53 protein-coding genes and 1 tRNA gene (2 of these 54 only partly in view) are annotated in these 56,354 nt (G+C 68.0%); 33 read left to right on the forward strand and 21 right to left on the reverse strand.

The genetic code is table 11. The features are described 5' to 3' along the window. Both rnpA and rpmH read right to left on the reverse strand, forming a co-directional pair. Positions 1-65 carry the start of a ribonuclease P protein component gene (rnpA, locus tag NVS89_RS06405; RefSeq protein WP_258731759.1) on the reverse strand. 346 nt of this gene lie to the left of the window's left edge, so the window shows 65 of its 411 coding nt (coding positions 1-65); its start codon is at positions 63-65; its stop codon lies beyond the left edge, outside the window. Between the two features lie 63 nt (positions 66-128). Then, complete coding sequence (gene rpmH / locus NVS89_RS06410) at positions 129-263, reverse strand: 50S ribosomal protein L34 (protein ID WP_258731760.1); 135 nt, start codon at positions 261-263, stop codon at positions 129-131. A 663-nt stretch (positions 264-926) separates the two neighbouring features. Here rpmH and NVS89_RS06415 point away from each other — a divergent pair. From NVS89_RS06415 to NVS89_RS06425, 3 genes are all read left to right on the forward strand, one after another. After that, complete coding sequence (locus tag NVS89_RS06415) at positions 927-2,306, forward strand: ATP-binding protein (protein ID WP_258732350.1); 1,380 nt, start codon at positions 927-929, stop codon at positions 2,304-2,306. Between the two features lie 17 nt (positions 2,307-2,323). Then, positions 2,324-3,673 carry a glycoside hydrolase family 2 TIM barrel-domain containing protein gene (locus tag NVS89_RS06420; RefSeq protein ID WP_258731761.1) on the forward strand — a complete coding sequence of 450 codons (1,350 nt, stop codon included), beginning with the start codon at positions 2,324-2,326 and terminating at the stop codon, positions 3,671-3,673. A 196-nt stretch (positions 3,674-3,869) separates the two neighbouring features. After that, positions 3,870-3,946, forward strand: a tRNA-Arg gene (locus NVS89_RS06425). 432 nt (positions 3,947-4,378) lie between these two features. Here the strand turns inward: NVS89_RS06425 and NVS89_RS06430 are convergent. After that, complete coding sequence (locus NVS89_RS06430; RefSeq protein ID WP_258731762.1) at positions 4,379-5,194, reverse strand: FadR/GntR family transcriptional regulator; 816 nt, start codon at positions 5,192-5,194, stop codon at positions 4,379-4,381. Then, positions 5,160-6,377 carry a mandelate racemase/muconate lactonizing enzyme family protein gene (locus NVS89_RS06435; protein ID WP_258731763.1) on the reverse strand — a complete coding sequence of 406 codons (1,218 nt, stop codon included), beginning with the start codon at positions 6,375-6,377 and terminating at the stop codon, positions 5,160-5,162. The genes NVS89_RS06430 and NVS89_RS06435 overlap by 35 nt, the downstream gene beginning before the upstream one ends. Before the next feature lie 144 nt (positions 6,378-6,521). Here NVS89_RS06435 and NVS89_RS06440 point away from each other — a divergent pair, with 144 nt between their 5' ends. The 4 genes from NVS89_RS06440 to NVS89_RS06455 all read left to right on the forward strand — a co-directional run bounded on the left by NVS89_RS06440 (position 6,522) and on the right by NVS89_RS06455 (position 10,185). Then, positions 6,522-7,376, forward strand: coding sequence for a substrate-binding periplasmic protein (locus NVS89_RS06440; protein WP_258731764.1), 855 nt, complete (start codon positions 6,522-6,524; stop codon positions 7,374-7,376). Between the two features lie 170 nt (positions 7,377-7,546). Next, on the forward strand, positions 7,547-8,227 hold the full coding sequence (locus tag NVS89_RS06445; protein WP_258731765.1) for an amino acid ABC transporter permease: 681 nt from the start codon (positions 7,547-7,549) through the stop codon (positions 8,225-8,227). Between the two features lie 8 nt (positions 8,228-8,235). Then, the gene (locus NVS89_RS06450) at positions 8,236-9,405 is read left to right on the forward strand and encodes a mandelate racemase/muconate lactonizing enzyme family protein (RefSeq protein WP_258731766.1); all 1,170 of its coding nucleotides are present in this window, start codon (positions 8,236-8,238) and stop codon (positions 9,403-9,405) included. A 27-nt stretch (positions 9,406-9,432) separates the two neighbouring features. Continuing rightward, positions 9,433-10,185 (forward strand): SDR family NAD(P)-dependent oxidoreductase, encoded by a 753-nt coding sequence (locus NVS89_RS06455; protein ID WP_258731768.1) that lies wholly within the window; start codon positions 9,433-9,435, stop codon positions 10,183-10,185. A gap of 30 nt (positions 10,186-10,215) precedes the next feature. On the opposite strand, the gene NVS89_RS06460 is transcribed toward NVS89_RS06455, so the two are convergent. Next, the gene (locus NVS89_RS06460; RefSeq protein WP_258731769.1) at positions 10,216-11,814 is read right to left on the reverse strand and encodes an MFS transporter; all 1,599 of its coding nucleotides are present in this window, start codon (positions 11,812-11,814) and stop codon (positions 10,216-10,218) included. Between the two features lie 301 nt (positions 11,815-12,115). On the opposite strand from NVS89_RS06460, the gene NVS89_RS06465 reads away from it, so the two are divergent. Continuing rightward, positions 12,116-12,700 carry a TetR/AcrR family transcriptional regulator gene (locus tag NVS89_RS06465; RefSeq protein WP_258731770.1) on the forward strand — a complete coding sequence of 195 codons (585 nt, stop codon included), beginning with the start codon at positions 12,116-12,118 and terminating at the stop codon, positions 12,698-12,700. A gap of 237 nt (positions 12,701-12,937) precedes the next feature. On the opposite strand, the gene NVS89_RS06470 is transcribed toward NVS89_RS06465, so the two are convergent. From NVS89_RS06470 to NVS89_RS06490, 5 genes are all read right to left on the reverse strand, one after another. Further along, positions 12,938-14,416: a RidA family protein gene (locus NVS89_RS06470; RefSeq protein ID WP_309486525.1), complete on the reverse strand. Its 1,479-nt coding sequence runs from the start codon at positions 14,414-14,416 to the stop codon at positions 12,938-12,940. Then, positions 14,299-15,387: an ABC transporter substrate-binding protein gene (locus NVS89_RS06475; protein ID WP_258731772.1), complete on the reverse strand. Its 1,089-nt coding sequence runs from the start codon at positions 15,385-15,387 to the stop codon at positions 14,299-14,301. Before NVS89_RS06475 ends, NVS89_RS06470 begins: the two co-directional genes overlap by 118 nt. A gap of 94 nt (positions 15,388-15,481) precedes the next feature. Next, a complete protein-coding gene (locus NVS89_RS06480) occupies positions 15,482-16,318 on the reverse strand; it encodes an ABC transporter permease (RefSeq protein ID WP_258731773.1) in 837 nt (278 codons plus the stop codon). Position 16,319: 1 nt separating this feature from the next. Beyond that, on the reverse strand, positions 16,320-17,096 hold the full coding sequence (locus tag NVS89_RS06485; RefSeq protein ID WP_258731774.1) for an ABC transporter ATP-binding protein: 777 nt from the start codon (positions 17,094-17,096) through the stop codon (positions 16,320-16,322). Between the two features lie 57 nt (positions 17,097-17,153). Then, entirely contained in the window at positions 17,154-18,434 is a 1,281-nt protein-coding gene (locus NVS89_RS06490) for a RidA family protein (RefSeq protein WP_258731775.1), read from the reverse strand. Between the two features lie 173 nt (positions 18,435-18,607). Here NVS89_RS06490 and NVS89_RS06495 point away from each other — a divergent pair, with 173 nt between their 5' ends. From NVS89_RS06495 to NVS89_RS06550, 12 genes are all read left to right on the forward strand, one after another. Continuing rightward, positions 18,608-19,297 carry a FadR/GntR family transcriptional regulator gene (locus NVS89_RS06495; protein ID WP_258731776.1) on the forward strand — a complete coding sequence of 230 codons (690 nt, stop codon included), beginning with the start codon at positions 18,608-18,610 and terminating at the stop codon, positions 19,295-19,297. Positions 19,298-19,751: 454 nt separating this feature from the next. Next, entirely contained in the window at positions 19,752-20,357 is a 606-nt protein-coding gene (locus NVS89_RS06500) for a GntR family transcriptional regulator (RefSeq protein WP_258731777.1), read from the forward strand. Then, positions 20,354-21,169 carry an ABC transporter ATP-binding protein gene (locus tag NVS89_RS06505; protein WP_374114532.1) on the forward strand — a complete coding sequence of 272 codons (816 nt, stop codon included), beginning with the start codon at positions 20,354-20,356 and terminating at the stop codon, positions 21,167-21,169. Before NVS89_RS06500 ends, NVS89_RS06505 begins: the two co-directional genes overlap by 4 nt. Positions 21,170-21,178: 9 nt before the next feature. Further along, a complete protein-coding gene (locus NVS89_RS06510; protein ID WP_258731778.1) occupies positions 21,179-21,946 on the forward strand; it encodes an ABC transporter permease in 768 nt (255 codons plus the stop codon). Positions 21,947-21,971: 25 nt separating this feature from the next. After that, complete coding sequence (locus NVS89_RS06515) at positions 21,972-22,889, forward strand: polysaccharide deacetylase family protein (RefSeq protein ID WP_258731779.1); 918 nt, start codon at positions 21,972-21,974, stop codon at positions 22,887-22,889. Between the two features lie 35 nt (positions 22,890-22,924). Further along, positions 22,925-23,962, forward strand: a complete 1,038-nt coding sequence (locus NVS89_RS06520; RefSeq protein WP_258731780.1) for an ABC transporter substrate-binding protein — start codon at positions 22,925-22,927, stop codon at positions 23,960-23,962. Positions 23,963-23,974: 12 nt separating this feature from the next. Continuing rightward, positions 23,975-24,862, forward strand: a complete 888-nt coding sequence (locus NVS89_RS06525) for a polysaccharide deacetylase family protein (protein ID WP_258731781.1) — start codon at positions 23,975-23,977, stop codon at positions 24,860-24,862. A gap of 310 nt (positions 24,863-25,172) precedes the next feature. Next, on the forward strand, positions 25,173-26,198 hold the full coding sequence (locus NVS89_RS06530; RefSeq protein WP_258731782.1) for an ABC transporter substrate-binding protein: 1,026 nt from the start codon (positions 25,173-25,175) through the stop codon (positions 26,196-26,198). 8 nt (positions 26,199-26,206) lie between these two features. Beyond that, complete coding sequence (locus NVS89_RS06535; RefSeq protein WP_258731783.1) at positions 26,207-27,337, forward strand: C45 family autoproteolytic acyltransferase/hydrolase; 1,131 nt, start codon at positions 26,207-26,209, stop codon at positions 27,335-27,337. Between the two features lie 46 nt (positions 27,338-27,383). After that, positions 27,384-28,571 carry a Gfo/Idh/MocA family protein gene (locus tag NVS89_RS06540; protein WP_258731784.1) on the forward strand — a complete coding sequence of 396 codons (1,188 nt, stop codon included), beginning with the start codon at positions 27,384-27,386 and terminating at the stop codon, positions 28,569-28,571. A 1-nt stretch (position 28,572) separates the two neighbouring features. Further along, positions 28,573-29,778, forward strand: a complete 1,206-nt coding sequence (locus tag NVS89_RS06545) for an LVIVD repeat-containing protein (RefSeq protein WP_258731785.1) — start codon at positions 28,573-28,575, stop codon at positions 29,776-29,778. A 6-nt stretch (positions 29,779-29,784) separates the two neighbouring features. Continuing rightward, positions 29,785-30,825 carry a CobW family GTP-binding protein gene (locus NVS89_RS06550; RefSeq protein ID WP_258731786.1) on the forward strand — a complete coding sequence of 347 codons (1,041 nt, stop codon included), beginning with the start codon at positions 29,785-29,787 and terminating at the stop codon, positions 30,823-30,825. Positions 30,826-30,830: 5 nt separating this feature from the next. On the opposite strand, the gene NVS89_RS06555 is transcribed toward NVS89_RS06550, so the two are convergent. Further along, a complete protein-coding gene (locus NVS89_RS06555) occupies positions 30,831-31,460 on the reverse strand; it encodes a hypothetical protein (RefSeq protein WP_258731787.1) in 630 nt (209 codons plus the stop codon). Positions 31,461-31,521: 61 nt separating this feature from the next. Here NVS89_RS06555 and NVS89_RS06560 point away from each other — a divergent pair, with 61 nt between their 5' ends. The 9 genes from NVS89_RS06560 to NVS89_RS06600 all read left to right on the forward strand — a co-directional run bounded on the left by NVS89_RS06560 (position 31,522) and on the right by NVS89_RS06600 (position 40,815). After that, positions 31,522-32,358 carry a polysaccharide deacetylase family protein gene (locus NVS89_RS06560; RefSeq protein ID WP_258731788.1) on the forward strand — a complete coding sequence of 279 codons (837 nt, stop codon included), beginning with the start codon at positions 31,522-31,524 and terminating at the stop codon, positions 32,356-32,358. Positions 32,359-32,452: 94 nt separating this feature from the next. Beyond that, on the forward strand, positions 32,453-33,226 hold the full coding sequence (locus tag NVS89_RS06565) for an ABC transporter ATP-binding protein (protein WP_258731789.1): 774 nt from the start codon (positions 32,453-32,455) through the stop codon (positions 33,224-33,226). Further along, positions 33,207-33,980: an ABC transporter permease gene (locus tag NVS89_RS06570; RefSeq protein WP_258731791.1), complete on the forward strand. Its 774-nt coding sequence runs from the start codon at positions 33,207-33,209 to the stop codon at positions 33,978-33,980. The genes NVS89_RS06565 and NVS89_RS06570 overlap by 20 nt, the downstream gene beginning before the upstream one ends. Further along, positions 33,968-34,744 carry an ABC transporter permease gene (locus NVS89_RS06575; protein ID WP_258731792.1) on the forward strand — a complete coding sequence of 259 codons (777 nt, stop codon included), beginning with the start codon at positions 33,968-33,970 and terminating at the stop codon, positions 34,742-34,744. Before NVS89_RS06570 ends, NVS89_RS06575 begins: the two co-directional genes overlap by 13 nt. Before the next feature lie 11 nt (positions 34,745-34,755). Further along, positions 34,756-35,460 carry a TetR/AcrR family transcriptional regulator gene (locus NVS89_RS06580; RefSeq protein WP_258731793.1) on the forward strand — a complete coding sequence of 235 codons (705 nt, stop codon included), beginning with the start codon at positions 34,756-34,758 and terminating at the stop codon, positions 35,458-35,460. 42 nt (positions 35,461-35,502) lie between these two features. After that, positions 35,503-36,651, forward strand: a complete 1,149-nt coding sequence (locus NVS89_RS06585) for a Gfo/Idh/MocA family protein (RefSeq protein ID WP_258731794.1) — start codon at positions 35,503-35,505, stop codon at positions 36,649-36,651. 433 nt (positions 36,652-37,084) lie between these two features. Next, positions 37,085-38,875, forward strand: a complete 1,791-nt coding sequence (locus tag NVS89_RS06590) for an ArnT family glycosyltransferase (protein ID WP_258731796.1) — start codon at positions 37,085-37,087, stop codon at positions 38,873-38,875. Positions 38,876-38,904: 29 nt separating this feature from the next. Then, entirely contained in the window at positions 38,905-40,398 is a 1,494-nt protein-coding gene (locus NVS89_RS06595; RefSeq protein WP_258731797.1) for a UbiA family prenyltransferase, read from the forward strand. A 39-nt stretch (positions 40,399-40,437) separates the two neighbouring features. After that, positions 40,438-40,815 carry an SMR family transporter gene (locus tag NVS89_RS06600; RefSeq protein WP_258731798.1) on the forward strand — a complete coding sequence of 126 codons (378 nt, stop codon included), beginning with the start codon at positions 40,438-40,440 and terminating at the stop codon, positions 40,813-40,815. A 51-nt stretch (positions 40,816-40,866) separates the two neighbouring features. Here NVS89_RS06600 and NVS89_RS06605 read toward each other — a convergent pair whose 3' ends face one another. The 5 genes from NVS89_RS06605 to NVS89_RS06625 all read right to left on the reverse strand — a co-directional run bounded on the left by NVS89_RS06605 (position 40,867) and on the right by NVS89_RS06625 (position 46,044). Beyond that, positions 40,867-41,613, reverse strand: coding sequence for an enoyl-CoA hydratase/isomerase family protein (locus tag NVS89_RS06605; RefSeq protein ID WP_258731799.1), 747 nt, complete (start codon positions 41,611-41,613; stop codon positions 40,867-40,869). Continuing rightward, on the reverse strand, positions 41,580-42,785 hold the full coding sequence (locus NVS89_RS06610; RefSeq protein WP_258731801.1) for a CaiB/BaiF CoA transferase family protein: 1,206 nt from the start codon (positions 42,783-42,785) through the stop codon (positions 41,580-41,582). The genes NVS89_RS06605 and NVS89_RS06610 overlap by 34 nt, the downstream gene beginning before the upstream one ends. Next, entirely contained in the window at positions 42,782-43,297 is a 516-nt protein-coding gene (locus NVS89_RS06615) for a flavin reductase family protein (RefSeq protein WP_258731802.1), read from the reverse strand. Before NVS89_RS06615 ends, NVS89_RS06610 begins: the two co-directional genes overlap by 4 nt. A 27-nt stretch (positions 43,298-43,324) precedes the next feature. Further along, positions 43,325-44,488 carry an LLM class flavin-dependent oxidoreductase gene (locus tag NVS89_RS06620; protein ID WP_258731803.1) on the reverse strand — a complete coding sequence of 388 codons (1,164 nt, stop codon included), beginning with the start codon at positions 44,486-44,488 and terminating at the stop codon, positions 43,325-43,327. A gap of 218 nt (positions 44,489-44,706) precedes the next feature. Next, on the reverse strand, positions 44,707-46,044 hold the full coding sequence (locus tag NVS89_RS06625) for an MFS transporter (RefSeq protein WP_258731805.1): 1,338 nt from the start codon (positions 46,042-46,044) through the stop codon (positions 44,707-44,709). 336 nt (positions 46,045-46,380) lie between these two features. Here NVS89_RS06625 and NVS89_RS06630 point away from each other — a divergent pair, with 336 nt between their 5' ends. Next, positions 46,381-47,304: a LysR family transcriptional regulator gene (locus NVS89_RS06630; RefSeq protein ID WP_258731806.1), complete on the forward strand. Its 924-nt coding sequence runs from the start codon at positions 46,381-46,383 to the stop codon at positions 47,302-47,304. Between the two features lie 43 nt (positions 47,305-47,347). Here the strand turns inward: NVS89_RS06630 and NVS89_RS06635 are convergent, their stop codons facing one another. Genes NVS89_RS06635 through NVS89_RS06655 form a run of 5 tightly spaced genes read right to left on the reverse strand, consistent with a single transcriptional unit; the run spans position 47,348 to position 53,372 of the window. After that, on the reverse strand, positions 47,348-48,058 hold the full coding sequence (locus tag NVS89_RS06635; RefSeq protein ID WP_258731807.1) for an amino acid ABC transporter permease: 711 nt from the start codon (positions 48,056-48,058) through the stop codon (positions 47,348-47,350). After that, complete coding sequence (locus tag NVS89_RS06640) at positions 48,055-48,879, reverse strand: amino acid ABC transporter ATP-binding protein (protein ID WP_258731808.1); 825 nt, start codon at positions 48,877-48,879, stop codon at positions 48,055-48,057. Before NVS89_RS06640 ends, NVS89_RS06635 begins: the two co-directional genes overlap by 4 nt. Positions 48,880-48,890: 11 nt before the next feature. Beyond that, positions 48,891-49,676 (reverse strand): ABC transporter substrate-binding protein, encoded by a 786-nt coding sequence (locus NVS89_RS06645; RefSeq protein ID WP_258731809.1) that lies wholly within the window; start codon positions 49,674-49,676, stop codon positions 48,891-48,893. After that, on the reverse strand, positions 49,666-51,759 hold the full coding sequence (locus NVS89_RS06650; RefSeq protein ID WP_258731810.1) for a hydantoinase/oxoprolinase family protein: 2,094 nt from the start codon (positions 51,757-51,759) through the stop codon (positions 49,666-49,668). Before NVS89_RS06650 ends, NVS89_RS06645 begins: the two co-directional genes overlap by 11 nt. After that, positions 51,756-53,372 (reverse strand): hydantoinase B/oxoprolinase family protein, encoded by a 1,617-nt coding sequence (locus NVS89_RS06655; RefSeq protein ID WP_258731811.1) that lies wholly within the window; start codon positions 53,370-53,372, stop codon positions 51,756-51,758. Before NVS89_RS06655 ends, NVS89_RS06650 begins: the two co-directional genes overlap by 4 nt. A gap of 132 nt (positions 53,373-53,504) precedes the next feature. Between NVS89_RS06655 and NVS89_RS06660 the strand changes: the two genes are divergently transcribed. The 3 genes from NVS89_RS06660 to NVS89_RS06670 form a co-directional block, all read left to right on the forward strand. Further along, positions 53,505-54,266, forward strand: a complete 762-nt coding sequence (locus tag NVS89_RS06660) for an IclR family transcriptional regulator (protein WP_258731812.1) — start codon at positions 53,505-53,507, stop codon at positions 54,264-54,266. A gap of 416 nt (positions 54,267-54,682) precedes the next feature. Continuing rightward, positions 54,683-55,726: an ABC transporter substrate-binding protein gene (locus NVS89_RS06665; RefSeq protein ID WP_258731813.1), complete on the forward strand. Its 1,044-nt coding sequence runs from the start codon at positions 54,683-54,685 to the stop codon at positions 55,724-55,726. Positions 55,727-55,848: 122 nt separating this feature from the next. Next, on the forward strand, positions 55,849-56,354 hold the 5' portion of the coding sequence (locus NVS89_RS06670; protein ID WP_258731814.1) for an LLM class flavin-dependent oxidoreductase. The gene runs 832 nt beyond the window's last position; only the first 506 of its 1,338 coding nucleotides appear in the window; it begins with the start codon at positions 55,849-55,851; its stop codon lies beyond the right edge, outside the window.

Consider the following 56,354-nt stretch of genomic DNA (forward strand, 5'->3'; position numbering starts at 1 on the left):
CCGGCATTGGCGCGCAGCCCCGCGGCTGCGGCCAGAAAATCCTTGCGCTTGACGAGCCGGTGCATGGGGGCGCCGATCCTCAGGCGGCAGGGCGGCGCGCCCCAGCCATATGGGGCCGAAGACGGACGTCAGGCCGACAGACGCTTGCGGCCATGATTCCGGCGCGCATTGATGATCTTGCGGCCGTTGCGGGTCGCCATGCGCGCACGAAAGCCGTGCCGGCGGGCGCGCACGAGCTTGCTCGGCTGGTAGGTGCGCTTCACGGTGTATTCTCCGCTTGGTGGTCAGGCTTCCGGCTCGGATCTACCCCGTATCCGGCCGGCCGCGGGCTATGCCACGGTGCCGAAGCGCAAATAGGGGAACGACCCGACCGCCGGGCAGCCAAGGTTCGCGGCGGCTTATAGGGGCGCGGCCGCCGCAAGTCAATCGCGTCGGGACGCCTTCGCGCCCGGCTGCGGCACGCCACCGCGCCCGACGCTGCGGCAACCCGGAAAGGCCCTGGTTGTCCGCTTGCCTGCGCCGCTTCGGATCGCGCCGGCAGGTGCATATGAACTCGGCGATATCTGTCGCGCGCGTCCGAGCGTACTATATCAGGCGGGCCCGACCCGCGACGAGAGGGAGCCCCACACGGGGAAACCGTCCTTGCCTTGCCGCAATCCTCGGGTCGGATGGCCGAACCGGCCCGCGCGGCGGCGACTCGCGCCGGGCGACCGGCAAGGCACGATCGCGAGGCGCCACGATCACGAGGTGCGATGAACAGGCGCGTGAAAATCGAGGACGAACCTGCCGTGCCGGCCCCGGAAGGGCCGGCGGGGGTCGGGTTCGCGCAGACCCGGGCGGACGCGCCGCCGCACCCGGGCGGCAAGGGTTTTGCGCGCCATCTCGGCCTGTCGGGCAAGCTACTCGCCTTCACCCTCGCCTTCGTCATGCTGGCCGAAGTGCTTATCATCGTGCCCGCCGTCTCAGCCTTCCGGCTCAACTGGCTGTCCGACCGACTGGCGGCGGCGCGCACCGCCGCGCTGGTGCTGGACGCCGCGCCCGAGGGCATGATCCCGCCCCAGCTCACGCGCGAGCTGCTGGGCAGCGTCGGCGCCATCACCGTGGCGTTGAAGCGCGACGACACGCGGCGCCTGCTCGCTTCCACCGACATGCCGCCGGAAGTCGACCACCATGCAGACCTGCGCGATGTCGGAGCCTGGCAGGCGGTGTCGGACGCAGTCGACACGCTGCTCGCCCATAATGGCCGCACCATCCGCGTAGTCGGCACGCCGCCGCGCGGCGGCGGCTTCGTCGAAATCGTCATCGACGAGACCCCGCTGCGCAAGGCGATGCTGCGCTTCACCCGCAACGTGCTGCTGATCTCGTTCATCGTCACCGCGCTCACCGGCGCGCTTGTCTATCTCGGCCTCGCCTGGATGTTCGTGCGGCCGATGCGCCGCCTGACCCGGCGCATGGTGGCATTCCGTGAGAACCCCTCGCTGCCGGGCCCGGAACTGGAGCCGATGGAGCGCATGGACGAGATCGGCCAGGCCGAGCGCGAATTCGTCACCATGCAGCAGCAGATCGCCGACACGCTGCAGCAGAAGACCCACCTCGCCGCGCTCGGGCTCGCCGTGTCGAAGATCAACCACGACCTGCGCAACCTGCTGTCCTCGGTGCAGCTCATCTCCGACCGCCTCGCCGACATCGACGACCCCGCGGTCCAGCGCTTCACCCCGAAGCTGGAAGCGGCGCTCGACCGCGCGATCGCCTATTGCGAGCACACGCTCGCCTACGGCAAGGCGGTGGAGCCGACGCCGCAGCGGCGCATGGTCGCCCTCGCCGCGCTGATCGGCGAGGTGCGCGACACGCTCGGCCTCGGCGCCAACGAGGAGGACGGCGTCGGCTGGATCGAATCGATCGAGGACGGGCTCAAGGTAGATGCCGACCCGGACCAGCTCTTCCGCATCCTGCTCAATCTCTGCCGCAACGCGATGGAGGCACTGTCCGCCCGCGCGCCCAACGACCCCAAGCGCGACCAGATCCGCATCACTGGGCGACGCGAGGGCGGCACCGTGGTGATCGAGGTGGCCGACACCGGCCCCGGCGTGCCCCAGCGTGCCCGCGCGCACCTGTTCGAGCCGTTCCAGGGCTCGGCCCGGCGCGGCGGCACGGGGCTCGGCCTCGCCATCGCCGCCGAGCTGATGCAGGCGCATGGCGGCGACATCCAGCTCGTGCCCGGCACCATCGGCGCCACCTTCCAGCTCCGCATCCCCGACCGGCCGGTGGACCTCGAGGCCCATCGCGCCCAGCGCTCGCATGGCTGAGCGGAAGGGTTGAGACGATGAGCGCAACCAGGCGCCGCCACGGCACCCGCCGGGCACGGATCGCCCGCGCTACGGCCTTCGCGCTCATGGCCTTGCTCGCCGCTCCTCTCGCCCCGCCCATGACCGCCGCCAGCGCGGCCGAAGCCCAAACTGCCGAGGCCGCAAAATCCGCAACGGCGCATGAGGTGACGGTGGCGGGCGAGCGGATCTTCGTCGACGGCAAGCCCTTCGCCGTGCGCGGGGCGACGGGCGACGGGCCGCTCGGCGAACTCGCGGCGCTCGGCGCCACCACCGTGCGCACCTATGGCGGCGATCCCGGCCCGGTGCTCGACGCCGCCGAGGCGGCCGGGCTCAAGGTCATCGTCGGCTTGTGGGTCGGCCAGCCGCGCAATGGTGCGGACTATGGCGACCCCGCCTTCGTCGCCCGCCAGCTCGACGAGTTCCGCGCCACAGTTGAGCGGTACCAGGACCACCCCGCCCTTCTCATGTGGGGCATCGGCAACGAGGTGGAGGTCGACCTGCCGGCGGGTGGGGATGGCGCCGTCTGGCCGGCGATCGAGCAGATCGCCGCCATGGTGAAGCGCGCCGACCCCGCCCACCCGACCATGGCCGTGCTCGCCGAGACCGGCACCGACAAGGTCGCGCGGCTGCGTGCGCAGGCGCCGAGCATCGACGTGCTCGGCCTCAACTCCTATGGCGACGCGCTCTACACCGCGCCGGCCCGCGCCCGTGACCAGGGCTGGACGGGGCCGATCGTCATCACCGAGCTCGGCGCGCTCGGCCAGTGGCAGGCCGCCACCACGCCCTGGGGCGCGCCCTTCGAACCGAGCTCGACCCAGAAGGCGATCCAGATCCGCCGCTATCTCAAGGCGCTCGGCGAGCAGGAGGCCGGCACCATCCTGTTCCTGTGGGGCCAGAAGCAGGAGGTGACGCCGAGCTGGCACAGCCTGCGGCTCGCCGGCGGGGAATGGCTCGAAGCCTCCGAAGCGATGGCAGGCGCCTGGGGCGGGCAGACGCCGGGCGGCAACCACGCGCCCCGCATCGCCTGGCTGCGCGTCGCCGGCGATCCGAGCGCGCCCTTCGCCTCCTGGCCGGCCGACGCGCCGGGAAGCGTGCGGTTGAACGCCGTAGACCCGGATGGCGACCCGCTCACCGCCACCTGGAGCGTGATGGCCGAGAGCACCGCGCGGGGCATAGGCGGCGACGCGGAAGCCGTTCCGCCCGCCTTTCCCAAGGCGATACAGGCCGGCGGCCTCGACGGCGCGACGATCAGCCCGCTGCCGCCCGGCCACTACCGGATTTTCGTCGAGCTACGCGACGGCCGCGGCGCAGGCGCGACCGCCAACCTGCCCTTCGAACTGCGCTAGCCGCGCTCCCGATCCGGCCTTCGGAGGCGGTGCGGCCGGGGCCGTGCGGGCGCGTGCCGGCCGGCATCGCGACGAGCTGTGCACAGGGAGCTGTATCAGGGATGTTGCATTGCTCGGCGAAACGGGGTAGCTGACGGGCCCTCGCCGCACGGCACTTTCCGGCGGCGGGATTTGCCCATACCTCGCGATGGGCAGGGCGCCCGTAGCTCAGCTGGATAGAGCACCAGACTACGAATCTGGGGGTCAGAGGTTCGAATCCTTTCGGGCGCGCCATTCCTGAACGATCGTCTCGCAGACGTTCGCAGGATCTCGATCCCAACCAATCCCCGCCATCGTGACGACCACCCCGCGCGTGCGGCAGCGGGAACAGGTTTGGCGCCGGATCGAGCTGAAACCTCGCCTAGAGACACCTTGAAGCGACCCTGCTGTGATGGCGCCGGCAGCCCCGGACGTCAGCGTTGCTCGCTGCCCCCCAAGGCGGGCTTGAACAGCTCCCCGCCTGGTGCCGCCGGCAACCGTGCGCACCACCGCGATGATCGAGCAAATTCACCCGCGCGGCGGGTGTCGCCCGGCGCGCCAAGGGACCAGCCTCATCTCCCGGCACCCCCAACCGCGGTGGCGACAATTCGCCGGCCTCGATCACGCCCATATCGGGCACACAGCCTCCTGCCGGCTCGCCTCCCGATGGAAGCGGGCCGACGCGAATCATTCCAGCGCCGCGAGGAGCGAATTCTTGCCGTTCAGGATCACGTCGCGCATGGCGAGCGCCGCCGCCTCGCCATCGCCGCGGTTGATGGCGTCGAACACCAGCCGGTGCTGGCGCACGTCGTCCTCGATGCGGTTGTCGGCCTCGTTCAGCGCCTGCTGCTGGATGGAGAAGCTGAGCTGAAGGAAGTCCGCCACCAGATGGGCGAAGGAGGCGAGCAGCGCGTTGTGCGCGGCGGCGAACACTGCCATGTGGAACTCGACGTCGGCGCGGGCATAGGCGGACAGGTCGCCCACCGCCGCCTCCATCGCCTCCAGGCCCTGGCGCAGGCGCCGCAGGTCCTCCATCGAGGCACGCCCCGCGGCGAAGCGCGCCGCCGAGGGCTCGATCACCTGCCGAAGCTCGATCAGGTCGCGCAGCATGGCGTCGCGCTGGGGGCCGGCGGACGGGCCATCGCCGAAATGCCAGGCCAGCACGTCGCTGTCGAACATGTTCCACAGGTCGCGCGGGCGCACCCGCGTGCCGACCTTCTGGCGCATCTCGATCAGCCCCTTGGCGGCGAGCACCTTCAGCGCCTCGCGCAGCGAGGGGCGGCTGGCGGCGAACTCGGCGATCAGCGCCGGCTCGCGCGGCAGCAGCTCGCCCGGGGCGAAACGGCCGGAGACGATGGCGCGGCCGAGCTCGGTGATGATGCCGCCCTGCACGCCGCTGATGCGATAGCCCGAGCGACGCGGCGCGCGCGGCTCGCCGGCTCCCTCCGAAGGCTCCGCCGTCTCCGGCTCAGGGCGCCGGCGTGGCGTAGAGGGTCTGTCCACCGACCTTGATCTCCGTATCGACGAGGTAACGCCGGACCGCCGCGAGGTCGATCCCGATGCCGAGGCCGGGCGCCTCGCCCAGCATGATCGCACCATTCGCGTCCGGGTGCAGGTGGTTGCTCGTCATCTCGACGCAGAGCGCGCGCGGCGCGGCCGGATATTCGCAGATCCGGTGCGCCTCCAGCCCCGCATAGGGCTGGAGCGACGCGGAAAGCGCGAGATGCGAGGTGAAGGTGTGGTTCACATAGGTGACCCCGCGCGGCGCCGCATAGTCGGCCACGCGCTTGGCCGGGCCGATGCCGCCGATGCGCCCGCAATCGATCTGCACATAGCCGATGCCGCCATAGTCGATGAGGTGCCGCGCCATGTGGAAATTATGCGCCCCCTCGCCGCCGGCGAGCTTCACCTTCGCGCTGCGGGGGCTGAGCGCGCCATAGGCCTCATAGGCGCTGGCGAGGAAGGGTTCCTCCAGCCAGGTCGCCCCGAACCGCTCCAGCGCCGGCAGGCGCAGCGCGGCGCGCTCGACATCCTCCACCCAGATCTGTCCGACATCGACCAGCAGCAGCGCCTCGGGGCCCAGCCCCTCCCGCGCGGCGGCGAGCTGGTCGACGTCGCGCGCCAGCGCACCGGCGCCGAAATCGGCCCAGCCGAACTTGGCGGCGCGGAAGCCGCGCATCACCGCATCCCGCGCCCGGGCGAGCGTATCCTGCGGAGTGGGACCGAACAGCAGCGAGGCATAGGGCGTCTTGGGGAAGGCGCGCTCATAGCCGAGGAGCCGCCACACCGGCTCGCCGCACGCCTTGCCGACGAGGTCCCACAGCGCCATCTCGACGCCCGACCAGGTATGGGCGGCCTGAAGCAGGTCCATGCTGTCATGCTCGATCAGCGCGGCGACGCGGGCGATGTCGGCCGGCCCGTCGACATGCTGTCCGAGCACCGAGGCGCCGACCGGCCGGCAGATGCCGTGCGACATCGGCGCGACGAAGGCGGCGATGGAGGTGAGCGGCGAGGCCTCGCATTCGCCCCAGCCCTCATGCTCCCCGGCGCGCACCCGCACCAGCAGCGCGTCCTGGCTGCCATCGGCGTCCGTCGTGATCTCCGGCATCGCCAGATAGAAGAAATCGACCGCCTCGATGCGCATCACGCTCGTTCCCGCCGGGCCGCCGAGCGCCGCCCGTTCCATTCGTTCGAACTACAATAAATCATATTTTTTTTCATTCCATGGCACCGAGCCTGAAACCATCTGGACAGGATAATTTCAAGAAGTCATATTTTTCGCAAGACAGCGCCGGCGGCAAGCCGGCCGTTCCAGGCAGAGGAGTGAGCAATGCTGAAATCCGTGTTGGCGGCGCTGTTCGTCGCCGTCTTGGGCACCGGCGCCATCGCGCAGGAGTTCCAGTTCGAGGCCCCGCCGCTGTTCGACAATTGCGGCGACCCGTCCCTCGCCAAGGCCAGGGCCGACGGCGTGACGCTGGGCTTCTCGCCCTCGCCGCCCTATTCCTCGCTCGACCCGGCGACCAAGGAGGCCACCGGCCTCGACGTCGAGCTGGTGAAGGCGGCGCTGAAATGGGCCGGCGTCACCAAGTTCAAATATGAGGTGATGCCCTTCGGCCAGCTGATCCCGGCGCTGCTCGCCGACCGCATCGACGTGGTCGCCGCCAACATCCACGTCACGCCGGACCGCCTGAAGGCGGTGTCCTTCACCGGGCCGGCCTGGTGGTACGGCCCGGCGATCGTGGTCGCCAAGGGCAACCCGGCCGGCATCACCTCCTTCGACACGATGAAGGGCAAGAAGGTCGGCGCCATCGCCGGGTCGGCGGCGGACGAGTATCTGCGCAAGATCGGCGTCGCCGTCACCGCCTTCCAGACCGATGCCGAGGAGTTCTCCGCCATCTCCACCGGCCGCGTCGACGCCATCCTCGAGGACGACGTGAAGGTGATCGAGTTCATGAAGGCCAACGCCTCCTCGCCGATCGAGATCGTGCAGAACGTCGCCATCCCCGACGAGCTGATCTTCAAATATGGCTACGGCTATGCTCGCTACGCCCTGCGCAAGGCGGACTGCTCGCTGCGCAGCGCCTTCACCCAGGGCCTCGCCGAGGTCCGCGGCAACGGTCAGGCCTCGGCCATTCTGAAGAAGTACGGCCTGACCAACCGCAACATGTTCTTCTTCCCCCTGTGACGGTCGCCGTCGTCCCGGCCGGCGGCACGCGCGCGCCGGGACCGCGTGCCGAAGAGCGGATGACGATCCCGGATACGGCCCCGCGGCCGTTCCGGGATGACGCCGGGACGCAGAACGGTGCCGCGCGCTAGTCTCGCCGCACACCCCCGCAACACCCGGCGAGCCTACCCATGAACCTGCTCGATCTTTCGGTCGTCCACGACTACGGCACGGTCTTCCTGCAGGGCCTCGCCATGACGACCTTCCTCACCGTCGTCGTCATCCTGCTGGCCGGCGTGATCGCCATTCCCATCGCGCTGGCGCGGCTGTCGCCGAAGCGCTGGATCCGCTGGCCTGCGGACTTCTATGTGGAGTTTATCCGCGCCACGCCGCTGATCCTGCAGCTCATCTACATCTATTACGTGCTTCCCAGCGCCGGAATCCGGCTGGAGCCGGTCACCGCCGCCATCATCGGCCTGACCGTCAACTACTCCGCCTTCATGAGCGAGGTGTACCGCTCCGGCATCCAGTCGGTGCCGAGAAGCCAGTACGAGGCGGCGCAGAGCCTCGGGCTGAAGCCGACCGTCACCTTCATCAAGGTGGTGTTCCCGCAGGCGTTCCGCGTCGTCCTGCCGGCGCTCGGCAACTACCTCATCGCGCTGTTCAAGGACACCGCGCTCGCCTCGGTGGTGACGGTGCAGGAGCTGATGTTCTCTGGCCAGATCATCGCCGCGCGCAACTACCAGTACTTCACCGTCTACACCGTCACCGCCATCCTCTATTTCGCGGTCGGCTACCCGTCCGCCCTGCTGGTCCGGCGCCTCGAGCGCTGGTCGCAGCGCGGCTGGGCGGCGGCCCCGCAGAAGAATTGAGTCGCGCCATGCCAGAGACGTCGCCGCAAAAGGTCACGATCCGCTCCATCGCGGTCGCCCCGCTGTTCGGCGAGAGCCCGAAGGGCGGCTGGTCGGCGGAGATCCGCCCCGAGGATTCGGTGCATGCGCTGATCGCGGTGCATACCGAGGAAGGCATCACCGGCTTCGGCAGCGTGTTCACCGACGGGCGGCTGGTGAAGGCGGCGGTCGACGTGCTGGAGCCGCTGTGGCGCGGCGAGAACGCGCTGGAGCCTGAGCGCGTCACCGAGAAGATGCACCAGAACACGTTCTGGATGGGCCGCGGCGGCGCGCTCACCCATGCCATCAGCGGCATCGACATCGCGCTGTGGGACATTCTCGGCAAGGCGCTCGGCCAGCCGGTCGGGCGGCTGCTGGGGGGCACCTATCGCGACCGGGTGAAGCCCTATTGCTCGCTGCTAATGGAGGAGCCCGAGCGGATGGCGGACGTCATCGGCCCGCACCGCGCGCGCGGCTTCAAGGCGTTCAAGATCGGCTGGGGCCCGTTCGGCCGCCGCGACGACCGCAGGCTCGACGAGGCCATCGTGCGCGCCGCACGGGCGGCGGCGGGCGAGGACGCGCAGCTCTTCGTCGATGCCGGCGCCTCCGACGCGCACTGGCCGCAGGGCCTGAAATGGGCGCTCAACACGGGAGAGATGCTGAAGGACTACGATGTCGGCTGGTTCGAGGAAGCGCTGCGCCCCGATGCGCTCGACGACTTCGTCACCCTGCGCCGCGCGAGCCCGGTGCCGATCGCTGGCGGCGAGGTGCTTACTCGCCGGCAGGCCTTTCTGCCCTGGCTCGCCAAGGGCGCGCTCGACATCGTGCAGCCGGACGTCACCAAGGTCGGCGGCATCTCGGAGCAGCGCCGCATCGCCTGGCTCGCCGACGAGTTCGGCGTGGCATATGTCGGCCATGGCTGGAACACCGCGCTCGGCCTCGCCACCGACCTGCAGCTCGCCGCGGCCATGCCGCATTGCGATCTCGTCGAGTTCATCGGCGGCAGCCCCTATCTCGACGGCATCGTCGCCGAGCCCTTCACCGTGGATGCCGAAGGCTATCTGCGCATTCCGGCCAAACCCGGCCTCGGCATCGCGCTCGATCCCGCCGCCGTCGCCCGCTACACCACCGATGCGGCATCGTTCTTCGCGCTCGGCTGAAGGCGATCGCCCGGAAGAGGAAACGCCATGAACGCCATCGACCTGAAGGGCCGCGTCGCCATCGTCACCGGCGGCGCCCGCGGCATCGGCTACGCCACGGCCGAACGCCTGCTGAAATCCGGCGCCGCGGTCGCGCTGTGGGACATCGACGGCGCGCGGCTCGCCGAGGCGTCCGCCGCGCTTTTCGCGCTGGGCAAGGTCTCGACCTACATCGTCGAGCTGACCGAGGAAGCGTCGGTCAACAAGGCGACGCAGGCGACGCTCGAGGCGCACGGCAAGATCGACATCCTCATCAACAATGCCGGCATCACCGGCGGCAACGGCAAGCTGTGGGAGCTCGACACGGCGAGCTGGCGCCGCGTGGTCGAGGTCAACCTGATCGGGCCGTTCCTCGCCTGCAAGGCGGTGGTGCCGGAACTGCTGAACAACGGCTGGGGCCGCATCGTCAACGTCGCCTCGATCGCCGGCAAGGAGGGCAACCCCAACGCCTCGCACTATTCGGCCTCGAAGGCCGGCGTGATCGGGCTGACCAAGTCGCTCGGCAAGGAGCTGGCGAGCTCCGGCATCCTCGTCAACTGCGTCACCCCGGCGGCGGCGAAGACCGAGCTCTTCGACCAGATGAGCCAGGAACATATCGACTTCATGCTGTCGAAGATCCCGATGGGCCGTTTCCTGCAGCTCGACGAGGTCGCCGCGATGATCGCGTGGCTCTCCTCCGAGGACTGCGGCTTCTCGACCGGAGCGGTGTTCGACATATCGGGCGGGCGCGCGGTGTACTGACGCCCGGAGAGAGCGGGGCAAACCCAGTCCTTACTCCATGACGGCGACCGGCTGCTCCCCGTCGCCGCTGCCCTTCGCGGAGGACGTCGGCGCGGTCTCGCTGGCGCGCACCAGCACATAGGTCAGGACGCCGAAGAACGCCGCGATGAGGGCCGCGATCACACTGACATCGCCGAAGCCGCCGGCGAAGGCATTCCGGGCGGCGGCGTGGATCGGCCCGCCATCCGCGCCGCCGAGCATGGACACGACGCCGTCCAGGTCGCCCGAAGAAACCCGCTTGGCCGCTTGCCGGAGGAGGCCGACATCCAGCCCGTGAACGGCCCCGGAAGAGACGAAGCGGGCGGTCACGCCGTTCGAGAGCACCGCCCCGAGGCCCGCGACACCGAACAGCAGCCCGATGAAGCGGGTCGTCGCCGAAATGCCCGAGGCCATGCCCGCGCGCTGCGGCGGCACGGCGCCCTGCATGACCTTCGCCGTCTCGCTGTTGAGCAGCCCGGCGCCGACGCCGGCGACGATCATGCCGATGGCGAAGACGGTGTAGTTCGAGCCGCCCTCGATCAGGAAATAGAGCATGAGATCGCCGAGGACCGTCACGGCGATGCCCAGCGTCAGCAGCGCGCGGCCCGAGTAGAGCGCGGCGAGCCTCGCCCCGAACCGCGGTGCCAGGAACATCGGCAGGGCGAAGGGAAGCATGGCGAGCCCGGCCCGCGCCGGTTCCAGCCCGAAGGCGTTCTGCAGCAGCAGCGGCAGGAAGAAGATCAGCACCTGCGCACCGACCGCATATCCCAGCATGGCGAAGGCCGAGCCGAGAAAGGTCGGCTGCCGGAACAGGCTGAAATCGACCATGGGCCGCGGCTCGCGAATTTCGATCAGGCAGAAGGCGCCGATCAGGATCAGGCCGCCGACGATCCGCAGCACGATCGGTGTGCTGAGCCAGCCGAGGCTGTTGCCGTCGATCGAGGCCCAGATCAGCAGGAACAGGCCCGCGCTGAAGGTGGCTATCCCCGGCCAGTCGAGCTTCTTCGCCTCGTGGTCGCGCGACTCTTCGACCACCAGAGCGCTGGCGACGAAGAGGATCGCGCAGATCGGCGGATTGATGAGGAAGGCCCAGCGCCAGCCGAGATAGTCCGTTATGACGCCGCCGAGGATCGGGCCGCAGGTAATGGCGATGCCGAGACAAGATCCCCAGAAGGCATAGGCTTTCGCCCGCTCGGCCCCGTAGAAGGTGTGGTTGATCACGGCGAGCGACGCCGTCAGCAGCAGGCTGGCACCGACGCCCTGCACCGCCCGGGACAGGTTGAGCACCAAAGCGGAGGTCGCCAGCCCGCAGGCCGCCGACGCGACGGTGAAGATCACGAGGCCGACAAGCATCGCCAGCTTGCGGCCGTGGCGGTCGGCATAGGAGCCCGCGGCAAGCAGCAGCGCCGCGAAGGAGAGGACGTAGGCGCTGACCACCCATTCGATATCCGAGAAGGTCGCCCCGAAGGTTCTCGCAATGGACGGCAACGACACCGCGACGATATTCGAGTCGAGCATGATCAGCGAAGAGGCGAGACCGACGGAGACGAGGACGAGGCTCTTGCGCTTCTCCTCTGCCTTGCCCGGCGAGGCGGTTGGTTCGGCTGCCATGCTTGCCTCCTGCAATGGCGGATGCCCGCCAGGGGCGGTCCGGCCGGCTCCTCGCGAGGAGCCTGTTTTGGCTGGTAACGAAAGACCTCTACGAGGGGCTGGGGCGCATCGGCCCCGTCCCCCGCCGCGTCGCCTTTGCGAGACGGCCCAATCGACGCGTCGAGCCTGGTTCCGGGATCGGGCGGTTCCCCCTAGGAAAGGGAGAATTGCCATTCTATAGCGACCACTATATTTTATTCAGCGGATCGTCAAACGATTTTCTAGTGATCGCTACAATTGACGATGGCCGGAGGAGGCCGCGATGGCGCGCCACAGGGAATTCGACATCGACGAGGCGGTCGTCCGGGCGACGGCGCTGTTCTGGGAGAACGGTTACGACCGCACGTCGCTGGCCGATCTGACGCGCACCATCGGGTGCAAGCCGCCCAGCTTCTATTTCGCCTTCGGCAGCAAGGACGGTCTTTTCCGGCGGGTGCTGGACTATTACTACGATACCTATCTCGTCGCTGCCGAGGCGGCGCTGGCGGAACCGACGTCGCGCCGCGTCGCCGAGGGCATGCTGACCCGGCTGGCCGACATCTACACCGACGGCGCCGCCCATCCTCTCGGCTGCCTCGCCCTCAAATGCGGGATGTCGGGGGCCCAGGCGGAAGAGGCGGTGCGGACAAGGCAGGCCGAACTGCGCGCGGCGCGACGAGGCCGTCTGCGGACGCGGTTCGAAACCGCGATCGCCGCCGGCGACCTTCCGGCCGATGCGGATGCGGAGGAACTGGCCCGCTACGTGCTGGTGGTCGGGGCCGGGCTCGCCTTCGAGGCGCAATGGGGCGCGACCAATGCCGAGCTTAAAAAGGTTATCGCCCGCGCGATGAAGGCCTGGCCTGCATGATGGCGCCGTCCGCCTGTCGCGCTGGGACAAGCGCACAATCCATTAGACGGCTAATTACATCGATCCACGGCTGATTTTCCAGTTGCGAACCGGGCTGGCGTCGAGACCGAGAGCGAGGCGCTCTCAGTCATTGAGCTGCACAAGAACATCCCTCCTTCCGGAACATGATCCGAAAGGAGGGTGTTGCCGGCAGCGTCCTCGGCGCCACGAGAAATCGCCGACCGGACGCGGGTCGCCTTACGCGCTCATGGCCACCCACAGATCGACCATGATCGTCGCCTCCTCCGCCTGCAACGGCGCCTGCACGCCGACCGTCGTCGTGGCCGGCGGGCCATCGGGAAAGAACGGGGAGGCCGCGGTCGCCGCCCGGAAACTCTCCGACAGATCCGTGTGGACCGTGAGCATCCTCACCGCGTTCTTCAGATCGGTTCCGGCCGCCCGGCAGATGGCCTGCGCCTGCTCCATGATGTCCGACATCTGGGCAGCGGCGGGGTCCCGGTCGTGGGGATAGGCCGGATTGGCACGCGCCGCAGCGACCAGGCCGTCGTCGTCGACCGCCATCAGCCCCGAGAGGAACAGGAAGTCGCCCGCGCGCACGGCCTGCGTCTCCCCGAAGGGCGAGTGGCGGGCCTCCGGCGTCGAGATGACCTGCTTGCGGGTCTTCCCGCCGGTGCGCAACGCGACGAAGTTGATCTCGATCCGCCCGCCCGTCACGCCCAGTGCCCGGATGGGGTAGATGGTCCGCGCCGGCGCGTCCTTGGGGAAGAACTCCCGCCAGACGCGATCGAAGCGGGGAACATCCGTGATGTCCGCGAGATAGACCTGAACCTTGACGACATCCTCCAGGCTCGATCCCGCCGCCTCGAGGGTGATGGCCATATTCTTGAGCGTCAGGCGGGCCTGACGGTCGATCTGGTTGCCTTCCCAGAAATTCGGATCGACCTTCGCTTCCGGCGCCACGCCGGTCTTCCAGTCGGTCGGCACCTGCCCCGCCAGGAACACGAAGTCGCCGGCGACCACGGCCGGCGAATAGCCTCCGAGAGGCTGCGGGATGCGATCCGTGTCGATGCCTTCCTTCTTGAGGTCGTCCTGCGGCACGATCGCCACCAGCTCGACCTGCGTGCTGGCCTGCGGGGCGAGCAGCGCGTCGACGGCGACCGAGGTGCTGGCGGGCCGCGGCGGATCCATGAATTCGCGCCGCACAACGTGATAGGGATCGATCGCGTCGCGGGTGGTGGGGAACGAGTCGATGCGCACCGCCTGATCCATCGTGGTCCCGCCGGCCCGCAGGACGGCACCCAGCGTTTCGAAGATGAAGCGGGTCTCGCGGATCATCACATGCTCGCCGGCGAGCGGCAGCGCGTCATTGGCACGTGCGGAGGCAGGCAGCCCGGTCTTGAAATCGGTCGCCATGGTGCCCGAGACGAACACCCAGTTCTTGTAACGCAGGCCGGCCGCCCGGTAGGGCGTGGTCGGCAATTCGGCAGGCTGAAGCGACTGTCTGCAAGACACGGAACTTCTCCCAGGTTTTTTATGGATTTGGAGGTGCCCCGGCGGGCCGGTCGCAACCCGCCCGCCAGGTTCGACTGCGGCTTTGATCAGCAGGACGAGGGCAGCGTCGACACGCGCTTGGGATCGACGGCTTCGAGCCCCTTCACCCAGATGAACTTCGACAGGTCGAGAGGCTCGTCGGTAACCTTGGCACCGAGCGCCCACTTGTTCAGGCTGCAGAAGTCCTTGAAGAAGCCATCGTCGAGGGCGATCGGCCGCTCCATGGTGTCGTACTGATCGCGCGTCGCCTTTTCGCTGAGGTCGAGCTTCGCCTTGGCGTAGGCGGCCACGGCGGGGAAATCCTTCTCGGCGACCGCCTGGCCCTTCGTGACCGCTTCCAGGAAGTGCGTGGCGGCCTTGGCGCCTTCTTCGGTGTTCAGCCAGTCCTCACGCGCCCCGGCGAGCAGATAGCCGCGGATATAGCCGCTCGCGTCGCCAAGATAGTGGACCTTGTCCGGGCAGATCTCGAGCGCGCGCGAACCGATCGGCTGCCAGATGAAGAAGGCCGCGATGTCGCCCTGGCAAAGCGCGGTCGGAAGCAGCTGGGTGTCGAGGTTCTTGATGGTGACCTTGGACGGGTCGATCCCGTTCTTGGTCAAATATTCCGAAATGAACCACGAGCCGGTGGAGCCCACGCGCGTGGCCACCGTCTTGCCGATGAGGTCCTGAGGCGTCTTGATATCCTTGCCGGCCGCGATGACGTAGCCCTTCGAATCGCGCTCCATCGCCGCGATCACGCGGAACTTCTTTCCGCTCTTGAAGAAATACTGGACGCTCGGCAGGTCGCCCGCCATGACGATGTCGCCCTGGCCGGCCTGGAAGCTCTGCAGGGCCGTGGTGCCGGACGGGAACAGGCGATAGGTGATATCGAGCCCCTGATCCTTGAAGAACCCCTTCTCGAAGGCCATCCAGACGGAGTCGTTGTTGACCGAGGGCTGGCCGAACAGGGTGATGTGCTGGGGCGCATCGTCGGCGCGCACGGGCGCCTGCAAGCCCGTGAGCCCCGCGACCGTGAGCGCCGCGAGGGCGAGACGCCGATAGGTGAGACGCCGATAGGTGAGACGCCGATAGGTGAGACGCCGATAGGTGAGACGCCGATAGGTGAGACGCCGATAGGTGAGACGTAATGCACGCATGGCCTAAACTCCATTGTTGCCGGGATTGTCCATGGTGAGCCTCAATTCGATGAAGCCCCTCTGCGCGCCGCTTTTTATTTTCTGGCGCCGGAATTCATATCGATGTCGAAGAGGTAAATCTTGATAACGTCTTATCGACGAGAAGCCTGAATACGCGATCCGTCATAAATCCGAGGACGCATATCGTTATCAGCGCGACGAATATCTTGTCCGTCTGCAGGAGCATCGATGATTTCTGCAGGAGATAGCCAATACCCGAATCCGCCGCGAGTATTTCGGCCGGGATGATGCTCATGAAGGACGACGCCATCGCCACCCGCATGCCGGTCACGATGTAGGGCGTCGCCGACGGGATGACGATCAGGAAGAAGATCTCGAACCGGTTGACACCCATGCACTCGGCCGCGCGCTGGCGCGCGATCGGCGTGCGCCAGACCCCGGCGACCGTATTCACGAGCACGATGAAGAGCGTTCCCCAGAAAATGAGGAAGTATTTCGACATCTCGCCGATGCCGAACCAGATCACTGCGATCGGAATCATCGCCGTCGGCGAGAGATAGCGCAGCAGTTCGATGACCGGGTCGAGCAGATGGTGCAGGACCTTGATCCGCCCGATCAGCACGCCGACCACGATGGCCACGGCGGACCCGCTGATGAACCCGACCAGCACGCGCGTCATGCTGATCCAGACGTCGTTGAAGATTTCCCCGCTCTGGATCATCGGCCACGCGGCGCGCGCCACCACGCTGGGCGGCGGCACGAGGAACGGGTCGAACCAGAAGGTCGAGGCGACCTGCCAGAAGACCAGGCTGAGGCTGATCGAGAGCACCGCCAGCAGCGGCCCCTGATTGTTCCTCCAGAACTTGCGGCGACGCGCGCGCATGCCGGCATCGGCGGCGGCCTGGTCGTGAATGGCGGGTGTCTCGGTCATGTCAGCCCAACCGCTCCTCGGAGCGCCGGATCTCCGGCGTCAGCAGCCGTTCGATCTCGGCGAACATGGCGCTGGAGGCGGGATCGCCCATGTCGCGCGGACGCGCGCCCTTCACGTCCATGATCTTCATGAAGGACGAGCACGGCCCGACCGACATGATGGCGATCCGGTCCGCCAGCGCGATCGCCTCGGCAATGTCGTGCGTGACGAACACGATGGTCTGGCCGCTGCGCTGCCAGATGTCCGTGAGGATGGCGTGCATCCGGCGACGGATCATGGCGTCCAGCGCCGCGAACGGCTCGTCCATCAGAAGCACGCGCGGCTCCACGGCGAGAGCCCGCGCGATCTGGAGCCGCTGGCGCATGCCGCCGGACAGCTCGGCGGGAAACTTCGTCCGGTGATTGTTGAGATCGACCATCGACAGGTAGCGGGTGATGATGTCGTCCCACTGGCTCCGCGGCACCCGGCGCGCGCGCAGGGCGAAGCGAACGTTCTCCTCCACGGTCAGCCATGGCAGCAGCGCCGAGCCCGCGTCCTGAAAGAACATCATGCGGTCGCGATCGGCGCCCTTCACCGGCCTGCCATCGAACATCACGCTGCCGGCGCTGACCTCTTCGAAACCGGCGAGGATGTTGAGGAGCGTCGACTTTCCGCAGCCCGACGGCCCGAGCAGGCAGAGAAATTCGCCGGCCGCGATATCGATGGAAATCCCCTCGAGGGCGACGTACCCACCGGGCTCTTCACCGTACACTTTGCGCAGGTTGCGAACTTCAAGCACGGAAGACGCCCTTTCTCGCACGATGGCGCGCGTCGGAACCTGTTGGACCTGTCGCGATCAAGCGCCGTCCATCGGCGCGTAGCCCCACAGATCGACCACCAGCTCGCAACCCGGCACGGGGCCTGGAGGCAGGCGGACGGCCTGGAGCGGCACGGGATGATCCGGCAGCACCTCCTGCCAGACCTGCTGCGACGCCAGGAAGCCGCCGAAATCCTCGTAGAAGTGCTGGGCCCGGACCACGTTCGGCAGCGCGCTGCCGCTCGCCTCGAGAATGCGGCCGGAGGCGGCGAGGATGGCGCGCATCTGCTCGCGGGCGGAGCCGCCGAACGGCTTGAGATGGCCGGCCCGCCGGGCGGACGGGATCAGGCCGTCCTCGTCGGCGGCGTAAAGGCCGGACAGGAAGACGAGGTCGCCCGCCCGGACGGCGGCGGGGCCAAGCCGCATCGGCCTCGACGCCTCGTCGTCGATGACCTGCTTTTGCGTCGCGCCGTCGTCGCGCAGCGCGATCAGGTTGATCTCGATGACGGCATCGGAAAATCCCAGCCCGGACGTGGTGACGACCGTCAGCGCGCAGGGATTGTCGCCGAAATGGCGATTCCAGACGTCCATGAAGTTCGGCAGGTCGGCCGGGTCCGTCAGGTAGACCTGCGCCTTGACCGCGTTCGCCAGCGAGCTGCCGGCCGCCGCCAGCGACGGCTTGAGCCGCGAGGTGATGAGAAACTCCGTCTGGAGACGGACATCCGTGCCGTTCCATATCGCCTTGGCCGGGCGATAGGCGGGCCCGGCAAGCTCCGACATCGCCTCGTTATTGGCCATCTGGCCGGCGACGAACACGTAGTCTCCGGCCGCGACGGAGGTGGCGAACCCGGAATGCTCGGGCACCGGCACGTCGGGCGGGATCGCCCGACGCGGCTCCATGTCGTGTCCCGGCAGCACGGCGATCAGCGAGACGTCCAGCGCTGCCCCGTCGACGAGCAGCTCTTCGGCGAGCACCGACGTGCTGGGCGGAATCAGGCTCCCGAAACAGGCCTTGCGCGCGTGATGGTAGGGGTCGACCGCGGCGGCCGTGGGATAGAACTGATCAAGCCGGACGGCGTTCGACAGGGGGGCGCCGCTCTCGTCGAGAAGCGCGACCATCCGCCTGAGGACGGCGTCGCCTTCGCGGCGATGCCGCGGCAGGCCGGCCAGCGGCAGGCCGGGGCGGCCGAGGACCTCCGGCGCGAGACCGTTTTCCAGATCCCCGCCGAACAGGCCGGACAGGAAAACCCATCGGCCCGCCTTCACCGCCGAGCACACCGAAAACCCGAAACGTTCGCGCGGCACGACGCCGAACTGCACAATATTTGGCATGGCCTATCTCCGTGGCAAAAATTGAATAAGTCACAGAGAATGGTGTCAATATCGAGTTGGAAAATTATATAGCATAGTATTTTCAATATGTTACTAGAACTGTCTTTATCTGACCAATACGAATTGGTACATTATTGGTTCACATCCCGGAGGGTCACGAGATGGCGGATCAGCTTACGGTCGTCCGCGCGCTGCGCCGGCGCATCACGTCCGGCAAGTATCCCGGGCAGAGCAAGCTGCCGCCGGAACGCATGCTGGCCGAGGAGCTGGAGGTCAGCCGCGGGACGTTGCGCAAGGCGCTCAACGTCCTCGAATCGGAGGGGCTTATCTGGCGACATGTCGGCAAGGGCACCTTCGTCGGGCACCCTTCCGTGCGCGTTCCTCTCGCCTTCGAGCTCTCGACCCTTTCGATCAGCCCGCGCGAATTGCTGGAAGCCCGGCTGATGTTCGAGCCCATCATCGCCGCCCGGGCCGCCCACTCCGCGACCCATGCGGACATCCAGTACATCCGCAAATGCGTGACCAAGGCCCATCACGCGAGCAACTGGGAGAACTTCGAGCTGTGGGATCGCACGCTGCACCGCGCCATCGCCGCAGCCACGCAGAACTCGGCGTGCGTGATGTTTCTCGATATCGTCAACAAGGCCCGGGAGAATGACGACTGGAGCCGGACGCAGCTTCCCCCGCTGGGCTCGAACATCCCGGTCCGCAGCCGCGCCATCCATTTCGATATTCTGGAAGCCATTACCCGGCGCAACGCCAGCGCGGCGGCCCGCGCCATGAAGCTGCACCTGGAACGGGTCCGGGACGTCTATTTCCGGGACGAGCTGAACGCCGACAACTTCCTCTGAGCCCACGCGGTGACGCCCGGCCGCTCGAATGCCGGGACGGCGCCCCTGCCGCAGGACGAAGCTCAGGCTTGTCTCTCATAGACCGCGCCCGCTAGCCGCCCTCCGCCCCGCGAATGGCCGACGCGCCTTGCCAGGCTCTGCGGTGACGGCTGCCGGACGACGCGTCGACGCTTCATCGATCTCGAAAGGAATGCCCACCTCGGCCCTTCGAACTCGGCCGATCGGCTTTCCGCGTGACATCCGAGCCGCGATCGGCCGCCAACACCGGAGCGCCGTGACATGGCGCGTCGGCGCGCCGACATCGGCTCCGGTCACGCCCCTGATTGGCACGCTCATTGCATAAGCCCTCACGCGATATCCAATATATTGCATGTCGGGTTTGAGTGAGGACCAGCAGGTGCATCGACCACTCGCACTTGGAACAGAGATCCGGCCGATCAGCCGAAAGGACGCGGTGCTCGAAACGCTGCGCCGGGCGATCAGCGAGGGCGAACTCGCGCCGGGTCAACGGCTTGACCCCGCCAGCATCGCGCTGCAGCTCCGGTGCAGCCGGATGCCGGTGCGCGACGCCATCAAGGAGCTGGAGGCGGAGGGGCTGGTCGTCTCCTACCCCTCGCGCGGGACCGAGGTGTCGCGGCTCGAGCGTTCCGACATTGAACAGATTTTCGGCATCCGCCTCGCCCTCGAGAAAGTGGCGCTGGAACGCGCGGTCTTTCGCATGGGCAAGGAGGACCACGGCGCGCTGCACGACCTGCTGCTGCGCATGGACGAACCGTCCGACCTGAAAAGCTGGCTGGCCCTCAACGAAGCCTTTCACAGCCACATCGCCCAGGCCTCGGGCTGGCCGCGCCTGGTGACCCAGATCGAGCGCGAGCGGCGCAACATCGACCGCTATGTGCGGGTGCGGGTGCGGGTCGACGGACACGAACAGCCCCAGCGCGAGCACTGGGAACTCTATCAGGCCTGCGTCGAACGCGACGCGGCACGTGCCTGCTCGATTCTTGAGCGGCATCTGAACCGAACAGCCCAATTACTAAGTGACGAAGGAGTCTCCCCATGAGCAAACCGGCGCTTATCGCCAAAGCCGCCCCGGAGGCTCCCCGACCTCTGCTGGCCAAGCTCGACCGCGTGAGCATGCAGTATGCGAGCGGCACGCTGGCCTTGTCGGAAACGTCACTGGACCTCGCCCAGGGCGAATTCATCGCCATCGTGGGGCCGAGCGGGTGCGGCAAGTCCTCGCTTCTGAAGCTGATATCCGGCCTGCATCCGGCCGCGAGCGGCACGGTCACGGTCGACGGCCAGCCCGTCACCAAGCCGATCGACATCTGCGGCATGGCGTTCCAGAACTCGACGCTGCTGCCCTGGCGCACGACGCTCGACAACGTGCTGCTGCCGCTCGAGATCGTCGCGCCGCATGCGCGCCAGATGCGCCGCAACAGGAGCGAATACGAGGACCGCGCGCGGGCCATCCTGAAGATCGTCGGCCTTGAAGGTTTCGAGCGGAAATATCCGTGGGAACTGTCGGGCGGCATGCAGCAGCGCGCCTCGCTCTGCCGGGCGCTGATCCACGATCCGCGCCTGCTGCTGCTCGACGAGCCGTTCGGCGCGCTGGACGCCTTCACCCGCGAGGACCTGTGGGAAGTGCTTCAGCAATTGTGGCTGGACAAGCGCCCGACGGTCATCCTGGTGACGCATGACCTGCGCGAGGCCGCCTACCTCGCGGATACGATCTACGTGTTCAGCCCGCGCCCCGGGCGCATCGTGGCGCAGACCAGCGTCGACTTTCCGCGTCCGCGCACCATCGACACGACCTATCGCGCCGACTTCGTCGATCTCGTCCACACGCTTCGCACCAAGATCGCGCGGCACTGAGGATCCGTCATGTCCTTTCTGAACCAGAAGGCCCTTCCCTGGGTCATCACCATCGGTTTCTTCGCGGTGTGGGAACTCGCCTGCATCGTCTTCCACATCGACCGCTTCATCCTGCCGCGTCCGAGCGAGATCGCGGTCGAGATGGTCGACAAGTGGAACGCGCTGCTGATCAACTCGCTGCAGACCTTCTACACGACGATGGCGGGCTTCGCGGTCGCGGTGGTCGTCGGGCTGTTCCTCGGCATGCTGGTGGGCGCCTCGCCGACCGTCTATCGCGGCCTCTATCCGATCATGGTCGGCCTCAACTCGATCCCGAAGGTGGCAATCGTCCCGATCCTCGTGATCTGGTTCGGCATCGGCACGATTCCGGCCATCCTGACCGCGTTCTCGATCGCCTTCTTCCCGATCATGGTGAACGTGGCGACCGGCCTCGCCACCATCGAGCCGGAGCTTCAGGACGTGCTGCGCGCGCTCGGCGCCTCGAAGTGGCAGATCCTGCGCAAGGTCGGCCTGCCGCGCGCCATGCCGTTCTTCTTCGCCTCGCTCAAGGTCGCCATCACCCTCGCCTTCATCGGCGCGGTCGTCGCCGAGACGGTCGCCTCCGATGTGGGCATCGGCTACCTCATGATGTCGGCGAGCGCGCGTTTCGACGTGCCGCTGGTGTTCGCCGGCCTGCTGGTGATCGCCCTCATGGGCGTCGTCATGTACGAGGCCTTCGCCATGGTCGAGCGCCGCGTGACCTTCTGGGCGACGCGCTCCAGCCAGTCCGCCTCCTGAAAATTCAGTAAAGCAAAGTCGTACCATGTCACTCGTGCTGCCCAAACATAACAGATACGCCTATTCGCCGATCTATGAGCGCCCCGATTACTCCTGGCCGCAGGAGAAGCGGCTGGCCTTCTGCGTCGTCACCAATCTCGAGGTCTACGCCTACCGCAAGGGAACCGGCTGGGACCCGGCCAAGATCGGCGAGCCGCAGAACCAGCGCAATTACGCCTGGCGCGACTACGGCAACCGCGTCGGCGTCTGGCGCCTGTTCGACCTCTTCGACGAGCTCAAGCTGCCCGCCGCCCACAACATCAACTCGCTGCTCTATGACGATCACCCGCAGATCTTCGAGCGCATCCGTGCCCGCGGGGACGAGCTCGTCGCCCACGGCCGGACCAATGCCGAGCGTCAGGGCGACCTTTGGGAACTCGACGAGGCGCGCCTTATCGACGACGTGACCAGCGCCATCCGCGCCAAGGAAGGCGCCGCCCCCAAGGGCTGGATGGGGCCGGCCGCCTCGGAGAGCAACACGACGCCCGACCTGCTCAAGGAAGCCGGCTACAAATATGTCATGGACTGGCCGGCCGACGATCAGCCCTTCTGGCTGAAGACGCGCTCCGGGCCGCTGCTGTCCGTTCCCTATCCGGCGGAACTCAACGATTCCGCCTCCATCATCCACCGGCGCAACACGGCCGATCAGTTCGCCGACATGATCGTCGCCCAGTTCGACGAAATGATCGAGCAGTGCGAGAGCCAGCCGCTGGTGATGACGATATCGCTGCACGCCTTCGTCATCGGCCAGCCGTTCCGCATGCCGGCGCTGCGGCGGGCCCTGCGTCACTGCGTCGAGCATCCCAGGCGCGACCGCGTCTGGTGGACGACCCCGGGAGCCGTGGCGGACCATTGCTACGCGCTGCCGGCGGGCATCGTTCCCGGCGAAGGCCCGTCCCTGTGAAATCTCCCTCCACTCCATCGAAGAAAAGGACCGCCATGCGCGCTCACGTCACCGCAGCCCTTCTCGCTGGCATCTGCATGCTGTCGCCCGCCTCGGCGCAAACCGTCGAGAAGCCCGATGTGAAGATCTCGTTGGACTGGGCATTCCAGGGCCCGCAGTCCGTCTTCCTCTATGGCGCCGCCCTCGACGAGTTCAAGAAGCGGGGCATCGACGCCACCATCGACCGCGGCAGCGGCTCCGGCGACACCATCACCCGTGTCGCCTCCGGTGCGTACCAGTTCGGCTGGGCCGACATCGCCACCATGGTCAAGTTCAACGCCCAGAACCCCGGCAAGGAGCTGGTGGCCGTCTATGTGACGGGCGGCAACTCGCCGCTCGCCGTCGTCACCGTGAAGGGTCGCGGCATCGATACGCCGAAGGATCTCGCTGGCAAGACGCTGACCGCCACCGCCGGCAGCGCCGCGCTGGCGCTGTTCAACATCTTCGCGAAGGACGCCGGCTTCGATCCCAAGTCGGTCACCTGGAAGCAGGTGAGCGGCGCCCTGCGCGAGCCGATGATGGTGCGCGGCGAGGCGGACGCGGCGGCCGGCTTCACCACCTCGAGCGTCATGAGCGTCGTCGAGCTGGGCGTGAAAAAGGACGACGTCGAGGTCTTCAAGTACAACGACTACGGCCTGAAGCAGTACGGGACGGCGCTGCTGGTGCGTCCCGAATTCGCCAAGGAGAACCCGAAGACCGTCGCCGCGGTGGTCGCTGCCGTGAACGCCTCGTTCATGGACGCGATCCGCAATCCCAAGGCGTCGGTCGAGGCGATCAAGGCGCGCGACTCGCTCGCCAATCTCGACATCGAATGCGTGCGTCTGGTGGACGGGCTGCGCGATCTCACCCTCACCGACGAGTTCAAGACCAAGGGTATCTCCTCGGTGGACGACGCCCGCATCGCCGCCTCCATCCAGGAGATCAAGGACGCCTACGAGTTGAAGGCGGACATTCCGGCCGACAAGGTGTTCACCGACGCCTACCTCCCGGCGCAGGCGGAGCGCATGCCCCCCGCGCTCGGTAGCTGCGAGTGACGAGAGAGACAAATGAGCGATGACATCGGCGCGACGCTTCGCGCCCGAGCCCCCTACACGCCCATCCACAAGCGGCCCCCGCTGCATCTGCCCGGAGATGCACGGGTTGCCGTGTGGACGATCGTCAATGTCGAGAACTGGTCACCCGCCGCGCCGATGCCGCGCACCGTGCTGCCCCCTCCCATGGGGCAGCCTCTCCTTCCGGACGTGCCGAACTGGGCCTGGCACGAATACGGGATGAGGATCGGCTTCTGGCGGTTCCTCGAAACGCTGTCCTCGCGAGGGCTCAAGGCAAGCTTCGCCGTCAACGGCACCGCTTGCGAGATCTATCGCGAGGCGTGCGAGGCCGCGCACGAGGCGGGCTGGGACTTCATGGGGCATGGCTTCATCCAGCGTCCCATGCACCGGGTCGAGGACCAGCGCCAGGCGATCGCCGACACGATCGAGGCGATCCGCAAGATGACCGGGGCGCCGCCGCGCGGCTGGGAAAGCCCCGGCCTCACCGAGACCGACGAGACGCTCGACCTGCTCGCGGAAGCCGGGATCGAATATGTGGCGGACTGGGTGCTCGACGATCAGCCCATTCCGCTGAAGACCCGCACCGGCAACATCGTCTCGGTGCCCTACACGGTCGAGATCAATGACGTGGTGATGAGCGCGGTGCAGCTCCAGCCGTCGGACGAGATCCTGCGGCGCGGACGCGACCAGTTCGACCGCCTGTATCTCGACGGCGAGAAGGCGCCGCGCGTCATGGCGATCACCATCCACCCCTATCTGACCGGGGTGCCGCACCGGATCAAGTATCTGGAAATGCTCTACGACTACATCCTCGGCCACGACAAGGTCGTGATGTGGACGGGCGCGGAGATCCTGGACTGGTACCGCGGCCAGACGGCCTGAACGGTAGAACGGCGATCCCGAACCAGACGGATCGGGATCGCCACCTCCCCCGCATCGAAAGACGCCGGCGCCGCGCCCTCGTGCCCCGCTTCGGCGCCATCGACCCCGCGCGTCCTTCCCCGACCGCCGCCCCGCAAATTGCACCCGCCTGCGAGGAGCGCCGCGGCTCCGCTGGGGTGCCGAAATTCTATGCATCGACTGATTTAATAAGTCGCTTGACTGAATTTATGGAATTGGCACGCTTGGCGGCATTGAGCGATCCATCCCGGCAGGCTCCCGCGACGCCTCCGGCAACGAAGGAGCGGCATCGGTGGGCATCAAACGAGTACTTGCGGGCCTCGCCCTGGCGGCGGCCGTTGTTCCGGCCCTGCTTCAGGCTCCCGCCCTGGCGGACGAGCCGCTGAAGATCCGTATCGGATGGGGCAGCATGCCGGCGCACCTCATCCCCGCGCTCTATCAGGACACGTCGGCGCTCAAGCATTACGGCAAGAGCTACGTCGTCGAGCCGCAGCAGTTCAGCGCCAGCACGCCGCAGATCACGGCGCTCGCCTCCGGCGACATCGACTTCGCCGCCTTCTCCCCGTCCGCCTTCGTGCTCGGCGTCGTCAACGCCAATCTCGACCTGCAGGTCGTGGCCGACATCATCCAGGACGGCAAGCCCGGCCACTATTCGCAGTCGATCTATGTGAAGGCGGATTCGCCGATCAAGACGGTGCAGGACCTGAAGGGCAAGACCGTCGGCGTGAACGGCCTCGGATCCGCCGTCGACAACGCGCTGCGCGCCATGCTCGCCAAGAACGGCATGAACCCGAAGACCGATGTGCGCGTGGTCGAGACCAGCTTCGCCAACATCCTGCCCATGCTGAACGACGGCAAGATCGACGCCGGCCCGATCCAGCAGCCGATGGCGAGCAAGCTCGTCAAGGAAGGCAAGTACCGCCTCCTGTTCAATTCCGCCGATGCCATGGGCCCGACCCAGTTCGTCGCCCTCGTCGGGCGCAAGTCGTTCCTCGACGCCCACCGCGCCCAGTTGATGGACTTCTTCGAGGACCACGTCCGGGCGATCCGGTGGATCATGGACCCGAAGAACCGCGACAAGGCGCTGCCGATCATCGCCAAGGCCTCGGTGCGCCCGGTCGAGCAGATGAGCTACCTGTTCACCGACATCGACTATTACCGCGATCCCTGGGGCCTGCCCGACATCGCCGGCCTGCAGCGCGCCATCAACGTTTCCGCCGAGCTCGGCGTGGTGCCGAAGACGATCGAGGTCAGCCCCGACCATGTCGACCTGTCCTTCGTCGAGGAGGCCAAGAAGCGCATCGAGGCGAACCCCTGAGCCGGTCCATGGCCCCGATCCAGCAGCAGATGCCGGTCCTCGACGTAGGCGAGGACCCCTTCGAACGCGGCGAGACGCACGGACGCGTCTTCGCCGCCTCGGTCGCGAGCAATCTCGAGACCTATCTGCGCCGCTTCGAGGCTTCGGGCCTCGACCGCGACGCGGCGCGGGCGGAAGGCGCGCGCTGGCTCGCGGCCATGCAGCGCCAGAACGCGGACTATTGCGCCGAGATGGCGGGCATAGCCAAAGGTTCGGAGCGCAGCGAGGCGGAGATCGCGCTTCTCAACGCCCGCTACGAGCTCGCCTTCACCCTGTTCGGCAAGGACGCGCAGGCCCGCGAGGACCTGCTTTCCGTCGGCCCCGACGGCTGCACCACCTTCGGGCTGCTGCCCGAGGTGGCGGCGAACGGCCACACATGGCTCGGCCAGAACTGGGACTGGCTCGAAGGCGTGCACGGCCATTGCCTCGTGCTGCGGGCGACCCGCCGCCACGCGCCGAGCTTCCTGTGCCTGACCGAAGCCGGCATCGCCGGCGGCAAGATGGGCGTCAACGAATGCGGTGTGGGGCTGGTCGAGAACGGCCTCGCCTCCAGCCGCGACGGGGCCAACCCCTTCCAGAAGCCGTTCCACATGCGCTGCCGCGAGGTGCTCGATGCCGGGCGCTTCGACGACGCGCTGCGCCCGATCCTCGACACGAAACGGACCTGCTCGGCGAATTTCGTGGTCGGCCATGCCGATGGCGAGATCATCGATATCGAGACCAGCCCGGACCACGTCACCTATCTCTATCCGGACGGCGGCATCGTCACCCATTCCAATCACTTCGTGGGCACCGGCCACGGCGAATCGCAAATGGAAAAGGTCGGCCCGAGCACCCTTTTCCGCGCCGCCCGGCTGAAGCGCCTGCTGGCGATGAAGGGCGGCAAGCTGGCGCCGGACGACATGCAGGCGGCCGCGCGCGACACGTTCGGCGCTCCCAACGGCATCTGCCGTTCGCCCGACCCCCGCCTGCCGGAAGCCAAGCGGACCATGACCGCCGCCTCGGTGCTGATCGACCTCGGCGCGCGCACCATGCATGTCGCCAACGGGCCGCCGACCGATTTCGCCTACCACCCGGTCCCGCTCGATCCCCGGGGCTGAGCGTGGTCCTTTTCTTCCCGACACTGAAAGCTTGCTAAGGAGACGCATGGCGACCCGCTCCATCCGCATCGTCATGGACGGCGTGACCGGCCGGCTCGGACAGAACCAGCACCTCGCGCGCTCGGTCATGTCGATCGCCCGCGACGGGGGATTGCCGCTGGCGAATGGCGACCGGCTGATGCCCGAGCCGATCCTGCTCGGCCGCAACCCGGACAAGCTGGCCGCGCTCGCGCTCGCCCATGGCGGCCTCGAATGGACGACGGACGCCGCCCGTGTCCTCGCGGACCCGTCGGTGGCGATCTATTTCGACGTGGCGGCGACCGCCGGCCGCGTCGAGCGCGCCCGGCGCGCCATCGCGGCGGGCAAGCACATCTATCTGGAGAAGCCGATCGCGGGCGATTTCGCTTCCGCGGTCGGCCTCGCTTCCGCCGCCTCCAAAGTCGGGGTGAAGAACGGCGTGGTGCAGGACAAGCTGTACCTGCCGGGCCTCGCCAAGCTGGCGCTGCTGCGCGACACCGGGTTCTTCGGGAAGATCCTTTCAGCCCGGCTCGATTTCGGCTGGTGGGTGTTCGACGGCACGCTGCGCCCGGCCCAGCGCGCGAGCTGGAACTACCGCAAGGCGGCGGGCGGCGGGCTGGTCCTCGATATGTTCCCGCACTGGCGCTACATCATCGACCACCTCGTCGGGCCGATCCGCGCGGTGAGCTGCCGCTGCGCCACGCGCGTGCCGCGCCGCATCGACGAGAACGGGCAATCCTACGAGGTCGATGTCGAGGACGAGGCGGCCGCCACCTTCGAGCTCGAGGGCGGCGTGCTGGTGCAGGTCGGCAGCTCCTGGGCCACCCGCGTGAAGCGCGACGACCTGTTCCAGCTCCAGATCGACGGCACCGGAGGCTCGGCCGTCGCCGGCCTGCACGACTGCCGCATCCAGCCGGCCGCCGCGACCCCCAAGGCATTGTGGGACGTCGACGTGCCGCCGCGCACCGATTTCGACGCCGAATGGCTGGACGTTCCCGATGTCGGCCCGCATGTGAACAGCTACCGCCGGGGGTGGGAACTCTTCCTGCGCCATGTCATGGAGGGGACGCCCTTTCCCTCGCCGCTGATCGAGGGCGCCAAGGGCGTGCAACTGGCCGAGGGCTGCTACCGCAGCGACGCCGAACGGCGCTGGATCGAACTGCCGCCCCTCGACACCGAAGACGTCACCTCCTTTTCCAGATTAGTGCAGGCGTGAAATGAGCGACACCTACGGCTTTCGCCTCCTCGGCGAGGATCTGCTTTCCGGCTTCGGCGCCGTCGGCGAAGGCATGTCGATGCAGCTGACCGGCGACAAGCGGCGGATCATGTGGCTGGCCCATGAAGGGCCGCCGAAGAACTTCACCGGCGTCGACGTGAGCGATCCGCGCCGGCCGAAGGTCATCGCGCAGACCGACATGCCGCACGGCAAGGTGCGCTCGAATTCGCTCGAAGTGTGCGGCGACCTGCTGGCCGTCGCCTACCAGACCGTCGAACCCGGCATGACGCCCGCCGGCATTGAGCTGTTCGACATCTCCGTGCCGGAAAATCCGCGCTCGATCTCGTTCTTCGATTGCTCGGGCCCCTATTCGCGCGGCGTGCACTGCCTGTGGTTCGTCGACGGGCGGACCATCCACTTCGCCGGCGGCGCGGCGGATTTCCAGCCGCACGACCAGAAGGACGACCAGATCTACCGCATCCTCGACGTGGCGGACCCCGCGCGGCCGCACGAGATCGGGCGCTGGTGGATGCCGGGCACCCGCGTCGGCGACGACGCGCCCCGGCCCGAGCGCCTGCCGATCGATTCCGGCTTCCGCGCCCACAACACCAATGTCTACCCCGACCGGCCCGACCGGGCCTATGTCGGCTATCTCGACGGCGGCGCCTTCGTGCTCGACATCGCCGACATGGGCAATCCGCGCCTCGTCTCGGCCTGGAATCCCCACCCTCCCTATCCGGGCTTCACCCATACGGTGCTGCCGCTGTTCTCGCGCGACCTGCTTATCGTCTCGGACGAATGCGTGCGCGACGACGGCAAGGACTGGCCGAAGCTGACCTGGGTGGTGGATGCCCGGCGCGAGACCAATCTGGTGCCCATCGCCACCCTCCCGCTGCCGGCGGTGGAAGAATACGGCCCCCGCGGCGGGCGCTACGGCTCGCACAACCTGCATGAGAACCGCCCGGGCGAGGTCTCGTTCAAGTCCGACACGCTGATCTTCGGCACCTATTTCAATGGCGGCCTGCGCGTGCACGACCTCTCGAACCCGCTCCAGCCGAAGGAGGTCGCCGCCTTCGTGCCGCCGGCCCCGGCGGGCTCGCGCGTGCCGGCGGTGCAGATCAACGACGTGTTCGTCGACGAGAACATGCTGGTCTATGCCGGCGAGCGGCAGACGGGCGGCCTCTACATCCTCGAGCCGACCTTCTGATCCGCCATGGCGCCGGTTCCGGTCACCGTCCTCACGGGCTTCCTCGGCAGCGGCAAGACCACGCTGCTGAACCGGCTGCTCGCCGCCCCCGACATGGCGGAGACGGCGGTGATCATCAACGAATTCGGCGCCATCGCGCTCGACCATCTTCTGGTCGAGCAGGCGATCGAGAACACGATCACGCTGCAGAGCGGCTGCGTGTGCTGCACCATACGGGGCGATCTCGTCGACACGCTGCTCTCCCTCCACGAGCGCAGCGCGCGCGGCGAGATACCGCGCATCGCCCGCGTCGTGGTGGAGACGACCGGCCTCGCCGAACCCGGCGCGATCATCCAGACCCTCACCGAGGATCGGGTCTTGACGCCGCTGTTCCGCCTCCACGGGGTGGTGACGACGCTCGACGCGGTCAATGGCGCGGCGCAGCTCGCCCGCTATGCCGAGGCGGTGAAGCAGATCGCGGCGGCGAGCCTCGTCCTGCTCACCAAGACCGACCTCGCGGGCGAGGGAGAGGTCGCCGCGCTCAAGGAGGACGTGGCCCGGCTCAATCCGACCGCCTTGATCGAGGCGGCGGTCTCCGGCGACATCGCGCCCGACCGGGTCTTCGACGGCCCGGCATGGGAACCCGGCGATCACGACCCCCAATGGCTGCCGGCCACTCCGTTCGGAAACGCCCGCCCGGTGGCGGTGGCGCCCAGCCATCGCGGGCGCATGCGCTACCGCGACACGCCGACCGTCGAAGCCGTCTGCCTCACGCTCGACGATCCCGTCAGCCCCGAGGCGCTGTCGCTCTGGCTGTTCTCGCTGGTCTCGCTGCGCGCCGCCGACCTGCTGCGGCTGAAGGGCCTCGTGAACCTCGCCGGGCATGGACAGCCGGTGGCGGTGCACGGCGTCCAGCATCTCATCCATCCGCTGCGCGAACTGGCCGACTGGCCGGACGACGACCGTCGCACCCGGCTGGTGGTCATCGGCCGCGACCTGCCCGCGGCCGGATTGAGGGAAAGCCTGATGGCGGCCGTCCACGCCCATCCGGCGCGCGAGGCCGCCTGATGCGGTCAGAAGCTCACGCGCGGCAGCAAGGGTCCGCAGGGCAGCACTTCCCCGGCCCAGAAGGGCTCGCCGGTCCTCAGGATCGCCGCGAAATCCTCCGATCCCGTGATGTCGAGCACCGCGACGCCGGCACGCGTCAGCGCAGCCCGTCGTTCCGCGTCCCGGCGCGGGCTCATGGTGCCGCGGCCGACAAAGGCGACGCAGCGCCCGCCACCGGGAAAGAACGCGACGTCGACACGCTCGGCGGCGTGTCCGGAAATCGGCAGATGCGCACGCGGCAGCGGCCGCGGGGCCGAGAACCGGAAGTCGCGGTAGCCGAACAGCCCGCGATAGGGCGCGAGCCGCGCCTCGAGTTCGGTCCGCGCCGCCTCCACGCTGGCATCCACCCAGGCGAAGTAGTCCTTCACCAGCCGCCGGGCCGCGGCGTTCCAGGGGCCGCATTCGGCCTCGATCGCGGCCGAAAGCCCCTTGAAGGCGTCGTTCTCCGCGTCGAGCGGATCGCCGCTCCAGCGCACGGAATTGAGCCGCCAGCCGCGGCCGTCGGCATCGGGCGTCGCCGCCGGCGCCGTGTCGGATCCGGTGTCGGTGTCGCTCGCATAGGCCACGCGCAGCAGGCGCGGTGTCGTCACATCCATTCGTCACATCCGCGGCGGAGCTGATCCGCCGCCCTTTCCCGTCGCTTCAGGAGGCTGTTCCATGTCGCGCCACATCGTCTGCCTGACATTCGACTTCGACACCGCCTCCGGCTTCATCGCCCGCGGCCTGGCGACCCCCACCCCGCTCTCGCGCGGCGAGTTCGGCGCCCGAGTCGGGGCCGGCCGCATTCTCGACCTTTGCAAGCGGCACGCCATACCCACCACCTGGTTTACACCGGGCTTCACCATCGAGAGCTTCCCGAAGGAATGCGAGGCGGTGGTCGCCGGCGGCCATGAGATCGCCCATCACAGCTGGGCGCATGTGCCCCCGGCGATGCAGTCGCGCGAGGAGGAGGAGGCGGACATGGTTCGCGCCATCCAGTCCATCCGCTCGCTGACCGGCGCCGCGCCGCGCGGCTATCGCTCGCCCTCCTGGGACCTCAGCGCCAACACCATCGACCTGCTCGTCAAGCACGGCTTCGACTATGACAGCAGCCTGATGGGTGACGACTACGTCCCCTACAAGGCGCGCAATGGCGACGCGGCCAAGGTGGGCGAGGTGCTTCATTTCGGCACCGAGAGCGGGCTGATAGAAATGCCCATCAGCTGGACCATGGACGACCACCCGCATTTCGAATTCTACCGCACGCCCGATTTCCTGATGCCGGGCCTTCAGTCCCCGCGCCTGGTGATGGAAAGCTGGAAGGACGAGTTCCGCTACATGCGCCAGAGCAGCGACTGGGGCGTGCTCACCTACACCATGCATCCCTATGTGATCGGCCGCGGCTACCGGATGCTCGCGCTGGAGGACCTCGTCGAATTCCTCGCCCGGGAAGGCGCCGTGTTCATGACCATGGCCGAGGCCGCCAGGGAAGCGCGCCTGCGGCTGGAGGCGTGAGGACAGGTGCCGCCAACATAGGCGATCGATGATTAAATAAGTCGCTTGACTGAATTGTTGCCCGCGGCAGTATCGGTCCCGAAAGGCCTTCGCGATGAAAACGGCTGCCGTCGCCATCAACCGCCTGTCCTACAGCTACGCGGCCTCCGACGGGCGCAGCGTGCTTGCCCTGTCGGACGTGTCGCTCGTGGTCGAGCAGGGCTCGTTCGTCTCCCTGCTCGGACCGTCGGGCTGTGGAAAGTCGACATTGCTCTATCTGATCGGCGGCTTCCTGAAGCAGGAAGGCACCGCGATCCATGTCGACGGCGTACCGGTGACCGGCCCCGGCCCGGATCGCGGCATCGTCTTCCAGCAATTCGCGCTGTTCCCCTGGCGCACCGTGCTCGGGAACGTCGTCTACGGCATGGAGAAGCAGCGCGTTCCAAGGGCCGAACGGCTGGACCGCGCCCACAAGCTGATCCGCGACGTCGGTCTCGCCGGCTTCGAGGCGAGCTATCCCTCGCAGCTCTCCGGCGGCATGCGCCAGCGCGCGGCCATCGCCCGCACGCTGGCGGTCGACCCGGCCATCCTGCTGATGGACGAACCGTTCGGCGCGCTCGACGCCCAGACGCGCGGCATCATGCAGGAGCAGCTGAGGCAGATCTGGCAGGCCACCGGCAAGACGGTGATTTTCGTGACGCATGACGTGCGCGAGGCGGTCTATCTTTCACAGAAGGTGGTCGTCATGTCGAAGCGGCCCGGCACGATCAAGGAGATCATCGACACCTCGTTCGAGGGAAGCGAGGCCGATGCACGGGTGCAGAGCGCGGTCGAGGACATCTGGCAGCAGGTGAAACTGGAGTTCGCCGATGCGCCCGCTCACGCTTGAGAAGCACCCAGTGCTGGGCGGGATCGTCCGCTACAGCCCCCTGCTGCTGCTCGCCGCCGCCTGGGAGGCGAGTTCGCGTCTCGGGCTCGTCAACGAATACGCCCTGCCGCCGCTGTCGACCGTGCTGGTGGCCTGGTTCCAGTTCCTCAAGGACCCCTCGTTCTACTACCACGCGGGCATGTCGCTGATGCGCGCGGCGACCGGCCTGTCGCTGGCGATCGTGCTGGGGGTGACGCTTGGCATCTCGATGGCGAGCTTCCGCTGGGTGGAGGCGACCTTCGGCCCCATCGTGCAGATGTTCTACCCCATGCCCAAATCAGCGCTGATCCCGCTGACCATACTGTGGTTCGGGCTGGGCCACCTGTCGAAGATCTTCCTCATCTTCCTCGGCTGCCTTCTGCCGATGACGCTGTCGAGCTTCAACGGGGCCCGCGGAACCGACAAGGTGCTGCTGTGGTCCGCCTCCAGCCTCGGCGCCTCGCGCTGGAACCGCATCCGCGACGTGGTGTTCCCGGCGAGCCTTCCCTCGATCATGGCGGGCATGCGCACGGCGCTGGCGCTCGCCTTCGTGCTCTTCGTCTCGTCCGAGCTCATCATCGCCAATGAGGGCCTCGGCTATCTCATCCGCATGACCGGCGACGGCGGCCAGTATCCCGCGATGTTCGCCGTGGTGCTCACCGTCGTGTCGATGGGCTTTCTCGCCGACCGGCTCCTGATTGCGATCACGCACCGGGTGCTCAGATGGCGCGCCTGAACGTCGCCTGGCTCAAGCGCCTGCTGCCGATCATCGGGCTGCTCGTCATCTGGCAGGCGGTCGCCGCGTCCCATGTCACCAGCGCCTTCCTGCTGCCCTCCGTCGTGACGGTGGCGGAGCGCGTGTGGAGCGACATCGCCAGCGGCACCCTCGCGGGCAAGGTCGGCCTGACGCTCTATCGCGCTTTGGCCGGCTTCCTCATCGCGACCGTCGCCGGCGTCACCGTCGGCCTGTCGATGTCGATCCTGCCGGTGGTGCGGTGGTTCTTCGACCCCCTGATCTCGGTCGGCTTCCCCACGCCCAAGATCGCGCTGCTGCCGATCTTCATGCTCTGGCTCGGCCTCGGCGACGAGACCAAGATCGCGATGATCACCTTCGCCTGCTTCTTCGCCATCACGACCAATGCCTATGCCGGGGCGCTCGGCGTCGAGCGCGCGTTCATCTGGTCGGCACAGATGCTCGGCGCGTCGCGGCGGCAGATCCTGACGGACATCATCCTGCCGGCGGCCACGCCGCAGATCCTCACCGGCATGCAGATCGCCCTGCCCGTCTCGCTGATTTCCACCCTGGTCACGGAAATGATCATGGGCGGCGGCGGCCTCGGCGGGGGGCTTCTGGAAGCCTCCCGCTACGCCGACTCGCCGGGCGTGTTCGCCGCGATCGTGGAGATCGCCGCCGCTGGCGCTATCGTGATCAATGTGATGTTTGCGTTGCGCAAGCGCCTGCTGCGCTGGCACGAGGAAACGCAGACCCGCGATCAATGAGCGAACGGAACATGAGCGACATCACCCATCTCGACCGCAGGCGTGCCGCAGGCGCCCAGACCCGCCAACGGATCGTCGAGGTCGCCGAGAGCCTGTTCGCCAGCCAGGGCTACGATGCGGTCGGGTTGCGTGACATCGTCCGCGTCGCCGAGATCAACTCGGCGGCGGTTCACTATCATTTCGGCACCAAGGAAGCGCTGTTCCTCCACATTCTTCGCCTGCGCGCGGAGCCGATCGCCTCCGCCCGCGCCCAGGCTTTCCAGGCGCTGCGGGCGAGAGGGCCCCTCGTCCTGTCGGAGGTCATCGAAGCCTTTCTGCGCCCCGCGCTCGATCAGCCGCTGCACGAGCCGCGCCGGGCCAACTACGCCGAGCTTCGCGCCCGGCTGTCGGGCGAGCAGGAACCGGCGGTGCGGGCGCTGCTGGCGGAAATCTTCGACCCGTCGACCCGCATGTTCCTCGCCGCCATCCGCGACTGCCTGCCCGAGCTGCCGGAAAGCGAGATCTATTACCGCTTCCACTTCCTGCTCGGCACCATGGTCTACGCCATGGCCAATCCCGGTCGCATCCAGGATCTGAGCCTCGGCGACACCAATCCCTTCGACCTCGATGAGGTGCTGGCTCATCTGGTGCCCTTCATCGAGGCGGGATTCCGCGCCGCGCCCCTGCCGGCGGCCCGGGCCCGGAAGCGCCCGGCCGCTCGCAAGAAGCAGCCCTGACATCCAAGAAGCCGCAACGAGTTCACAGCAACCGAGGACATCATGGCAACGCATCGCGTCGGCATCATCATGCATGGTGCGACAGGCGGGCTCGCTCGCAAGCAGCATGTCGGCGCGCTCGCCGCGATCCGGAAGGAAGGCGGCCTTCCGCTGCCATCGGGTGACGTCCTCATGCCCGACCCGATCTTCGTGGGGCGCAGCGCCGAGCGGCTCGCGGCGCTGGTGGATGAGGTCGGCTTCGGCCGAACCGGCACCGACCTCGCCGCGGCGCTGGAGAATGCCGAGGACACGGTCTTCTTCGATGCCGCCGCGACTGCGCTGCGCTTCGACGTGCTGTCGAAGGCGATCGATGCCGGCAAGCACATCTATTGCGAGAAGCCTATCGCCGGCTCCACCGCGCAGGCGATGGAGCTCGTCCATCGGGCGGAGAAGGCCGGCGTCAAGCACGGCACGGTGCAGGACAAGATGTTTCTGCCGGGCTTTGCCAATCTTGAGATGGTGACGCGTTCCGGCTTCCTGGGCCGCATCCTCGAGGTCCGGCTGGAGATGGGGCGCTGGATCTTCGACGGGACGCTGCAGGACGGCGGGCGCCCGAGCTGGAACTACCAGAGCGCGGGAGGGGGCGGCCTGATCCTCGATATGTTCCCCCATTGGCGCTACATGCTGGAGGGCCTGATCGGCCCGCTCGCGGCGATAAGCTGCCGCTGGCGGACCCAGATCCCGCGCCGCGTCGACGAGGCCGGCCGGCCCTATGACGTGGATGTGGAGGATTGCGTCTTCGCGCAGGTGGAGTTCGAGAACGGCGTCATCGGCTCGGTCAATTCGAGCTGGACCACGCGCCCGCGCCGGGACGCCGCCATCGTCGTCCAGATCGACGGCACCGAAGGCTCGGCCGTCGCCGGCCCGCAGATCTGCTACACCCAGGCGGGGGTCAATTCGCGCCGCTTCAAGCCCTCCGCCGACAGCCCGACGCCGGAAGACTTCTACGACGACTGGCAGCCGGTGCCGCAGAATACGGCGCCGAGGAACGGCTACCGGATGGGCTGGGAGCGTTTCCTGCGCTACGTCGCGGCGGGAGACGACGCGTATCCCTATTCGCTGAGGCAGGGGGTGAAGGGCGTCCAGCTCGCCGAGCTCGCCTATCGCAGCCACGAAGAGCGCCGCTGGATCGACATTCCGGCCCTCGCCTGAAGCACGTTCCCGGGCCTCGCCTTTCGCCGCGCGCCTTGAAGGCGCGGCGCCACGCATCGCCGCCGACGGGTTTCCCGGTTTGCCTGCCGGGTCCGACGGGGTTCCTGTCCTCGTCGGGCCGGCTGGCGGGCGTCGGCGCGCAGGGTGCCAAGCGTTTCCAACCGCGCATCGAATGCGGGCCGCGCCGGCTCACCGTGTCGAGCGCGATCGGCCAGCCCCCCGCGCGGCGGAGCCGCGCCCTGCCAATTGGCCCGATCTCCATACTCCTTTTCACATATTTTCTGTCGTCGGAAGACGTATTTCCGCTCCACGACCAGTACACTTCCAGATTATCTAATTAGGTACTACAATTACCGGCTCCGACGCTTGGATTTATCGCGGGCTTGCTCGATATTTATTTAGAAATATCCAGAAACAATTTGCAACGGCAGAGATGGACACCACGCAGAGTTCCCACCTGCAGACGCGTTCACTGTCCGCCGGATTTCCCTCCTCCGGCAACCGTCCAGCATCACCGGTCCTCGGACCCACCGCGCCATGGCCCGCCACCGGCACGCTTTCGCCCCAGCGAGCCGACGGCCTGTCGCCCACCTCGTCCCGCATCGCCAGCTTCGCGCTGATGACCCTGATCGTGATCCTCGCGCTGGCGCTGCGCGTGAGCGTGGCGCAGTCCTTCGCCGGCATGGTCGACGGGGAAGGCTCGGAATATCTGACCCTCGCGAAGAACCTTCTCGCCGGCCACGGCTATGTCGGCATCTCCACGCCCGGCGTGAACCTGTTCTTTCCCCCGCTCTTCCCGATGGCCATCGCCGGGCTCGGGGCGCTCGTCGACGATGTCGATCTCGCCGGGCGCATGCTGAGCATCGCGCTGGGCGCCGCCCTGACGATCCCGGTCTATTTCATCGCCCAGGAGCTCTACGGGCGCACCGTCGCCGTGATGGCCGCCAGCCTCGTCGCGGTCCATCCCTTCCTCGTCAGCCTCGCCACGACCGTGCAGGTGGAGAGCGCCTATGCGCTCGGCATACTGACGGGAATGGTCCTGCTGCTGCGCGCCTTCCGCGTGCGCACGGTGCTCTCCTTCGCGGTGGCGGGGCTGGTGTTCGGCCTCTCCTTCCTGGTCCGGGGCGAGGCGCTGGTGTTCATGCTGCTGGCGCTGGCCCTGCTGGCCTGCCAGTGCCTCGCCGTGAAGGCGATGCCGGCCGGAAAGCTCGCCCGGCGCGCCGGCGTCCTGCTGCTCGCGTTCGGCCTCGTCGCCGCGCCCTATGTGGTCTGGCTGTCGCAGCAGGTCGGGCAGTTCAAGCTGGAGGGCAAGAGCCCGCTCAACATCACGGTCCAGCGCGCCAAGCAGGCCGGCATCGGGGAATATGGCGGCGCCTTCCTCATCGGCCCGGACCTCGAGGAACAGGGCGCCTACAACGTCCCGAGCGTGGAGACGGTCCGCTCCTTCTCCATGACGCCTTCCCAGCTTGCCGATTACCTCGTCTCCAACACCTCCGAGCTGATGGGCAACACGCTGCGCACCATCACTACCTCGGGCAGTCTCGGCTACCCGCTGCTCCTTCCTCTGGTGCTGCTGGGCCTCGTCGCCTCGGCGTGGAGCAGCCGGACGCTGCCGGTGCAGCTTACCCTGCTCGGGCTGGTCGGCATGTCGATCTTCGCCACCTATTTCATCTACTTCACCAGCCTGCGCTTCTTCGTGCCGTTGCTGCTGTGCATGTGCATCTGGGCGGCGGCCGGGCTGTGGCGGATACGCGAATGGGCCGGCGAGACGGCGGATGCCGTCGGGCTGTCGCCACGCCTGTCATGGGTGGCCTCGGGCCTGACGCTCGCCCTGGCGGCGAGCGCGCTTCTCGCCCCGCCCCTGGTGCAGGCAGCGAATGCGCTGGTCTACACCCGCGACACGCGCCAGTTCGTGGAGCAGGCCCAGGCGCTGCAGGCGCCGGCCGGGCAGGAGCTGCGGATCGCCGCCGCCACTGCGGTGCCGAGCTATCACGCGCATGCCCAGCATGTCTGGCTGCCCTACACGGAGAGCGAGGCGACGGCGCTTCGCTACCTCGAGAAAAAGGGAGCCAATTTCGTCATCGTTCGCGGCGAGGACGGCCCGCGCGCGCCCTATCTCGCGCGCTGGGTCGCCCGGGGGATCATCGATCGCCGGGCGCAGCTCGTCAGCAAATTCGACGTCGGCCACGACGAGGTGAGGATCTATCGCCTCGACTGGAACTGAATACCTTCGCGGCCAGCCGGGACACGGACATGCTGAGCAAGGGATCCCTTCAGATCGAGGTGCCGGCCACGCTGACGAAGGCGATGGGCCAGGGTGAGCCGGTCATCGGGCCGCCGCTCGTCGTCGACCTCGACGGCACGCTGCTTCGTTCCGACCTGCTGGTCGAATCGGCCTTCGCCCATGTGGGGGCGAGACCCTCGCGCCTGCCCGTTCTGCTGCGCGCGCTGCTGCGCGGCAAGGCCGCCCTCAAGGCCGCGATCGCGCGGGAGACGCCGATCGACGAGACCAGCCTGCCCTATGACGAGCGCGTGCTCGAGCTCATCCACGATGCGCGGGCGCAGGGGCGGGAGGTCTATATCGCGTCCGCCAGCAACGAGCGCTACGTGGCCGCGGTCGCCGGGCATGTCGGGGCCGATGGCTGGTTCGCCTCCAGCGACAGCGAGAACCTGTCGTCCCACGCCAAGACGCGGCGCCTCGTCGAGGCGTTCGGCGAGGGCGGGTTCGACTATGTCGGCGACGACAGGGCCGACCTGCCGGTGTGGGCGACAGCGCGCGAATGCATCGCCGTGCATCCCTCGGCCGGGGTGAGACGCGCCCTGACGGCCATCAATGCCGACGCCCGCTTCATCGAGCCGCGCACGCACCGGGGCCGGGCCTGGTTCAAGCTGCTGCGGGTCCATCAATGGGCGAAGAACGCGCTCGTCTTCGTGCCGATGGTGACGTCCCACAATTTCGACCTCGGCTCGGTGGTGGCGTCGGTCGCCGCCTTCTTCGCCTTCTCCTTCGCCGCCTCGGCGATCTACATCCTCAACGATCTCGTCGACATCGACGCCGACCGCAAGCATCCCTCCAAGCGTCGGCGCCCGCTCGCCGCCGGCACGGTGCCGATCCTGACCTCGATCCCGGTCGCGGCCGGGCTGATGGGCGCTGGAATAGCCGTGGCGCTGGCGATCGGCCCGCTCTTCGCCGCGACGCTGCTGACCTATCTCGCGCTCACCACCGCCTACACCTTCTTCCTCAAGCGCAAGCTGCTGGTGGACATCGTCACCCTGGCGGCGCTCTACACGATCCGGATCATCGGCGGCGCGGTGGCGATCGACGTGCCCGTGTCCGAATGGCTGCTCGGCTTCTCGCTGTTCATCTTCACCTCGCTGGCCCTGATCAAGCGCTATGTGGAAATGGCGGCCCGGCTCGACGCCAGCCTGCCGGACCCGAACAACCGCAACTACCGCAAGGCTGATCTCGACATCGTCGCCGCGCTGGCGGCGGCGACCGGCTACAACGCGGTCACGTTCTTCGCGATCTACATCTCGTCCGACCACGTGCGCGCGATCTACGCCTATCCGCAACTGCTCTGGCTGGTCTGCCCGGTGCTCATCTACTGGCTCGGCCGCGCCCTTCTCATGGCGCATCGCCGGGACCTCGACGACGACCCGATCGTCTTCGCCATCCGCGACCGCAACAGCCACCTCGCCCTGCTCATCATCGGCGCCATCCTGCTCGTGGCGACGGGTCCGCTCTAGGCCCCCGCAACGGATCAACGGCACAGGAACTCGAACATCATGCGACCTGTCGATCTCCTGATGGTGCTCATCAGCGTCGCGCTGTCGTCCCTGTCGCAGGTGGTGCTGAAACGTGGCATGACCAGCGCGCCGGTTCGGGCCGCGCTCGAGGGCGGGGGCATCGGCGACACGCTGATCGCCCTGGTGACCTCGCCCTTCGTGACCGGCGGCCTCGCCTGCTTCGGCATGAGCGCGGTGGTCTGGCTGTTCGTGCTGTCGCGCATCCCGCTGTCGCTCGCCTACCCCTTCGTCGCACTCGGCATCGTGGCGACGGTGTTCGCGGGTTCGACGCTGTTCGGCGAGAGCCCGACCCCGCAATCGCTCATGGGGGTCGCGCTCATCGTCTCCGGCGTGGTCATGGTCGGGCTGGCGAAATAGCCCGACCATCCGGGATCGAGACGATTTTCGTTAGCCGGCTATATATCGGCGCTATTTGTGCTGGCCTCGATAGCCCTCGATCCGCGCGTGCAGCCCCGGCAACACGAGCGAGCGCACCATGTCGGCGAGGTCGGCGTCGCCCGTGTCGGTGGCGGTCAGGCGCAGGATGCGGGCGGTCGCTTCCGCCGACAGCCCCGCATGCTCGTCGAGTATCGACCGTGAGGTCGCGACGAGCTCGTCCTCCCCCACGAGGTGGGTCAGCAGGCCGATATCGAGCGCCTCCTGCGCGCCGACGAGGCGGTTGCCGAGCAGGATCGCGCGCGCCGCGTCGGTGCCGACCACCGCCGCCAGCCGGCGCGTGCCAAGCGCGACGCCGAAGCGGAATCCCGGGAAGCGGAACTTCGCCCGCGGCGTGCCGATGCGATAGGCGCACGCCGCCGCGAGATCCGCCCCCGCGCCGAACGCCGCCCCCTGCACCAGCGCGAAGGAGGGGACGGGCGCGCCCGCCACCGCGTTCAGCAACAGTTCGATGCGCGCGAAGCGCAGCAGCAGGTCGCCCTCGCTCTGGTCCTCGATGCCGGTGAAGTCGAAGCCGCCGCAGAAGGCGCGCCCCTCGCCGGTGAAGGCGACCGGCACCGAGTCCGCGCAGGCGGCCTGGAAGGCCTGCGCCAGCGCATCCACCGAAGGGGCGTCGAGCGCGTTGGACTTGTCCGGGCGGGCGAGGGCGAGGAGGCGGAGCCTACCGTCGGCGGCGGAAGAGACCGCTACAGGGCCCTGGCGATGCTGCGTTGCGTCCATTCGCGATAAACCTCGTCATTGTGCTCGCCGAGATCGGGCGGCCGACGCTCGATCTCGAAGGAGTAACCCGTCATGGCGACCGGAAAGCCTACGGTCTCGGCCCGGGCGCCGTTCGGCATCGTCATCGGCCGCACCCAGCCGGCGTGGCGCACATGCGGGTCGTGCAGTATGTCGGCGAAATCGTTGATCGGCGCGCAGGGCACCCCCTTGGCGTCGAAATCGGCGAGCCATTCCGCCGCGGTGCGGGTGGAGAAGATCAGCTGCAGGATCGCCGTGAGCTCGTCCTGATGGCGCGCCCGCAACGACTGGGTAGCGAAGCGCGGATCGTCCGGCAGGTCCGGCCGGCCGACGATGGCGCAGGTGTCGCGCCAGAGCTTGTCGTTGCCCGCCGCTATGGTGAACGGCTTGTCGGAAGCCTCGAAGCCGGCATAGGGCGCGTTGCGCGGATGCGCGGAGCCGAGGCGGCGGGGCGCCTTGCCGGTGCCGAAATACTCGCTGGTCTGCAGCGCCGAGATGCCGAGCAGCGAGCCGAGGATCGAGCAGTCGATATGCGCGCCCTCGCCGGTCTCGCGCGCACGCATCACCGCCGCCAGGATCACGAAGGCGGCGTAGAGGCCGGTGGCGAAGTCGCCGACCGGCACGCCGCATTTGACCGGCGGCCCGTCCGCCTCGCCGGTGACGCTCATGAGGCCGCTCATCGCCTGGCCGGTGACGTCGAAGGCGCCCTTCTGCGCATAGGGGCCGTTCTGGCCGTAGCCGGTGATCGAGCAGTAGACGAGGCGCGGGTTGCGCTTCTTGAGGTCCTCATAGGACAGGCCGGAGCGCGCCAGCGCGCCGGGACGGAAGTTCTCGACGAAGACGTCGGCATTCTCCACCAGCGCGTAGAGCCGGGCGAGGTCGTCCTTGTTCTTGATGTCGAGCGCGACCGACCGCTTGTTCCGGTTCAGCGAGGAGAAATTGCCGCTGAAGCTCTCCGATCCGCCGTCCTCGGCGCCGTGCAGAGGCGGCCAGCCGCGCATGCCGTCGCCCCCGTCGGGCCGCTCGACCTTCACCACGTCCGCGCCGAGATCGGCGAGCAGGCAGCCGGTGAACGGGCCCGCGGCGATCTGGGCGAACTCGAGGACGCGAAGACCGGACAGCGGCTTCGACGCGGGCGGGTACGCGGCACTCATGCCACCTTCCTTTCGCATTCCAGGGCGGCATAGGCACCGCGGTGATAGAGCAACGGCTCGCCGCCATGGACGTGGACATGGTCGACGGCGCCGATAATGATCGAATGGTCACCGCCGGGACAGACCTCCCGGATCGAGCATTCCGCCGCCGCGACCACGTCCTCGATGATGGGGCTGCCGCGCCGGCCGGGCCGGTGCCGGATTTCCGCGAACTTGTCCGACTGCTTCGAGGCGAACACACGCGAGATCGCGGCCTGCTCGCGCGACAGGAAATGCAGGACGAAATGGCCGCTCTCCAGCAGCGCGGCGAGCGTGTTCGAGCGCTGGTCGAGGCAGATGAGGAAGAGCGGCGGCTCCAGCGACAGCGAGGTCACGGCGGTGATGGTGACGCCGTGCAGCGCGCCGCCCGGATCGGTGGTGGTGACGACCGCGACTCCGGTGGCGAAATGGCCGGCGAAGGTGCGCAACTCGCCGGGCGAGATCGCGTTGGCAAAGGTGAGGGTTTCCGACATGGCAGGTCTCCCGGTACGCAGGAAGGATCAGGCGGCGGCGGCCAGGGGCGCGTCGAGGCGCAGGCCCGCCTCGCGCATCAGCGGCATCACGCGGGCGCCGAAGAATTCGAGGTCGGGGATGAAGTCGTAGAAGTTCACCTGCACCCCGTCGCAACCCGCCTGCTTCAGCCGCATGAAGCCCTCGACCACCTGGGCCGGCGTGCCGACGATGTGGACGTTGCCGCCGATGGTCCATTGCTCGCGCGTCGCCGCCTTCCACGAGGTCTGGTCGCCGCCGGTGAAGGTCCGGTAGAAATTCTCCGCCGCCACCGGGTCCTGGTGCCTCAGAATGGCGTCGTACTGCGCCCGGGCCTCGGCCTCGGTCTCGCGGCAGATGACGTGCGGGTTGATCAGGGTGCGGATGTCGCGCCCCTGCGCCGCCGCGGCCTCCTTGATCTTCCTGTTGTGCGCCGGCAGCGCCTCGCAGGCCGCGTCGAGATTGGCGCCGGCGGGGCTGGTGACGAAGATCAGGTCGGAATGCCGGACCGCATAGGCGAGCCCGGCGCCGGAGGAAGAGGCGTTGACGAGCAGGCACTTGCCTCCGGCTGGCTTGGGGGCGACGAAGGCATCCTTCATCTTCCAGAAGCGGCCGTCGACGGTGAGGTTCTCGTCCTCGGACCACAGGCGCTTCATCATGCTCACGAACTCGTCGGCCATGACGTAGCGCTGGTCGTGCTCGATCTGCTCGAGGCCGAACATCTCGAACTCGCTCTTCTTGTAGCCGGTGACCATGTTGAGACCCCAGCGCCCGCCGCTCATCTCGGAGATGGTGGCGCCGAACTTGGCGAGGTGCAGCGGGTGCCAGCCATAGAGGATGTGCACGGTAGAGACGAGCAGGATGCGCTCGGTGAGCGCGGCGAGCCCGGCGGTGACGAGCAGCGGGTCGGTCGCCTTCTCGCGGAACTTCATCTCGCCGCCATAGCCGCCCTTGCCCATCCACTGGGCGAGGCCGAAGACGAGGTCGAAGCCGAGCTTCTCCGCCATCACCGTGCAGCGGGCATTGTAGTCGAAGGTCCAGGACGTGCCCCGCGGCGCCGTCGAGGGGCTCCAGGCGCCCGACTGGATCGGCAGGAACAGCCCGAGCATCAGCGGGTTGCGCTTGGCCGCCTCGAGCGGCGACAGGCGGGTGGGGTCCGACGTCTTGTCCGACATGGCGCGTGTCTCCCGGTAGCGTGGAGGTCCAGCGATCTCTTGGAGATATTTGGACGCTTATTTGGACGACTTACGTAAATTCAGCGTAGTGGTCGAAGTTTTCGATGAAAAGCGATAGTTTTCGATCCAATAACTTCGATATATTCGATGTCGATCGCGAAAAAGGGAGCGGCCGGAACCGGGGCGGCGCCCGGTCCCGGCCGCAGTTGCGCTCAGCTTCAGGTCGAAGGCGAGACGATGGTGGCGGAGACTGCGGTGCGGTCGTCGCGCACCCAGCCCTCATTGGTGGAGTAGTCGTCCCGCGAGCGGTCACGCAGGAAGCAGGCCGAGACGAAGCTGATCGCCGCGATCACCGCGATGTAGACGCTTATGGCGGTCGAGGTGCCGTAGGTGTGCAGCAGATAGGCGGCGATCATCGGCGCCGGGCCGCCCGAGGTGATGGAAGCGAGCTGGTAGCCGATGGACGAGCCGGAATAGCGCACGCTCGGCGGGAAGCTCTCGGCGATGAAGGCCGCCTGCGGGGCGTACTGCATGTCGTGGATCGGCAGCGACATCAGGATGGCGAGGACGACCAGGAACGGGATCTTCGAGTCCAGCATCCAGAAATAGGGGAAGGCGAAGGCCATCATGGCGAAGGCGCCGATCAGGTACATCCGCTTGCGGCCGATGCGGTCCGACAGATGGCCGAAGAACGGCGTGGTGAAGAGCGACAGCGCCGCCGCCACCAGCACGATGTTGAACAGGTAGGAGCGGTCGAGACCGAGATTCTTGGTCCCGTAGGCCAGGAGGAAGGTGGTGAACAGGACGAACGGGGCCTGCTGTCCGGTGCGGATGAGGCAGGTCAGGACGATCTCGCGCCAGTAGCCGCGCACCGCTTCGAGCACCGGCGTGCTGGCGATCTCCTTCTTCTCCTGCATGTTGCGGAACACCGGCGTCTCGAGCACGCCGAGGCGGATATAGAGGCCGATGACGATCAGCAGGGCGCTGAACAGGAACGGAATCCGCCAGCCGACGGTCTCGAACCATTCGGTCGAGCCGGCATAGGAGGTGAGGGTCAGCGCCGCCACCGCGAGCAGCATGCCGAGCGGCGAGCCGAACTGCGGCCAGCTCGCCGCGAGGCCGCGGCGCTTGTCGAAGCGCGACCATTCGGTCGCCACCGCGATGGCGCCGCCCCATTCGCCGCCGACGCCGATGCCCTGCAGCACGCGCAGCAGCGTCAGCGCGATGGCGCCCCAGATGCCGATAGACTCGTAGGTCGGCACCAGGCCGATGAGCACCGTGCTGCCGCCCATCAGCAGCAGCGTCGCCACCAGCGTGCCCTTGCGCCCGATCCGGTCGCCGAAATGGCCGAAGATCATGGCGCCGATCGGACGGGCGACGAAGCCGAGGAAGAAGGTGGAAAAGGCGAGCAGCGTCGCCGAATAAGGATCGTGCGAGGGGAAATAGAGCTTGCCGAAGACGATCGCGGCGACGAGGCCGTACAGGTAGAAATCGTACCATTCGATCATGGTGCCGATCGTCGAGGCGATCACGGCGCGGCGCGCATGGCGTGCCATATCGGCGTCACCCAAGGGCGACGTCTTCACATGTGAAGCCATCTCTCTCTCCTAGGCGCCCCCATTGGCGGGAGGCGTGTTTCCAAATCCCTAGACGCACGACATCGGCCGGTTGAATCCGGGCCTGCCGGGCACGCATCCGCTCGCGCCCGCCGCGGACGACGTGCGTGTCACGGTGTGCGCCGCAGTATCGCGCGCAGCAATTTCATTGTTGTTTGTAGACGAGGCACCACTGCACCTTGTCGATTGGCACCATAGGTTTCAGCTTTCTTGATTGAAAGCGATTGTTTTCGATGGATACTGTACGAGATAGTCGATGGAATATGGTGCAATGCAATGAATTTCCGGCAACTCGAAACATTCCTGGAAATCGTCAGGCTCGGAAGCTTCGCAGCTGCAGCAAACAAGCTCCACGCAACGCAATCGACCGTCTCGGCGCGCATCCAGGAGCTCGAGAGCGATCTCGGGGTGGTGCTGTTCGACCGCAGCCAGCGCAGGGCCACGGTGACGGCGAAGGGGCGCGAGCTGCTGGGCTATGCCGAACGCGCCCTCGACCTCCAGGAGGAGATCCGCCAGCAGGTCGCGCCGCGCCACACGCTGTCGGGCGTGGTGCGGGTGGGCGTCGCCGAGCTGGTCGCCATGACGTGGCTCGCGCGTTTCGCCGCGACCATCCGCGAGCGCTATCCCAACATCAGCCTCGAGCTCGACATCGCGCTCACCACGCCGCTGCGCAGCCGGCTGATGTCGGGCGAGCTCGACATCGCCTTCATCCCGGGCGACATGGCCGACCCGATGCTGGTGGCCCGCCCGCTGGGGTCGGTAACCTTCCGCTGGATGGCCGGCGCCGATTTCGAGCTGCCGGCGCGCCCTCTCGTCCCGCCGGACTTCGCGGCGCTGCGCATCCTCTCGCTGGGCGAGAACTCAATCCACTACCAGACGACGTCGGCCTGGCTGGAGGCGAGCGGCTCGAAGCTGCGCCCGGACCTGTGCAACAGCATGAGCGTGGTGTCGACGCTCACCGCGGCGGGCGTCGGCATCAGCCTGCTTCCGCCGAGCTGCTACGCGAGGGAGATCGAGGACGGCAGCCTGCGGGTGCTGCCCGCCGATCCCGAGCCGGAGCCGGTGCGGTTCTCCGCCGTCTACAAGCGGCGGCGGCTGGCGACGCTGCAGGAGCTGATCGCGGAGACCGCCAGCGAGATGAGCACGTTCGAGCCGCTCGTAGAGAGCCGGCCCGGGGAGAGCCGGCCGGAAGAGGGCTGAGGGCCGCCGCGCCCGCCCGCGCGCTTCCCGCGGCGGGGAGCCGTCAGACGATCAGGCTGCGGTCGTGGTCGCCGGGGCGTCTCAGCCGGCGCTCGACCAGCGTCGAGGCGCCCTGAAGCAGGATTACCAGCGCCACGTAGAAGAACGCCGCCAGCAAATAGGCCTGGAGGTTGAGGAAGGTCGCGGCGGCGACGTTCTGCGCCGTGCGCATCAGCTCGGTCACGCCGATCACGGAGGCGAGCGACGTACCCTTCAGGATGATGATGAACTCGTTGCCGAGCGGCGGGAACGCGATGCGGAACGCCTGCGGCAGCAATATGCGGCGCAGCGCCGTCGGATAGGTCATGCCGATCGAGCGGGCCGCGTCCATCTGGTCGGCCGGCACCGCCATCATGCTGGCGCGCAGGATCTCCGCCACATAGGCCCCCGCATTGACCGCGAAGGCGAGCGTCGCCGAGGCCAGCCGGTTGTCGAGCGGGCTGAACAGCGCCACCATCCCCGGTATCCCCGACTGCACCGCCCAGGCCGGCAGGCCGAAATAGACCACATAGAGCAGCACCAGCGGCGGCACGCCGCGGAACACGGCGACATAGGAGACGCAGATCGCCCGCAGCACCCTGCTGCGCGACTGGCGCCCCAGCGCCACCAGCAGGCCCAGCACCAGCGCGCCCGCCATGGCGAGGACGGTCAGGCCGAGCCCGACCAGCGTGCCCATGAAATAACGCGGGGCATAGGCCAGCGCGAACTCGATCATGAATGGCCTCCAGCGCGCAGGAACGCCTCGATGCGCGGCGTCGGCGGCGCCTCGAAGAAGGTGCGCGTGGGCAGGTCCGCGACCACGCGGCCATTCTCCATGAACACCATCCGGTCGGCCGCCTCGCGGGCGAATTTCAGCTCGTGGGTCACGACCAGCATGGTCCGCCGCTCCTCGCTGAGGCGGCGCATCACCGCCAGCACCTCGCCCACGAGCTCGGGGTCGAGCGCGGAGGTCGCCTCGTCGAACAGGAGGAGCTCGGGCTGCATGCACAGCGCCCGGGCGATGCCCACGCGCTGCTGCTGGCCGCCGGAGAGCTCGTCGGGAAAGGCGTCGATCTTCCCTTCGAGGCCCACCTCGCGCAGCGCCTCGCGCGCCCGCGCCTCGGCCGCCTCGCGCGGCAGGCCGAGCACGTGGACCGGACCCTCGATCAGGTTGCCGAGCACGTTGCGGTGGGGGAACAGCGCGAAGCGCTGGAACACCATGCCGGTGCGCCGGCGCTGGCGTGCCACCACGGCGTCGTGCGCGGGCCGCAGCTGCCCGCCGTTCTCGCGATAGCCGATCAGCTCGTCGCCGAGATAGATGCGGCCCTCGTCATAGGGGGTGAGGAAGTTCACGCAGCGCAGCAGCGTGGTCTTGCCCGCCCCGCTCGGCCCGACGATGGCGACCGTCTCGCCGCGCGCCATCTCGAGATCGATCCCCGAGAGGATCTGCCGTCCGCCGAGCGACTTGCCCAGCCCGGCGATGCGCAGGATGGGCGGCTCGCCACCGGGGCGAGCCGTCTTCTCCGGCGCCGCAGGCGTCGCACCCGCGCCGCTCACGGCCGCTTCACTCACGGCAGGACGCTGGTGTTGCCGAACCACTTCATGGCGATCTTTTCCATCGTGCCGTCCTTCTTCATCTCGGCGATCGCCTTGTTCACCTGCGCGAGGCCGGCGGCATCGCCCTTGCGCAGCGCCACCGCGTTCAGCTTGACGTCGGGCGTGAGGGGCTTGGCGACCACCTTCAGCTTGTCGGGATATTTGGTGGCGACGATGTAGCTGCCGTTCACGCTCTCCACCGCCACGACGTCGATGCGCCCGAGCAGCAGGTCATTATAGGCATCGACGACGGTGTTGTAGCTCGCCGGCTCCACGCCCCCGATCTTCGACAGCGCGGTGGCGGCGGAAGTGTTGCCCATCACGCCGACCTTGAGCTTGGAAAGATCGGCGGCGGTCAGGTCGGTGTTCTTCGAATCCGCGCGGACCACGCCGATGATGGTCTGCTTCATGATCGGGTCGGAGAAGTCGACCACCTTCTTGCGCTCGTCGGTGACGACGATGCTGGTGATGGCGTCGATCTTCTTGGCCTGCAGCGCCGGGATGATGCCGTCCCACGCCATGCCCTGATAGTCGACGGGAACGCCCATGTGCTTGCCGAGCGCGGTGGCGAAGTCGACGTCGAAGCCGACCAGCTTGCCGCTCTCGTCGGTGAAGGAGATCGGCCGGTAGTCGGGATCGGCGCCGACCTTCAGCGAGGTGAAGGCCTCCTGCGCGGCGGCGCGGGAGGGCAGCGCCTGGATGCCGATGAAGGCGGCGACCGCGAGGCTCGCGGCTTTGAGCAGAATGTCAGGCTTCATGGGATTCTCCTTCTGGAAGGGCCGCTTCCGGGCCTTGTTGGGATCGGATCGTGACGAGCAGGGCACGCGAGCCGGGCAGCACCTCGACCGTGTCGCCGCGGCCGAGCACGGTGACGCTGTCGAACTGCTCGACGATGAGGGGGCCGCAGCCGATCCAGCCCTCGGCGAGATCGGCGCGCTGATAGACCGGGCATTCGGCGATGTCGTCCTCGGCGAAGTGCACGCGGCGCGCACCGAGCGGCCCGCCGCTCACCGCCGGTCCCGGCTCGACGCCCATATTGACCGCGCTCGGCTCGCTGACCCGCAGGCGCAGGTTCAGCAGCTCCACCGCCAGCGTGTCGGAGGCGTGGCCGTAGCGGGCGCGGTGCTCGGCAAGGAAGGCGCGGCGGGCGGCCGCGAGGCCCGCGAGGTCGAGGCCCGGCAGCGCCACGGTGAGGGCATAGGACTGCCCGCGATAGCGCAGGTCGAGCGACCAGTCCTCGTGCAGCCGCGCGGGGTCGAGCCCGTCGGCCTCGGCGCGCGCGAGCAGGCCTGAGCGCATCTCGCCGGTGATGGCGGCGAGGTCCTCCTGCGCCACCGCCGCCAGATCGTGCAGCCAAGTCCGCTGGGTGTCGTAGGAGATGTCGACCGAGAGGATGCCGTGCGCGGAGAACACCCCGGTGTAGAACGGCACCAGCACCTGCGGGATGTCGAGCGCGCGGGCGACGTCGATCGCGTGCAGCGGCCCGGCACCGCCGAAGGCGACCAGCGTGGCGCGGCGCGGGTCCTGCCCGCGCTCGACCGACATGGTGCGCACCGCCCGCACCATGTTGGCGGTGGTGACCTGAAGGATGCCGTGCGCGGCGCGCTGCCAGGACACGCCCAGCGGCGCGGCCACCTTCTCCTCGATGGCGCGGATCGCCGCCTCGCGGTCGAGCGCGAAGCTGCCGCCCAGCATGCCGGAGGGGCTGAGCCGGTTCAGCGCGAGATGCGCATCGGTCACGGTCGGCTCGGTGCCGCCGCGGCCGTAGCAAACCGGGCCAGGCGAGGCGCCCGCGCTCTGCGGGCCGACCTTCAGCAGCCCCGCCTTGTCGAGATGGGCGATCGAGCCGCCGCCGGCGCCGATGGTCTCGATCTCGGCCGAGGCGACCGCGACCGGATAGCCGCCGATACGGCGCTCGTCGGTGATCGCGATGCGCCCCTCGCGCAGGAAGGCGACGTCCGAGCTGGTGCCGCCGACGTCGAGGGTCAGCACCAGGTCAAGCTCGTGCAGCTCGGCGAGCTGGCGCGCGGCGACGACGCCGCCGGCCGGGCCGGACATGGCGCATTTGATCGGAAACCGGCGCGCCTCGGACCGGGTCATCGAGCCGCCGGCCGAGCCCATGATGAAGCAGCGTCCGCCGACATCGGCGCCGAGCGATTCCAGTCCTTCGAGGAACGCCGCCATGATCGGCATGGTCGCCGCGTTCAGCGCCGTCGCGGTCGCGCGCTCATACTCGCGGAACACCGGCAGCACCTCGCTCGACAGCGAGAGCGGCACGCCCAGCGGCGCGAGACTCTCGGCAACGCGCTTCTCGTGCTCGGGCGAGACGAAGGAGTAGAGCAGGCATACCGCCACTGCGTCCGGCTTCTCCTCGCGCAGCGCCTCGACCACGCGGGCCAGCGCCGCCTCGTCGAGCGGGCGCAGGACGTTGCCGTCGTGATCGAGCCGCTCGGGCACCTCCACGCGCCGCTCGCGCGGCACCACGACGGGCGCGCGCCGCTTGTGCAGGTCGTAGGAGGAGGCCCGCGTCATGCGCGCGATCTCGAGCACGTCGCGGAACCCTTCCGTCGTCACCAGCGCGGTGCGCCCGAGCCGGTTCTCCAAGAGCGCATTGGTGACCACCGTGGTGCCGACCACCACCGCCGCGAGGTCGGCGAGCGGGCGCTCCATCGTGGCGGCGAGGCTCGTCAGCGCGTCGATGATATCGCGCCCCTGCTGGCCCGGCCGGTGCAGCACCTTGTCGATCCGCATGATCCGGCGGGCCGGATCGGCGAGGACGACATCGATGAAGGTGCCGCCGACATCGACCGCAGCGAGCAGGCCGTTCGCGTTGGTGCTCATGCGGCTTCTCCCTCGACGCGGCGGCGGTCGTAGCCGGCCCTCAGGTCGCTGGCGAGCGCCTCGGGGTCGCGCTCCTCCGGCCGTCCGTAGCCGCCGCCGCCCGCGGTCTCGATCTCGATCAGCGAGCCTTCCGGCGCGAACAGGTCCATGAAGCGGTCGACACGGCGCGTGGTGCCGTCCGGGCTAACGATGCGGATCCGGGTCGGCGCGCCCGGCTCGCCGCCGTCGAGGCCGGCGGGGCCGCGGGTCGGCATGCTGACCTGGAACGAGCAGCGCGCAGAGGTGAGCAGGCGGAACGCGCGGCGCAGGCCGAAGCCGCCGCGGAAGCGGCCGGCGCCGCCGGAATCCTCGACGATCTCGTAGCGCTCGATGCGCATCGGCAGGCTCATTTCCAGCAGTTCCACCGGCGTGTCGTGGAGATTGGCGATCGGCGGGATCATGCCGCTCTCGCCGTCGGCGACGCAGCTCGCGCCCGAGCCGCCGCCCAGCGCCTCGCCATAGGCGAACAGCCGGCCGGTGCGCGGATCGGTGCCGCCGAGCGAGAACACGCCGCCCCCGCCCGAGCCGGCCAGCACCCGCTCGGGATAGAGCGGGGCCAGCGCGTCGAGCAGCGCCTCGAAGGTGTGGTAGGAGACCTGCGCCGCCGCCGAGATGGCGGCGGGGTAGCGCGGGTTGAGGATGCTGCCGTCCGGCGCCGTGATGTGCAGCGCGCGATACATGCCGGCATTGGCGGGGATGCCCTCGCCGAGCGTGATCCGCACCGCCATGAAGACGCAGGCCAGCGTCGCCGACAGGCACGAGTTGAACGGGCCGACCACCTGGTCGCCGGTGCCCGCGAAATCGACCTCCAGCACGTCCTCGCGCGGGGTGAGCGCGACCCGGATCGGGATCGTCGTCGGCCCGTAATCGGCCAGCGCCTGCCCGCGCAGCGTGCCGCTCGGCAGCTCGGCGACCACCCTGCGGGTCGCGGCTTCCGCCATGTCGAGGATCCGCGCGGCGGCGGAGAGCAGATCGTCCGCGCTGTAGCGCTGGGTCAGCTCGTCGATGCGCCGCTGCGCCACCTCGATGGTGGCGATCTGCGCGTCGAGATCGGCGAGCCGCTCCTCGGGCAGGCGCGAATTGGCGGCGATCACCCGGCGCAGGCCCGGGTCGACCCGCCCGGCGGAGGCGAGCCGGACCGGCGGCAGGCGCAGGCCCTCATGGAAGATCTCGGTGGCCCCGGCCGGCATGCTGCGCGGCGCCATGCCGCCGACATCGGTGTGATGGGCCATGCTGGCGGCGAAGCCGATCAGCCGCCCCTCGGCGAAGAGCGGGCCGGCGACGATGAAGTCCGGCAGGTGGTTGGCGCCGTGATAGGGGTCGTTGACGATGAACACGTCGCCGGGCGCCATTTCCTCCGGCGGGAAATCGAGCAGCACATGAGGCAGCGCGGTCGCCATGACGCCGAGATGGACCGGGATGTGCTCGGCCTGCACCACGATCTCGCCCCGGGCGGTATAGAGGCAGCAGGAGCAGTCGCGCCGCTCCTTGATGTTCGGCGAATGGCTGGAGCGCACGAGCGATTCCGCCATCTCGTCGCAGATGCCGCTGAAACTGTTTCGCACCAGCTCCACGGCAATATTATCGAGACGCGCATGATCGGGGGGCGGAAGGGGGGACAAGGGCGGCGGGTCCTCGCGGTACATGTTGCACCGCAATCGAAGCGCCGGCCGGGTTCTTCAACAAGGGCAAGTTGGTTCACATACATGAACGACGAGGTGAAGAGCGCGGTACGCGTGCTGGAGATCCTGGAGCTCCTCGCCCGGGCGCGCAAACCCGTATCGCTGAAGGACGTGGCGTATGAGCTGGGCTACCCGAAGAGCAGCGCGCTGGGGCTGATGCGCACGCTGGTCGGGCGCGGCTACGCCTCGCGCACCGAGGACGACCTCTATGTGCTGAACGAGGCCTGCCGCAATGGGCCGGGGTGGATCAACGGCCCGGAAGCCGGGCTGGTGGCGCATGCGGGCCCTATCATTAGCCGGCTCCGCAACAAGGTCGGCGAGACCATCATGCTGGGCGTGCTCAACCATGAATGCCGACTGCGCACGGTGGTCAAATGCACCGGCACGCGCGAGCTCAACTACGACACGCCGTTCTCCGGCGGCCTGCCGTCCTATTGCTCGGCGATGGGGCGGGTGCTTCTGGCCGGGCGCGAGCGGCGGGAGGTGGACCATTATCTCGCCCATGAGCGGCTGGTGAAGTACACCCGCTTCACCGTCGTCGACCGGCTGACGATCCGCCGGCGCATCGATCAGGCCGCGCGCGAGGGCTTCGCCATCTCCGACCAAGAGATGGACCTCGGCTCGACCGGCATCGCCGCACCGGTGTGCGACGCCGCCGGCCGGGTGATCGCCGCGCTCGACATCGCCGCGATCTCGAGCCGCTATATGGAGCGGCGCGAGGAGATGATCGACGACGTGCGCGAACACGCCGCGCAGCTCAGCGCCCTGATGCGCGAGGACGGTTAGGGGTAAGGACGATTAGGCACACGCACGCGCATTGCGCGGGTGCAAGCGATGCGCCGGGAACGGCGCACCTTTCGATGCCGCGGGGCGGCTTTCGGCCCGCGTCGGAGGCTGCGGGCGCCCTCCTGGAGGCAAATCGCCGAAGGAATCGATACCCGCCCAGCGGGCCGGCATCGCGCCCAAAGATTAGCCGTCCTTTGATTAGATAACATCCAGAGATTGCAGATGAATCTGTTGCTGGGCGCAGTATCGCACTGATAACGTCCTGTGAGCTAGTCATACTAATGATAGACACACCGGATCGGACCCGGGCGGATTTCGCCGCAGTCCGGACGGTGCCCGGGCCGGCGGGCGTCGAAGGCTCGAACGCCCGAGAGGACATGACCTGACGGTCACCATCCAGAGGGGAGTTTGCACCGATGCCGAACTGCGCCGAAGCACGGACCAGCCGACCTGTGACGAAGATGGGCGGCGCGCTCGCGCTGGTCGCGGCCGCCGCGGTGCTGGCCTGCACGCTCGGCCCGTCTCCGGCGCGCGCCGCGGATCAGGTCCGCCTCGCGCTGCCATGGCTGGTCAGCGGCAAGAACGCCGCCTTCTTCGTCGGGCAGGCCAAGGGCTTCTACGCCGACGAGGGGCTCGACGTCACGATCTCGCGCGGCAGCGGCTCGGGCGACACCATCAAGCGCATCGCCGCCGGCGAATCCACCTTCGGCCTCGCCGACTCGGCCGCCATCCTCGCCGCCCAGGCCAATGATGGCTCGCCGGTGAAGATCGTCGCCATGATGTCCGGCAAGTCGTCGGTGGCGATCCTCTACGTCACGGAATCGGGCATCAAGACGCCCGCCGACCTCAAGGGCAGGAAGATCGGCCGCTCCGCCGCCGGCGCCTCGGTCAATATGTTCCCGGCCTTCCTGAAGGCCAACAATCTGGACCGCACCAGCTTCGAAGAGGTGGTGACGGCCCCGGCGACCTTCCTGCCACTGCTGCTGTCGCGGCAGGTCGACGCGGTGCTCGACCAGAGCTCCTATCTCGTGCGCTACCGCAAGGGCGCGGCCAAGGAAGGGCTCCACATCGACGCCTTCGGCTTCGGCGACTACGGCGTGCAGGTCTATGGCAATGCGCTGATCGCCAGCGACGAGCTCATCAAATCGAACCCGGACCTCATCCGGCGCTTCGTGCGGGCCTCGATCAAGGCCACCGAATGGTCGTTCGCCCACATGCCCGAGGCGGTCGAGATCCTGCGCAAGTCCAACCCGCAGATCGAGACCGACGTCGGCGAGGCGGAGCTGCTCGACGAGAAGGACTCGGCGATGACGCCCGAGGAGGCCAAGCACGGCCTCGGCTATGTCGATGCCGACCGCATGACGCAGATGCAGAAGGACCTGGTGGACCTCATCGGCCTGAAGAAGGTCCTGCCGCTCGACCAGATCTACACGCTCGACTTCCTGCCCAAGAAGAGCTGACCGCAAGCTCACCGCCACACGGGGCCCGGGCACTATCCGGTCCCCGCCCGGCCGGGCGCGAGCCCGCACCGGCGCCCCCGCCGGCCCGTTCCGGCGCCGGCCACCAGAGGAGTCGCCCGAGCGTGAGCACCGCGAAACGGCAGATGAAGCTCGGGGCGTTCTTCCACCCGACGGGCCATCACATCGCCGCCTGGCACCATCCCGGCGCCCAGATCGACGCTGGCACCAACTTCGCCCATTACGTCGAGATGACGCAGATGGCGGAGGCGGCGAAGTTCGACCTCGTCTTCCTCGCCGATGCGGTGGCGACCCGCGACGGGGACCTCGAGGGCCTGTCGCGCTGGCCCCAATATATGTGCTTCTTCGACCCGGTCGTGCTGCTGTCCGGGCTCGCCGCCGCGACCAACCGGATCGGCCTCGTCGCCACCGCGACCACGAGCTACAACGAGCCCTACAACCTCGCGCGCAAATACGCCTCGCTCGACCATCTGAGCGGCGGGCGCGCCGGCTGGAACGTGGTGACGTCGGGCAACGTCAGCGAGGCCTATAATTTCGGGCGCGAGGCCCATTACGGCCATGGCGAGCGCTACCAGCGCGCCTCCGAGTTCGTCGACGTCGTGAAGGGGCT

Source organism: Ancylobacter mangrovi, assembly GCF_024752355.1.
GTDB lineage: Bacteria > Pseudomonadota > Alphaproteobacteria > Rhizobiales > Xanthobacteraceae > Ancylobacter > Ancylobacter mangrovi.

Excerpts from the sequence above, each read along its gene's own strand:
- NVS89_RS06415 (WP_258732350.1), top strand. The coding sequence starts at position 927 with ATGCTGGCCGAAGTGCTTATCATCGTGCCCGCCGTCTCAGCCTTCCGG.
- NVS89_RS06420 (WP_258731761.1), top strand. The coding sequence starts at position 2,324 with ATGAGCGCAACCAGGCGCCGCCACGGCACCCGCCGGGCACGGATCGCC.
- NVS89_RS06435 (WP_258731763.1), bottom strand. The coding sequence starts at position 6,377 with ATGGAACGGGCGGCGCTCGGCGGCCCGGCGGGAACGAGCGTGATGCGC.
- NVS89_RS06440 (WP_258731764.1), top strand. The coding sequence starts at position 6,522 with ATGCTGAAATCCGTGTTGGCGGCGCTGTTCGTCGCCGTCTTGGGCACC.
- NVS89_RS06445 (WP_258731765.1), top strand. The coding sequence starts at position 7,547 with ATGAACCTGCTCGATCTTTCGGTCGTCCACGACTACGGCACGGTCTTC.
- NVS89_RS06450 (WP_258731766.1), top strand. The coding sequence starts at position 8,236 with ATGCCAGAGACGTCGCCGCAAAAGGTCACGATCCGCTCCATCGCGGTC.
- NVS89_RS06455 (WP_258731768.1), top strand. The coding sequence starts at position 9,433 with ATGAACGCCATCGACCTGAAGGGCCGCGTCGCCATCGTCACCGGCGGC.
- NVS89_RS06460 (WP_258731769.1), bottom strand. The coding sequence starts at position 11,814 with ATGGCAGCCGAACCAACCGCCTCGCCGGGCAAGGCAGAGGAGAAGCGC.
- NVS89_RS06465 (WP_258731770.1), top strand. The coding sequence starts at position 12,116 with ATGGCGCGCCACAGGGAATTCGACATCGACGAGGCGGTCGTCCGGGCG.
- NVS89_RS06475 (WP_258731772.1), bottom strand. The coding sequence starts at position 15,387 with ATGCGTGCATTACGTCTCACCTATCGGCGTCTCACCTATCGGCGTCTC.
- NVS89_RS06480 (WP_258731773.1), bottom strand. The coding sequence starts at position 16,318 with ATGACCGAGACACCCGCCATTCACGACCAGGCCGCCGCCGATGCCGGC.
- NVS89_RS06495 (WP_258731776.1), top strand. The coding sequence starts at position 18,608 with ATGGCGGATCAGCTTACGGTCGTCCGCGCGCTGCGCCGGCGCATCACG.
- NVS89_RS06505 (WP_374114532.1), top strand. The coding sequence starts at position 20,354 with ATGAGCAAACCGGCGCTTATCGCCAAAGCCGCCCCGGAGGCTCCCCGA.
- NVS89_RS06510 (WP_258731778.1), top strand. The coding sequence starts at position 21,179 with ATGTCCTTTCTGAACCAGAAGGCCCTTCCCTGGGTCATCACCATCGGT.
- NVS89_RS06515 (WP_258731779.1), top strand. The coding sequence starts at position 21,972 with ATGTCACTCGTGCTGCCCAAACATAACAGATACGCCTATTCGCCGATC.
- NVS89_RS06520 (WP_258731780.1), top strand. The coding sequence starts at position 22,925 with ATGCGCGCTCACGTCACCGCAGCCCTTCTCGCTGGCATCTGCATGCTG.
- NVS89_RS06525 (WP_258731781.1), top strand. The coding sequence starts at position 23,975 with ATGAGCGATGACATCGGCGCGACGCTTCGCGCCCGAGCCCCCTACACG.
- NVS89_RS06535 (WP_258731783.1), top strand. The coding sequence starts at position 26,207 with ATGGCCCCGATCCAGCAGCAGATGCCGGTCCTCGACGTAGGCGAGGAC.
- NVS89_RS06540 (WP_258731784.1), top strand. The coding sequence starts at position 27,384 with ATGGCGACCCGCTCCATCCGCATCGTCATGGACGGCGTGACCGGCCGG.
- NVS89_RS06545 (WP_258731785.1), top strand. The coding sequence starts at position 28,573 with ATGAGCGACACCTACGGCTTTCGCCTCCTCGGCGAGGATCTGCTTTCC.
- NVS89_RS06550 (WP_258731786.1), top strand. The coding sequence starts at position 29,785 with ATGGCGCCGGTTCCGGTCACCGTCCTCACGGGCTTCCTCGGCAGCGGC.
- NVS89_RS06555 (WP_258731787.1), bottom strand. The coding sequence starts at position 31,460 with ATGGATGTGACGACACCGCGCCTGCTGCGCGTGGCCTATGCGAGCGAC.
- NVS89_RS06560 (WP_258731788.1), top strand. The coding sequence starts at position 31,522 with ATGTCGCGCCACATCGTCTGCCTGACATTCGACTTCGACACCGCCTCC.
- NVS89_RS06565 (WP_258731789.1), top strand. The coding sequence starts at position 32,453 with ATGAAAACGGCTGCCGTCGCCATCAACCGCCTGTCCTACAGCTACGCG.
- NVS89_RS06570 (WP_258731791.1), top strand. The coding sequence starts at position 33,207 with ATGCGCCCGCTCACGCTTGAGAAGCACCCAGTGCTGGGCGGGATCGTC.
- NVS89_RS06575 (WP_258731792.1), top strand. The coding sequence starts at position 33,968 with ATGGCGCGCCTGAACGTCGCCTGGCTCAAGCGCCTGCTGCCGATCATC.
- NVS89_RS06580 (WP_258731793.1), top strand. The coding sequence starts at position 34,756 with ATGAGCGACATCACCCATCTCGACCGCAGGCGTGCCGCAGGCGCCCAG.
- NVS89_RS06585 (WP_258731794.1), top strand. The coding sequence starts at position 35,503 with ATGGCAACGCATCGCGTCGGCATCATCATGCATGGTGCGACAGGCGGG.
- NVS89_RS06590 (WP_258731796.1), top strand. The coding sequence starts at position 37,085 with ATGGACACCACGCAGAGTTCCCACCTGCAGACGCGTTCACTGTCCGCC.
- NVS89_RS06595 (WP_258731797.1), top strand. The coding sequence starts at position 38,905 with ATGCTGAGCAAGGGATCCCTTCAGATCGAGGTGCCGGCCACGCTGACG.
- NVS89_RS06600 (WP_258731798.1), top strand. The coding sequence starts at position 40,438 with ATGCGACCTGTCGATCTCCTGATGGTGCTCATCAGCGTCGCGCTGTCG.
- NVS89_RS06605 (WP_258731799.1), bottom strand. The coding sequence starts at position 41,613 with ATGGACGCAACGCAGCATCGCCAGGGCCCTGTAGCGGTCTCTTCCGCC.
- NVS89_RS06610 (WP_258731801.1), bottom strand. The coding sequence starts at position 42,785 with ATGAGTGCCGCGTACCCGCCCGCGTCGAAGCCGCTGTCCGGTCTTCGC.
- NVS89_RS06615 (WP_258731802.1), bottom strand. The coding sequence starts at position 43,297 with ATGTCGGAAACCCTCACCTTTGCCAACGCGATCTCGCCCGGCGAGTTG.
- NVS89_RS06620 (WP_258731803.1), bottom strand. The coding sequence starts at position 44,488 with ATGTCGGACAAGACGTCGGACCCCACCCGCCTGTCGCCGCTCGAGGCG.
- NVS89_RS06625 (WP_258731805.1), bottom strand. The coding sequence starts at position 46,044 with ATGGCACGCCATGCGCGCCGCGCCGTGATCGCCTCGACGATCGGCACC.
- NVS89_RS06630 (WP_258731806.1), top strand. The coding sequence starts at position 46,381 with ATGAATTTCCGGCAACTCGAAACATTCCTGGAAATCGTCAGGCTCGGA.
- NVS89_RS06635 (WP_258731807.1), bottom strand. The coding sequence starts at position 48,058 with ATGATCGAGTTCGCGCTGGCCTATGCCCCGCGTTATTTCATGGGCACG.
- NVS89_RS06645 (WP_258731809.1), bottom strand. The coding sequence starts at position 49,676 with ATGAAGCCTGACATTCTGCTCAAAGCCGCGAGCCTCGCGGTCGCCGCC.
- NVS89_RS06650 (WP_258731810.1), bottom strand. The coding sequence starts at position 51,759 with ATGAGCACCAACGCGAACGGCCTGCTCGCTGCGGTCGATGTCGGCGGC.
- NVS89_RS06660 (WP_258731812.1), top strand. The coding sequence starts at position 53,505 with ATGAACGACGAGGTGAAGAGCGCGGTACGCGTGCTGGAGATCCTGGAG.
- NVS89_RS06665 (WP_258731813.1), top strand. The coding sequence starts at position 54,683 with ATGCCGAACTGCGCCGAAGCACGGACCAGCCGACCTGTGACGAAGATG.